At 74.6% G+C, this 55375-nt stretch carries 60 protein-coding genes (2 of these 60 only partly in view); 30 read left to right on the top strand and 30 right to left on the bottom strand.

Annotation, left to right across the window (positions count from 1 at the left end; all coding sequences use genetic code 11):
* A protein-coding gene (gene nhaA, locus FB558_RS04570; RefSeq protein ID WP_142048403.1) for a Na+/H+ antiporter NhaA crosses the window boundary here: on the top strand, nt 1-987 show its 3' portion. Its footprint begins 354 nt before the window's first position; 987 of the gene's 1341 nt are visible here — the last part of the coding sequence; its start codon lies beyond the left edge, outside the window; its stop codon occupies nt 985-987.
* A gap of 23 nt (nt 988-1010) precedes the next feature.
* Here the strand turns inward: nhaA and FB558_RS04565 are convergent, their stop codons facing one another.
* Nucleotides 1011-2333, bottom strand: coding sequence for a DNA polymerase IV (locus FB558_RS04565; RefSeq protein WP_281288550.1), 1323 nt, complete (start codon nt 2331-2333; stop codon nt 1011-1013).
* Between the two features lie 53 nt (nt 2334-2386).
* On the opposite strand from FB558_RS04565, the gene FB558_RS04560 reads away from it, so the two are divergent.
* On the top strand, nt 2387-3040 hold the full coding sequence (locus tag FB558_RS04560; protein ID WP_142048402.1) for a pyridoxamine 5'-phosphate oxidase family protein: 654 nt from the start codon (nt 2387-2389) through the stop codon (nt 3038-3040).
* Here the strand turns inward: FB558_RS04560 and FB558_RS04555 are convergent.
* From FB558_RS04555 to FB558_RS04540, 4 genes are all read right to left on the bottom strand, one after another.
* Nucleotides 3028-3693 carry a 4'-phosphopantetheinyl transferase family protein gene (locus FB558_RS04555; protein WP_142048400.1) on the bottom strand — a complete coding sequence of 222 codons (666 nt, stop codon included), beginning with the start codon at nt 3691-3693 and terminating at the stop codon, nt 3028-3030. The genes FB558_RS04560 and FB558_RS04555 overlap by 13 nt on opposite strands.
* 13 nt (nt 3694-3706) lie before the next feature.
* Nucleotides 3707-4501: an SAM-dependent methyltransferase gene (locus FB558_RS04550; protein WP_142048398.1), complete on the bottom strand. Its 795-nt coding sequence runs from the start codon at nt 4499-4501 to the stop codon at nt 3707-3709.
* Between the two features lie 70 nt (nt 4502-4571).
* Entirely contained in the window at nt 4572-5573 is a 1002-nt protein-coding gene (locus tag FB558_RS04545; RefSeq protein WP_142048397.1) for an LLM class flavin-dependent oxidoreductase, read from the bottom strand.
* A 48-nt stretch (nt 5574-5621) separates the two neighbouring features.
* Complete coding sequence (locus FB558_RS04540; protein WP_142048395.1) at nt 5622-6530, bottom strand: SMP-30/gluconolactonase/LRE family protein; 909 nt, start codon at nt 6528-6530, stop codon at nt 5622-5624.
* 184 nt (nt 6531-6714) lie between these two features.
* Here FB558_RS04540 and FB558_RS04535 point away from each other — a divergent pair, with 184 nt between their 5' ends.
* Entirely contained in the window at nt 6715-7350 is a 636-nt protein-coding gene (locus FB558_RS04535; RefSeq protein ID WP_246106248.1) for a TetR/AcrR family transcriptional regulator, read from the top strand.
* A 20-nt stretch (nt 7351-7370) separates the two neighbouring features.
* Here the strand turns inward: FB558_RS04535 and FB558_RS04530 are convergent, their stop codons facing one another.
* The gene (locus FB558_RS04530; RefSeq protein WP_142048391.1) at nt 7371-8237 is read right to left on the bottom strand and encodes a Rossmann-fold NAD(P)-binding domain-containing protein; all 867 of its coding nucleotides are present in this window, start codon (nt 8235-8237) and stop codon (nt 7371-7373) included.
* Nucleotides 8234-8677 carry a nuclear transport factor 2 family protein gene (locus tag FB558_RS04525; protein WP_142048389.1) on the bottom strand — a complete coding sequence of 148 codons (444 nt, stop codon included), beginning with the start codon at nt 8675-8677 and terminating at the stop codon, nt 8234-8236. Before FB558_RS04525 ends, FB558_RS04530 begins: the two co-directional genes overlap by 4 nt.
* Before the next feature lie 134 nt (nt 8678-8811).
* Here FB558_RS04525 and FB558_RS04520 point away from each other — a divergent pair, with 134 nt between their 5' ends.
* Nucleotides 8812-9645, top strand: coding sequence for a helix-turn-helix transcriptional regulator (locus FB558_RS04520; protein WP_142048387.1), 834 nt, complete (start codon nt 8812-8814; stop codon nt 9643-9645).
* 84 nt (nt 9646-9729) lie between these two features.
* Here the strand turns inward: FB558_RS04520 and FB558_RS04515 are convergent, their stop codons facing one another.
* The gene (locus FB558_RS04515) at nt 9730-9933 is read right to left on the bottom strand and encodes a hypothetical protein (RefSeq protein WP_142048385.1); all 204 of its coding nucleotides are present in this window, start codon (nt 9931-9933) and stop codon (nt 9730-9732) included.
* A gap of 257 nt (nt 9934-10190) precedes the next feature.
* Between FB558_RS04515 and FB558_RS04510 the strand changes: the two genes are divergently transcribed.
* Nucleotides 10191-11378: a cytochrome P450 family protein gene (locus FB558_RS04510; RefSeq protein WP_142048383.1), complete on the top strand. Its 1188-nt coding sequence runs from the start codon at nt 10191-10193 to the stop codon at nt 11376-11378.
* A 36-nt stretch (nt 11379-11414) separates the two neighbouring features.
* Here FB558_RS04510 and FB558_RS04505 read toward each other — a convergent pair whose 3' ends face one another.
* Nucleotides 11415-12041, bottom strand: a complete 627-nt coding sequence (locus tag FB558_RS04505; protein WP_142048381.1) for a CoA transferase subunit B — start codon at nt 12039-12041, stop codon at nt 11415-11417.
* The gene (locus FB558_RS04500) at nt 12038-12784 is read right to left on the bottom strand and encodes a CoA transferase subunit A (RefSeq protein ID WP_142053683.1); all 747 of its coding nucleotides are present in this window, start codon (nt 12782-12784) and stop codon (nt 12038-12040) included. The genes FB558_RS04505 and FB558_RS04500 overlap by 4 nt, the downstream gene beginning before the upstream one ends.
* A 124-nt stretch (nt 12785-12908) precedes the next feature.
* Between FB558_RS04500 and pcaB the strand changes: the two genes are divergently transcribed.
* From pcaB to FB558_RS04485, 3 genes are all read left to right on the top strand, one after another.
* Nucleotides 12909-14039: a 3-carboxy-cis,cis-muconate cycloisomerase gene (pcaB, locus tag FB558_RS44320; protein ID WP_142048379.1), complete on the top strand. Its 1131-nt coding sequence runs from the start codon at nt 12909-12911 to the stop codon at nt 14037-14039.
* A complete protein-coding gene (locus FB558_RS44315) occupies nt 14036-14821 on the top strand; it encodes an IclR family transcriptional regulator domain-containing protein (protein WP_142048377.1) in 786 nt (261 codons plus the stop codon). The genes pcaB and FB558_RS44315 overlap by 4 nt, the downstream gene beginning before the upstream one ends.
* A 350-nt stretch (nt 14822-15171) precedes the next feature.
* Nucleotides 15172-16218 (top strand): winged helix DNA-binding domain-containing protein, encoded by a 1047-nt coding sequence (locus FB558_RS04485; RefSeq protein WP_246106247.1) that lies wholly within the window; start codon nt 15172-15174, stop codon nt 16216-16218.
* A 9-nt stretch (nt 16219-16227) separates the two neighbouring features.
* Here the strand turns inward: FB558_RS04485 and FB558_RS04480 are convergent, their stop codons facing one another.
* Nucleotides 16228-16407, bottom strand: a complete 180-nt coding sequence (locus FB558_RS04480) for a hypothetical protein (protein WP_142048375.1) — start codon at nt 16405-16407, stop codon at nt 16228-16230.
* 82 nt (nt 16408-16489) lie between these two features.
* Between FB558_RS04480 and FB558_RS04475 the strand changes: the two genes are divergently transcribed.
* From FB558_RS04475 to FB558_RS04470, 3 genes are all read left to right on the top strand, one after another.
* Entirely contained in the window at nt 16490-17455 is a 966-nt protein-coding gene (locus tag FB558_RS04475; RefSeq protein WP_142048373.1) for a GlxA family transcriptional regulator, read from the top strand.
* Between the two features lie 88 nt (nt 17456-17543).
* A complete protein-coding gene (locus tag FB558_RS43080) occupies nt 17544-17711 on the top strand; it encodes a hypothetical protein (RefSeq protein WP_170231184.1) in 168 nt (55 codons plus the stop codon).
* A 25-nt stretch (nt 17712-17736) separates the two neighbouring features.
* On the top strand, nt 17737-19107 hold the full coding sequence (locus FB558_RS04470; RefSeq protein WP_142048371.1) for a ferredoxin--NADP reductase domain-containing protein: 1371 nt from the start codon (nt 17737-17739) through the stop codon (nt 19105-19107).
* A 47-nt stretch (nt 19108-19154) separates the two neighbouring features.
* On the opposite strand, the gene FB558_RS04465 is transcribed toward FB558_RS04470, so the two are convergent.
* Nucleotides 19155-19820 (bottom strand): NAD(P)-dependent oxidoreductase, encoded by a 666-nt coding sequence (locus FB558_RS04465; RefSeq protein ID WP_142048369.1) that lies wholly within the window; start codon nt 19818-19820, stop codon nt 19155-19157.
* 137 nt (nt 19821-19957) lie between these two features.
* Nucleotides 19958-20236 (bottom strand): hypothetical protein, encoded by a 279-nt coding sequence (locus FB558_RS04460; protein ID WP_142048367.1) that lies wholly within the window; start codon nt 20234-20236, stop codon nt 19958-19960.
* Nucleotides 20237-20455: 219 nt separating this feature from the next.
* Here FB558_RS04460 and FB558_RS04455 point away from each other — a divergent pair, with 219 nt between their 5' ends.
* Nucleotides 20456-20731 carry an NAD-dependent epimerase/dehydratase family protein gene (locus tag FB558_RS04455; RefSeq protein ID WP_142048365.1) on the top strand — a complete coding sequence of 92 codons (276 nt, stop codon included), beginning with the start codon at nt 20456-20458 and terminating at the stop codon, nt 20729-20731.
* On the opposite strand, the gene FB558_RS04450 is transcribed toward FB558_RS04455, so the two are convergent.
* The 5 genes from FB558_RS04450 to FB558_RS04430 form a co-directional block, all read right to left on the bottom strand.
* Nucleotides 20715-21959, bottom strand: coding sequence for an MFS transporter (locus FB558_RS04450; RefSeq protein ID WP_142048363.1), 1245 nt, complete (start codon nt 21957-21959; stop codon nt 20715-20717). The two genes, FB558_RS04455 and FB558_RS04450, sit on opposite strands and share 17 nt — an antisense overlap.
* A gap of 47 nt (nt 21960-22006) precedes the next feature.
* Nucleotides 22007-22186, bottom strand: coding sequence for a hypothetical protein (locus FB558_RS04445; RefSeq protein WP_094924852.1), 180 nt, complete (start codon nt 22184-22186; stop codon nt 22007-22009).
* Nucleotides 22187-22253: 67 nt separating this feature from the next.
* Entirely contained in the window at nt 22254-23276 is a 1023-nt protein-coding gene (locus FB558_RS04440; protein ID WP_142048361.1) for a TIGR03617 family F420-dependent LLM class oxidoreductase, read from the bottom strand.
* Between the two features lie 130 nt (nt 23277-23406).
* Nucleotides 23407-23820 carry an STAS domain-containing protein gene (locus FB558_RS04435; RefSeq protein ID WP_170231183.1) on the bottom strand — a complete coding sequence of 138 codons (414 nt, stop codon included), beginning with the start codon at nt 23818-23820 and terminating at the stop codon, nt 23407-23409.
* A gap of 343 nt (nt 23821-24163) precedes the next feature.
* Nucleotides 24164-25681, bottom strand: a complete 1518-nt coding sequence (locus FB558_RS04430; protein ID WP_142048356.1) for an HNH endonuclease signature motif containing protein — start codon at nt 25679-25681, stop codon at nt 24164-24166.
* 455 nt (nt 25682-26136) lie between these two features.
* Here FB558_RS04430 and FB558_RS04425 point away from each other — a divergent pair, with 455 nt between their 5' ends.
* The 4 genes from FB558_RS04425 to FB558_RS04415 all read left to right on the top strand — a co-directional run bounded on the left by FB558_RS04425 (nt 26137) and on the right by FB558_RS04415 (nt 29956).
* Nucleotides 26137-26850 carry a FadR/GntR family transcriptional regulator gene (locus FB558_RS04425; RefSeq protein WP_142048355.1) on the top strand — a complete coding sequence of 238 codons (714 nt, stop codon included), beginning with the start codon at nt 26137-26139 and terminating at the stop codon, nt 26848-26850.
* Between the two features lie 155 nt (nt 26851-27005).
* Complete coding sequence (locus FB558_RS04420; protein WP_142048353.1) at nt 27006-28418, top strand: carboxyl transferase domain-containing protein; 1413 nt, start codon at nt 27006-27008, stop codon at nt 28416-28418.
* Between the two features lie 192 nt (nt 28419-28610).
* Entirely contained in the window at nt 28611-28817 is a 207-nt protein-coding gene (locus FB558_RS43075; RefSeq protein ID WP_246106246.1) for a DUF397 domain-containing protein, read from the top strand.
* Entirely contained in the window at nt 28817-29956 is a 1140-nt protein-coding gene (locus FB558_RS04415; protein WP_170231182.1) for a glycosyltransferase 87 family protein, read from the top strand. The genes FB558_RS43075 and FB558_RS04415 overlap by 1 nt, the downstream gene beginning before the upstream one ends.
* Before the next feature lie 66 nt (nt 29957-30022).
* On the opposite strand, the gene qcrB is transcribed toward FB558_RS04415, so the two are convergent.
* From qcrB to ctaE, 4 genes are read right to left on the bottom strand one after another with little or no spacing between them, the layout of a single operon-like run.
* Nucleotides 30023-31741: a cytochrome bc1 complex cytochrome b subunit gene (gene qcrB, locus FB558_RS04410; protein ID WP_142048349.1), complete on the bottom strand. Its 1719-nt coding sequence runs from the start codon at nt 31739-31741 to the stop codon at nt 30023-30025.
* Nucleotides 31738-32898 carry a cytochrome bc1 complex Rieske iron-sulfur subunit gene (gene qcrA / locus FB558_RS04405; protein ID WP_142048347.1) on the bottom strand — a complete coding sequence of 387 codons (1161 nt, stop codon included), beginning with the start codon at nt 32896-32898 and terminating at the stop codon, nt 31738-31740. The genes qcrB and qcrA overlap by 4 nt, the downstream gene beginning before the upstream one ends.
* Nucleotides 32895-33734, bottom strand: coding sequence for a cytochrome bc1 complex diheme cytochrome c subunit (gene qcrC, locus FB558_RS04400; protein WP_142048344.1), 840 nt, complete (start codon nt 33732-33734; stop codon nt 32895-32897). The genes qcrA and qcrC overlap by 4 nt, the downstream gene beginning before the upstream one ends.
* Nucleotides 33735-33767: 33 nt before the next feature.
* Entirely contained in the window at nt 33768-34391 is a 624-nt protein-coding gene (gene ctaE / locus FB558_RS04395; protein ID WP_142048342.1) for an aa3-type cytochrome oxidase subunit III, read from the bottom strand.
* Nucleotides 34392-34468: 77 nt separating this feature from the next.
* On the opposite strand from ctaE, the gene FB558_RS04390 reads away from it, so the two are divergent.
* Together FB558_RS04390 and trpD are read left to right on the top strand one after the other, a co-directional pair.
* Nucleotides 34469-34924 carry a hypothetical protein gene (locus FB558_RS04390; protein WP_142048340.1) on the top strand — a complete coding sequence of 152 codons (456 nt, stop codon included), beginning with the start codon at nt 34469-34471 and terminating at the stop codon, nt 34922-34924.
* Nucleotides 34917-35963, top strand: coding sequence for an anthranilate phosphoribosyltransferase (trpD, locus tag FB558_RS04385; RefSeq protein ID WP_142048338.1), 1047 nt, complete (start codon nt 34917-34919; stop codon nt 35961-35963). Before FB558_RS04390 ends, trpD begins: the two co-directional genes overlap by 8 nt.
* A gap of 21 nt (nt 35964-35984) precedes the next feature.
* Here trpD and FB558_RS04380 read toward each other — a convergent pair whose 3' ends face one another.
* The 3 genes from FB558_RS04380 to FB558_RS04370 are packed head-to-tail and all read right to left on the bottom strand — an operon-like array spanning nt 35985 to nt 38898.
* Complete coding sequence (locus tag FB558_RS04380) at nt 35985-36905, bottom strand: ArsA family ATPase (RefSeq protein WP_246106245.1); 921 nt, start codon at nt 36903-36905, stop codon at nt 35985-35987.
* Nucleotides 36906-36913: 8 nt separating this feature from the next.
* Nucleotides 36914-37189, bottom strand: a complete 276-nt coding sequence (locus FB558_RS04375; protein ID WP_142048336.1) for a cory-CC-star protein — start codon at nt 37187-37189, stop codon at nt 36914-36916.
* The gene (locus FB558_RS04370; RefSeq protein WP_142048334.1) at nt 37186-38898 is read right to left on the bottom strand and encodes a carbon starvation CstA family protein; all 1713 of its coding nucleotides are present in this window, start codon (nt 38896-38898) and stop codon (nt 37186-37188) included. The genes FB558_RS04375 and FB558_RS04370 overlap by 4 nt, the downstream gene beginning before the upstream one ends.
* 153 nt (nt 38899-39051) lie before the next feature.
* Between FB558_RS04370 and FB558_RS04365 the strand changes: the two genes are divergently transcribed.
* Nucleotides 39052-39753, top strand: a complete 702-nt coding sequence (locus FB558_RS04365; protein WP_170231180.1) for a hypothetical protein — start codon at nt 39052-39054, stop codon at nt 39751-39753.
* Between the two features lie 13 nt (nt 39754-39766).
* Here FB558_RS04365 and FB558_RS04360 read toward each other — a convergent pair whose 3' ends face one another.
* From FB558_RS04360 to FB558_RS04350, 3 genes are all read right to left on the bottom strand, one after another.
* On the bottom strand, nt 39767-41269 hold the full coding sequence (locus FB558_RS04360) for an MFS transporter (protein WP_142048330.1): 1503 nt from the start codon (nt 41267-41269) through the stop codon (nt 39767-39769).
* A gap of 97 nt (nt 41270-41366) precedes the next feature.
* The gene (locus FB558_RS04355; protein WP_142048328.1) at nt 41367-41645 is read right to left on the bottom strand and encodes an Lrp/AsnC family transcriptional regulator; all 279 of its coding nucleotides are present in this window, start codon (nt 41643-41645) and stop codon (nt 41367-41369) included.
* 184 nt (nt 41646-41829) lie between these two features.
* Nucleotides 41830-43539 carry a DEDD exonuclease domain-containing protein gene (locus FB558_RS04350; protein ID WP_142048326.1) on the bottom strand — a complete coding sequence of 570 codons (1710 nt, stop codon included), beginning with the start codon at nt 43537-43539 and terminating at the stop codon, nt 41830-41832.
* Between the two features lie 108 nt (nt 43540-43647).
* On the opposite strand from FB558_RS04350, the gene FB558_RS04345 reads away from it, so the two are divergent.
* The 4 genes from FB558_RS04345 (at nt 43648) to FB558_RS04330 (ending at nt 48040) form a co-directional block, all read left to right on the top strand.
* Entirely contained in the window at nt 43648-45003 is a 1356-nt protein-coding gene (locus tag FB558_RS04345; protein WP_142048324.1) for an NYN domain-containing protein, read from the top strand.
* A 159-nt stretch (nt 45004-45162) separates the two neighbouring features.
* Entirely contained in the window at nt 45163-45453 is a 291-nt protein-coding gene (locus tag FB558_RS04340) for a hypothetical protein (protein ID WP_142048322.1), read from the top strand.
* Between the two features lie 347 nt (nt 45454-45800).
* A complete protein-coding gene (locus FB558_RS04335) occupies nt 45801-46796 on the top strand; it encodes a C40 family peptidase (RefSeq protein ID WP_142048320.1) in 996 nt (331 codons plus the stop codon).
* A 95-nt stretch (nt 46797-46891) separates the two neighbouring features.
* Nucleotides 46892-48040, top strand: a complete 1149-nt coding sequence (locus tag FB558_RS04330) for a glycosyltransferase family 4 protein (protein ID WP_142048318.1) — start codon at nt 46892-46894, stop codon at nt 48038-48040.
* A gap of 21 nt (nt 48041-48061) precedes the next feature.
* Here FB558_RS04330 and FB558_RS04325 read toward each other — a convergent pair whose 3' ends face one another.
* Nucleotides 48062-49885: an AMP-dependent synthetase/ligase gene (locus tag FB558_RS04325; RefSeq protein ID WP_142048316.1), complete on the bottom strand. Its 1824-nt coding sequence runs from the start codon at nt 49883-49885 to the stop codon at nt 48062-48064.
* A 203-nt stretch (nt 49886-50088) separates the two neighbouring features.
* On the opposite strand from FB558_RS04325, the gene FB558_RS04320 reads away from it, so the two are divergent.
* The 6 genes from FB558_RS04320 to FB558_RS04295 are packed head-to-tail and all read left to right on the top strand — an operon-like array spanning nt 50089 to nt 54341.
* A complete protein-coding gene (locus tag FB558_RS04320; protein WP_142048314.1) occupies nt 50089-50484 on the top strand; it encodes a polyketide cyclase / dehydrase and lipid transport in 396 nt (131 codons plus the stop codon).
* Between the two features lie 10 nt (nt 50485-50494).
* Nucleotides 50495-51292, top strand: a complete 798-nt coding sequence (locus FB558_RS04315; RefSeq protein WP_142048312.1) for a metallophosphoesterase family protein — start codon at nt 50495-50497, stop codon at nt 51290-51292.
* A 35-nt stretch (nt 51293-51327) separates the two neighbouring features.
* A complete protein-coding gene (locus tag FB558_RS04310) occupies nt 51328-51768 on the top strand; it encodes an SRPBCC family protein (protein ID WP_142048310.1) in 441 nt (146 codons plus the stop codon).
* A 49-nt stretch (nt 51769-51817) separates the two neighbouring features.
* The gene (locus tag FB558_RS04305) at nt 51818-53041 is read left to right on the top strand and encodes an ArsA family ATPase (protein ID WP_142048308.1); all 1224 of its coding nucleotides are present in this window, start codon (nt 51818-51820) and stop codon (nt 53039-53041) included.
* The gene (locus FB558_RS04300) at nt 53038-53394 is read left to right on the top strand and encodes a hypothetical protein (RefSeq protein WP_142048306.1); all 357 of its coding nucleotides are present in this window, start codon (nt 53038-53040) and stop codon (nt 53392-53394) included. The genes FB558_RS04305 and FB558_RS04300 overlap by 4 nt, the downstream gene beginning before the upstream one ends.
* On the top strand, nt 53388-54341 hold the full coding sequence (locus tag FB558_RS04295; RefSeq protein ID WP_142048304.1) for an ROK family glucokinase: 954 nt from the start codon (nt 53388-53390) through the stop codon (nt 54339-54341). Before FB558_RS04300 ends, FB558_RS04295 begins: the two co-directional genes overlap by 7 nt.
* Before the next feature lie 22 nt (nt 54342-54363).
* Here FB558_RS04295 and FB558_RS04290 read toward each other — a convergent pair whose 3' ends face one another.
* Entirely contained in the window at nt 54364-54828 is a 465-nt protein-coding gene (locus FB558_RS04290; RefSeq protein ID WP_142048302.1) for a hypothetical protein, read from the bottom strand.
* A 198-nt stretch (nt 54829-55026) separates the two neighbouring features.
* On the opposite strand from FB558_RS04290, the gene FB558_RS04285 reads away from it, so the two are divergent.
* On the top strand, nt 55027-55375 hold the beginning of the coding sequence (locus FB558_RS04285) for a lysophospholipid acyltransferase family protein (RefSeq protein WP_142048300.1). It continues 419 nt past the right edge of the window; 349 of the gene's 768 nt are visible here — the first part of the coding sequence; its start codon is at nt 55027-55029; the stop codon falls past the right edge of the window.

Genomic DNA, 55375 nt, shown 5'->3' with positions numbered 1-55375 from the left:
GTGCTGTTCCTGCTGTTCAACGCGGGCGGGCCGGGCGCGGGGGCGTGGGGCATCGCGATCTCCACGGACACCGCGGTGGTGATCGGCGTGCTCGCGCTCGTCGGTCCGCGGTGCCCGGACCAGCTGCGCGTGTTCCTGCTGGCCCTCGCGATCGTCGACGACATCGGCGCCGTCGCGGCCATCGCGATCTTCTACACCGAGGACGTGGACCTCACCTCGCTCCTGGTGTCGGTCGTGCTCTTCGCGGCGTTGCTCGGGCTGCGCTTCGCGCGGTTCTGGCGCACCCCGATCTACGTGCTGATCGGCGTCGTGATGTGGCTCGCGGTGCTCGACTCCGGCGTGCACCCGAGCGTCGTCGGCGTCGTGCTGGGCCTGCTGGTCAACGCCTACGCCCCGCGGCCGCGCGACATCGCCCGTGCGCACGTGATGGGCGGCAGCTTCCTGCTCGACCCGAGCCCGGAGCGGGCGCTCGCCGCGCAGGCCGCGGTGACGGAGGCGGTGTCGCCCAACGAGCGGCTGCAGCTGCGCATCCAGCCGTGGAGCAGCTATGTGATCGTGCCGCTGTTCGTGCTGGCCAACGCGGGTGTGGTGCTCACGGGGGAGACGCTGGCCGCGGCCTTCGTCTCACCCATCACGTGGGGCATCATCGTCGGGCTCACGGTCGGCAAGCTCATCGGCGTGTCGGCGGGCACGTGGGTGGCGCTGCGCACCGGCCTCGGACGCGTTCCCGACACCCTGCGGTGGGGCCAGCTGATCGGCGGCGCCGGGCTGGCGGGCATCGGGTTCACCGTGGCGCTGTTCGTCACCGAGCTCGCGCTGGACGACGAGGCCCTCGTGACCGACGCGAAGATCGGCATCCTGACCGGTTCCCTGCTCGCGGGCCTGATCGGCTGGCTGATCTTCCGGGTGGCGGGCGAGCGCGGCGGCCAGTGCGCCCCGACCGGCCTCCCGGTGCTCCCTCCCCGCCCCTGGCGCCCACCGGCCTGACAGGCCCTCAGGCCCCAAGGTGCTCAGTCGAGGCTGGCCAAAGGGTCGGCTCGGGTCAGGGCCGCGTCCTCCGCCGCGAACGTGTGCGCGCGGCCGGGGCCCGTGCTGCGCGTCTCGAAGCGCACCGTGACGCGGCCGTGCCCGGCGCCCTGCACCCATCCGTGCCCGAACTCGGCGTGGGCGACGTCGTCGCCGGGCCGCCAGGGGCGCTCCGGGTCCGCGGCGGGCTCGGCCACCGCGGACGGCGGCTCCTCCACCGCGGCGGGCGCGTCCGGCGCCGGCATGAGGGCCTCGAAGAGCGCCGGCGGCGGGTCGTCGGTGAGCCCGGCCAGCGACACCCCGATCAGCCGCACGCCGCCCTCGGGCACGGCGGCGCGGGCCAGCCGCTGGGCCACGGACGTGAACGCCCCGAGGTCGGAGCTCGCGTAGGCGGCCGTCTCGGAGCGGCTCGACGTCGTGAAGTCGGCGCTGCGCACCTTCACGGTGACGGTGCGCGCCGCGCGCCCGGACGCGACGAGCCTGCGGTGGGCGGCCTCGGTCATCCGGGTGACGGCGTCGTGGACCGCGGTCATCGCGGTGAGGTCGGTGTCGAACGTGGTCTCCGCGCTGACCTGCTTGGCCGTGCCCCGCGGCGCGACCGGCCGCTCGTCGATCCCCCGGGCGAGGCGGTGCAGCTCGGTGCCGATCGCCGTGCCGAGCAGCCCGTGCACCTCGCGCAGGTCCATGGCGGCCAGCTCGCCGATCGTGCGGACGCCGAGCTTGTGCAGCCCGGCCTCGGCCACCGGCCCGACGCCCCACAGCGACCGCACCGGGAGCGGCCCCAGCACCTCGCGCTCCTGCGCGGGCGCGACGACCCGCATCCCGTCCGGCTTCGCCAGCTCCGAGGCGATCTTGGCCAGCTGCTTGCCCGAGCCGGCGCCGACCGACGCCGGCAGGCCGGTGGCGGCCCGCACGTCGGCGCGCAGCCGCGCGGCGAACCGCTCCACCTCGGCTGCCGGTGCTCCGGCGAGGGCGGGCGGCTCGAGGAACGCCTCGTCGATCGACACCGGCTCGAGGACGGGGGAGGCGTCCGCGAGCACGGCCATCACCCGCGCGCTGAGCGCCTGGTAGAGCGCGAACCGCGCGGGCAGCACCACCGCGTGCGGGCACAGCCGCCGCGCCTGGCCCATCGGCATCGCCGAGCGGGCGCCGAACACGCGGGCCTGGTAGCTCGCCCCGGCGACGACGGCCCGCGGCCCCAGCCCGCCGACCAGCACCGGCCGCTCCCGCAGGGTGGGACGGGTGAGCTGCTCGGACGCGGCGAAGAACGCATCCATGTCCAGGTGGAGGACCCAGCGTGCGCCCACACCGACATTCTCCCTGGACACCCCGACATCTTCCGCCGTACCGTCCTGGGAACGTGACGTCCACCCAGAGCAGTACCGGGACCAGTACCGAGATCACCAGCATCGCCGAGCTGGAGGCCGTCGTCGGCACGCCCCAGCCGGCGGTCGCGGAGAAGGTCCGCCCCTCCCTCGACCCGATCGACCGGGTGTGGCTCGCCCACTCCCCGCTGTGCCTCGTCGGCACGAGCGACGCCGAGGGGCGCGGCGACGTCTCCCCCAAGGGCGACCCCGCGGGCCTGCTCGCCCACGTGATCGACGACCACACGCTGGCGATCCCGGAGCGGCCCGGCAACAAGCGGGTGGACGGCTACCGCAACGTCCTGGTCAACCCGCACGTCGGCCTGCTCTTCCTGGTGCCCGGGCGCAGCGACACCCTGCGCGTCAACGGGCGGGCCAGGGTGCTGCGCGACGCCCCGTACTTCGACGAGATGGTCGTCAAGGGCCACCGGCCGATCCTCGCGCTCGAGGTGGCGATCGAGGAGGTCTTCTACCACTGCGCGAAGGCGTTCATGCGCTCGAAGCTGTGGCGACCCGAGACCTGGGACCACGAGGCGATCCCGTCCACGGCCCGCATCTCGAAGGCCCTCGTCCGCAAGGACACCCCGCTCGAGGAGCTCGAGCGCTACTACAGCCCGGCGTCCTACGCCGAGCAGCTCTACCGGGCCTGAGCCAGCAGGTCGTCCCCGGTCTCCTCGGTGACCGCGGGCCTCGCGCCGAACCCGGCGACGGCGGCGCGGTAACCGGGCGCCGGGTGCAGGTCGCGCAGCCAGACGGGGCCGGCGGGGGCGTCCTCGCCCGCCCAGTCGAGGACGCCCGACGGGCCGAGCGTGATCGCCGACATCGGCGCCGCGAGCCCGGTGCCCGCCGCCTTGAGCAGGGCCTCCTTCCGCGTCCAGAGCGTGAAGAAGGCCTCCGCGTCGGGCACGGTCTCGCGGGGGGAGCAGGCGTGCGCGGCCATCGCGGCGAGGTCGGTGAGCTCCCGGACCTGCTCGACGTCCAGCCCGACCGGTCCCGGCGGGTGGACGGCCACGCCGACGAGGTCGCCGGCGTGGGTCAGGGAGAACCCGGGGCCGCCGGGCAGCACCGGCTTGCCGTGCTGCGCGCCGCACCGGCAGGTGCGGTCGAACACCAGCGCGGCCGCGGGCCCAGCCGCGGCCTCGGCGAGCACGAGGCGCACCAGCGCGTGGGCGGCGAGGTAGCGGGCCTGGTCGGCGGGGCGGCGGAAGCGGGCGAGCCGGTCGCGCTCGTGATCGTCCAGCAGCGCGAGCAGCCCGGGGGCGTCCACAGGCGCCACCGGGGCCGCCCACCACACGACGGTCACGGGTGGGCTCGCGTCAGGGCTTGCGCCCGACGGCGCAGTAGGCGTCGATCGGCTCGGGCCTGCCGACCTCGACGCCGTCCGTCCGCCACTGGGTGAGCGGCACCAGCCCGGGCTCGACGAGCTCCGTGCCCGCGAACCAGCCCGCGACCTCGTCGACGGTGCGCAGCTGGTAAGGCGATCCCAGGTCGGCCTGCGCCTGGGCGCCCCGGACGACCGCCTCGCTGGTGCTGGTGCCCTCCCAGAGGGCCAGGTAGCTGCCGGACGGGGTGGCGTCGACCACGTGCGAGATGATCCTTCGAGCCTCGTCGTAGTCGGGGACGTAGCCGAAGACGCCCATGAACATCACGGCGACGGGCTGGGAGAAGTCGAGGATCTCCCGTGCCTGCTCGATGATGCGGGCCGGGTCGTGGTAGTCGGCGTCGACGTACTTGGTGACGCCCTCGGGGGTCGTGTTGACCAGCAGCGCCCGGGCGTGCGCGAGCACCAGGGGGTCGTTGTCGACGTAGACGATCCGGGATTCGGGCGCGACGGACTGCGCGACCTCGTGGGTGTTCTGCATGGTGGGCAGGCCGGTGCCGACGTCGAGGAACTGGCGGATCCCGGCCTCCCCTGCGAGGTAGCGCACCGCGCGGTTGAGGAACTGGCGGGATTTGAACGCCATGTCCACGATCTCGGGGAACGTCGCGCTCACCGCGTCGGCGATCTCCCGGTCGGCGGCGTAGTTGTCCTTGCCCCCCAGCCAGTAGTTCCAGATCCGGGCTCCGTGCGGAACGTCGGTGCGGATGTCCGGAAGGGGCTGGTCGGTCACGGAGACGTCCTCCTGGCGAGGGTGCGGGCGGTAGCGGCGCCGTGACCGTAGCGCAACGGAGCCACGACGATCACCCGTCCGGGTCGGAGGTGGCCGCCTCGAAGAACCTCTCGAGCTCGCCGCGGATGTCGGGGCCGCAGGGCTGGAACACGATCTCGGTGACGCCGCGGGAGGCGAGCTCGTCCAGGCGGTGCCGCACCTGGGCGCGGGTCCCGCTGATCGTCACGTCCCGCAGCATCGCGTGGCCGCCCGCGTCCCACGCCGCCTGGTCGGCCTCGTTGAGGTGGACGCAGTGACCGGTGTGGACGGCGAGGTGCCGCTGCTCCTGCGGCGTCTCGGCCACGACGTCCCACCACTGCGCGCCGCCGGGGAGCCCGCGCACGGCGTCGGGGCCGCCGAACTCGTAGGCGCCGTGGTAGGCCAGCGCCCAGCCCGGGCCGCCGGCCACGCGGACGCGCTCGGAGTCCACGGCCTCCTCCTCGTCGAGCACCGTGCCCCATGCCAGGTAGGGAACCCAGGAGTACTCGGCCGTGAACTCCGGCAGCTGCAGCGTGAGGTAGAGCCCGTCGCCGAGCTCGCGGGCCACCTCGTGGCCCTTGGGGCCGAGCGCGCCGACCAGCACGGGGACGTCGACGGGGCGGGCGGGTGCGTGCCCGTCGGGGTGCATCATCCGCATCTGCGCGCCCTCCCACTCGACGACCTCGCCGCGCAGCAGGCCCCGGTAGGCGCGGATGTAGGACGCCATGTACGACCAGGTGATCGCGCGGTACCCCATGGCCCGGCGCCCGGTGAACCCGGTGCCGAAGGAGATCGCGACCCGGCCGGGGGCGAGTGCGGCGAGGGTGGCGGTCGCGGCGGCGTTGACCATCGGGTGGCGCAGGCTCGGCACCAGCACGCCGGGGCCCAGCCCGATCCGTTCCGTCCGCTCGGCGGCCAGCGCGAGGGTCATCCACACGTCCGGGCTCTGCTGCGGCGTGTCGTAGACCCACGCCCGGGCGTAGCCCAGGCGCTCGGCCAGCGCGATGTTGTCCGGTGAGTCCAGGGCGGTCGGGAAAGCGCAGGACACCTCCACGGGGCCCCTCCTGTTCAGGAACGGGTCGGACGGGTCGGCAGGGGATGATCAGGGCAGGCCGGCGTGCGGGACGTCGACGCGGACCGCCAGCAGCTGGGCCTCGCGGACCGGGCGGCGTTCGTGCTCCGGGAACGAGGGCGCGGCGCACAGGAACAGGGTGCGGCCGTCGTCACCGCCCAGCATGCAGGCGAAGACCCCTGTGCCGGCCGGGACCTCCTCGGCGACCTCGCCGCCCTCGCGGACCCGCAGCACCCGGTCGTGCAGGGCGTCGGCCACCCAGATCGCGCCCTCGGCGTCCGCGCAGATGCCGTCGGGGGCGACCTCGAGCAGCTGCACGGCCTCGCCGACGTCCCCGGTCTGCGGGGTCTCCCCGAACTGTGCCCAGACCCGCCGGTTGTGCAGGCCCCCGTCGTCGTCCACGTCGAAGGCGGTCAGCCGCCCGGCGAACGTCTCGGCGACGACCAGCACGCCGCCGGGGAGGAGCACCATCCCGTTGGGGAAGCCGAGGTCCTCGGCCACCGTGGTGACGGTGCCGTCCGGGTCGACCCGGGTGAGCGTCGTGTAGCGCAGCGCGCCACCGCCCATGAGGTCGAAGCCGAAGTTGCCCACGTAGGCGCGGCCCCGCTCGTCGACGAGCATGTCGTTGAGGAACCCGCTGACGACGCCCGACAGGTCGGCGTGCTCGCGGAGCTCTCCCGCCTCGTCGCGCACGAGGACGCGGTGGTCGCGCATCGACACGACGAGCGCGCGCCCGTCGGGCAGGAAGCCGAGCCCGGACGGCTGGCCGGGCACCTCGGCCACGACCTCGGTGCCGCCCCGTCCGTCGGTCGTCACGACCTTCTCGGTGTAGAAGTCCGAGACCCACAGCCTGCCGTCGCGCCAGCGCGGGCACTCCAGGAAGGAGAACCCGTCCAGCACGACCGTCAGCTCCCTGGTCGCCGGCTGTCCTTGCCCCATCGTGACCTCGCTCCGCACGTCGTCGTCGGCAGTTCGGAGAGTCGCTGGCAGCGCATGTGACTGAGCGCATAGTTACCGTGGGCCGGGGTGGTGTCAAGGGAGCCCGCAGCCCGTCCTGACGAGGGAGAGGGGACCAATGCCGTCGAAGGAACATCGGCGCAGCGGTGGGAGGCGACCCGCGCCCGTGGCGGACCTCGACGCAGGTGAGGTCCCCGACCGCTTCTGGGACGAGGGGACCTCGCCGGTCTCCCGGGCGCTGCTGGCCTCGGCGGTGCGGTGCTTCGCCCGCAGGGGCTTCCACGCCACCACCACGCGGGACATCACGGCGGGGGTCGGGTTGAGCCCGGGCGCGCTCTACGTCCACTTCGCGTCCAAGGAGGAGCTGCTGTTCGAGATCGCGCGGACCGGCCACGAGCGCGCCCTGGACGCGCTGCGGTCCCGGACCGACGACGGTGACAGCGCGCGTTACGTCCGGCGGCTCGTGGCCGGCCTCGTGACCTGGCACGCCCGCCACCACACCATCGCCCGGGTCTGCCAGTACGAGCTGGGCGCCCTGGAGCCCGCGCACCACGCCGCCGTCCTCGCCCTGCGGCAGCAGTTCTCGGCGGTGCTGCGTTCCGCGGTGGCACGCGGTGTGGAGGAAGGCGTCTTCGACGTCCCCGACGTCAACCGCGCCGTACGCGCGATCCTGTCGCTGGGCATCGACCTCGTGCGCTGGTACCGCCTCGACGGCGCGGACCCGCCCGAGGCCCTCGGCGAGTTCTACGCCGACCTGGCGCTGCGGATGATCGGCACCCGCCCGCCACCCGGGCCCGGCTGACGGGGCGGGCCCGGGTGGCGTCACCGCGTGGCAGGCCCGTCGGTCGTCCACTCGGTGACGTGGTCCTGCACGAACTCGGCGAAGGTGCGGGGCGGGTGACCGGTCAGGTCGAGCACCGCCGTGCTGACCGCGTCGTCCCGGCCGGCGGCGAGCCCGGCGTCCACGGCGGCGAGGGAGGCGGCGAACCCGGCGGGCAGGCCTGCGGCCCGGTACTGCTCCGCCACCTCGCCGGTCCCGCTGCGCAGCACGCGGACCGGACGGCCGGTGCGGGCGGTGATGATCGCCGCCGCATCCGCGTAGCCGAGCGCCTTCGGGCCGGTGAGCAGGTGGTCGCTCCCGTCGCCGGGGTGGCCGTCGGGGTCGGACAGCAGCGCGGAGGCGACGGCGGCGATGTCGCGCGCGTCGATCCAGCCCACCCGGCCCGACCCGGCGGCGGTGCGGATCTCGCCGTGCTGCCGGATCCGCTCGCCCATCGGGTGCGGGCTCAGGAAGTTCTGCATGAACGCGGACGGGCGCAGCACCACCCAGCCGGGCCGGGCCCGCACCCGCGCGGCCATCTCCAGCGCGCCGGGGGCGCCGGGCAGCTCGATGGCGGAACCGAGCAGCACCACGCGGCGCACGCCGAGCCGCTCCGCCTCGGCCAGGAACGGCCCGACCAGCGGCATCGGGTCCACCGTGAGCGGCGGAGGCACCAGGTAGACCCGGTCCACGCCGCGCAGCGCCGCGCTGTGGGTGGCCGGGTCGTCCCAGTGGAACCGGACCGCGTCGGGATCACCTGCCGCCGGGTGGCGCCCGGCCACGCGGACCGGCACCCCACCGCTGCGCAGCAGCTCGGCCAGCGCGGACCCGGTCTTCCCGGTGCCCCCGGTGATCAGCACGCCGGTCACCGGGCGCTCCCGGGACCCAGCGAGCCGAGCAGATCGGGGAGCGTGCCGGCCGCCGAGGCGGCGGCCAGCGGGTTCCAGTAGTCCCGGTACCGGGTGATCAACCCGTCCCGGGTGGTGATCACGGTGATGTAGTCCAACCGGTAGGGCTCGCCGGTGCGGACCGTGCGCCCGTGCGCGGTGAACTCGGCGACGACCGTGTCCGGATGCTGCGTGTGGTGCACGGTGACCTCCGGGACCGCCCGCACATCCATCCGTTCCGGGTAGCCGGCCAGGTAGGCGCGCACGGCCTCGCGCCCGGCCACCCGGCCCGGCGAGCTGCCCTCCGCGAACGGGAACTCGGCGACGCCGTCCGGCGCCCACAGCTCGGCGATCGCATCCATGTCCTTGGTCAGCAGCAGTTCCAGCAGCAGCCGCAACGTCTGCTCGGGGGTGCGTGGCACCGTGGTCCTCCAGCGTCTCGCGAGGTGTGACGACACCAGGTTGGGTGCGGGGGCCGCCGCCGCGGAACGGACGGGTGAGACCCGGACCGCCGGTCCGTGGATGGGGCGGGTGCCGCCGTGCCACGCTGGTCGGCGTGAGCAGAGGTGAGCTGGCCGACTTCCTGCGCCGTCGTCGGGAGGCGTTGCGCCCGGAGCAGGTGCCGGCCCACGCCTCCGGCCGGCGGGCCCGGCGCACTCCGGGGCTGCGCCGGGAGGAGGTGGCCGAGCGGGCGGCGGTGTCCCACAGCTACTACGAGCGGCTGGAGCAGGCCCGGGGGCCGCGCCCGTCGCCGCAGGTGTTGGCCGCGCTGGGCACGGCGCTGCGGCTCACCGCGGCGGAGCGCGAGTACCTGGCGCGGTTGGCGGGGCAGACCGCACCCGGCACCGACGGGGACCGCGCGCCCGTGCCCGCCGATGCCCGCCGGATGCTGCACCGGCTCGGGCCGGTTCCGGCCTACCTGGTCGACGAGCGCGGGGACGTCGTGGCCTGGAACGCCGCGGCGGTCGCGTTGATCATCGATTTCGCCCGGCTGCCCGTCGAGGAGCGCAACACCGTGCGGCTGTCCGTCCGGCTGGGCGGCTCGCTCTGCTCGTCACCGGCGGGCGAGGAGGACGGGTTCGCCCGGCAGGCGGCCGCCGACCTCCGCGCCAGCAGCGCCCGGCGCCCGGCCGACCGCGCGCTCGGCGAGCTGGTCGACGAGTACGCCGCGCACAGCCCGCAGTTCGCCGCCGCATGGCGCAGCCACGACGTGCGGCCCGTGCCGACGCTGCGCAAACACCTGCACCACCCGGAGCTCGGCGAGCTCGAGCTGGACCGCCAGACCCTGCTGGTGCCCGGCACCGACCTGCGGCTGGTGCTCTACACCGCGGATCCCGGCAGCCCGAGCGCCACCGCACTCGCGCGGCTGGGTGCCTCCGGTACGTCGTGAGGTGAGGTCACGGACGACCGAGCAGCAGGACGTCGAGCGCTCCTCAGCGGAGTGGCGCTCGTACTGCTCGGTCGTCCGCGAGGATCAACCGGTGCGGCGCACCGGGTTGATCCGGCGGCCCTGCGCGGCGCGGGCCTGCCCCGAGGAGCCGGCGTGGACGGCTCCACTCGGGGTCTTCCGGCCCGCGCGGCCGCGACGGGCCGCCCGGTTGGCCGGCGCCGGAGCGGCGTCGGCGGGAACGGGCTCGCCGTCGACGGCGAGCAGGGACGAGAGCAACGGATCACGCAAGGGGTGCCTCCTGCAGGGGTGACGGGGCCGGCGCAGCGGAGCCGAGGCGGCTCCCGGATCGGGTCCGGGGCCGGCCGGTTGGCTGGGACGGGGGCGGCGGGGGACTGGCTCCCGGGCCGCGGTGCCGCGCGTGGCGGCCGTCTCTTACAGGCGCATGAGAGGAACGATAGGCGCGGGCGATCCGGCGCGCCACGGATTTTCCGGCGACCTCCGGCGACGTCTGTAAGCTGGTGCTTACATCGACTGCGGGAGGATCAGTGACCGCCACCCTCGAGCTCTTCGACGGCGCGTTCTGGCGCGATCCCTACCCGGCCTACGCGGCCCTGCGCGCCGACGAACCGGTGCGCGAGGTGCAGCGGCCCGACGGCACCGTGTGGCTCATCAGCCGCTACGCCGACGTCCGCGCGGCGCTCGCCGACCCGCGCCTGTCCAAGGACTGGCGCTACACGCTCCCGCCGGAGCAGCGCGCGTCGATGCCGGCGACGCCGATCCCGATGATGATCCTCATGGACCCGCCGGAGCACACCCGGCTCCGGAAGCTGGTGTCGCGCTCGTTCACCCTGCGGCGGATGGAGGAGCTGCGCCCGCGCGTGGAGGAGATCGCCGGCGAGCTGCTCGATGCGCTGCCGCCCGCGGGGCGCGTGGACCTCATGGCCGAGTACGCCTTCCTGCTGCCGGTGTTCGTGATCTGCGAGCTGCTCGGGGTGCCCAAGGAGGACCGCGACGAGTTCGCCGCGTGGTCGCGGACGATGGTCGACGAGTCGGCGCAGGGCGACGCCCAGGCCGCGTCCGCCGCGATGCACTCCTACCTCGGGAACCTCGTCGAGGCCAAGCGCGCCCGTCCCGACGGCGGCCTGCTCAGCGCGCTCGTCGAGGTGGCCGAGGACGGCGACCGGCTGTCGCAGGAGGAGCTCGTCGCGATGGGGATGATGCTGCTCATCGCCGGCCACGAGACCACCGTCAACCTCATCGGCAACGGCGTGCTCGCGCTGCTCACCCACCCCGCGCAGCGCGCGCTGCTGCAGGAGCGGCCCGACCTGCTGCCCGCGGCCGTCGAGGAGTTCCTGCGCTGGGACTCCCCGGTGCACAGCGCGCCGGTGCGGTTCGCGGCCGAGGACGTGGAGTACTCGGGCGTCACGATCCCGGCCGGCGCGGTCGTCACCCTGTCGCTGGCCGCCGCCAACCGCGACGCCGGTCGGTTCGACGACGCCGAGGAGCTGCGCGTCGACCGGGACGCGGGCGGGCACGTCGCCTTCGGGCACGGCCTGCACCACTGCCTCGGGGCGCAGCTGGCCCGCATCGAGGGTCAGGAGGCGATCGCGGCCTTGCTGGCGCGCCGGCCCGAGCTGGCGCTCGCCGTCGACGCGCAGGAGCTCGTGCACCGGCGCAGCACGCTGATCCGGGGCCTGACCGAGCTGCCGGTGGAGCTGGGCCCCGCCGCCTGAGGCTCCGACTTCACCGATGCGCGGTCCTCGGAATCCTCAGCGCAGCGGCGCTCCGGTCGCCGCGCGGACCTCGTCGGCGCTCACGCCCGGCGCCGTCTCGACCAGCGCGAGCCCGCCGTCGGTCACGTCGATCACGGCGAGGTCGGTGACGATCCGGTCGACGCAGGCGAGGCCGGTGAGCGGCAGGGTGCACTCCGGCACGATCTTGGGGGCGCCGTCGCGGGCGGTGTGCTCCATCATGACGATCACGCGGGCCGCCCCGTGGACCAGGTCCATCGCGCCGCCCATGCCTTTGATCATCTTGCCGGGCACCGCCCAGTTCGCGAGGTCGCCGCGGGCGCTGACCTGCATGGCGCCCAGCACGGCGACGTCGACGTGCCCGCCGCGGATCATGCCGAAGCTCGCTGCCGAGTCGAAGTAGGACGCCCCCGGCAGGACGGTGACGGTCTCCTTGCCCGCGTTGATCAGGTCCGGGTCGACCTCGTCCTCGCTCGGGTAGGGGCCGACGCCGAGGATGCCGTTCTCGGAGTGCAGCACCAGCGTGCGGCCGGGCGGCACGAACCCGGGGACGAGGGTGGGCATCCCGATCCCGAGGTTGACGTAGGCCCCGTCGGGCAGCTCCTCGGCCACCCGCGCGGCCAGCTGCTCCCGCGTGCGCTTCACGACCGCACCGTCCGGAACTCGACGGGCTTCGCGGCGTCGGGCACGTGCACCACCCGCTGGACGTGGACGCCGGGCGTGTGCACGGCGTCCGGGTCGAGCTCGCCGGGCTCCACGAGGTGTTCGACCTGCGCGATCGTGATCCGTCCCGCGGTGGCGCACACCGGGTTGAAGTTGCGCGCGCTGCGCCGGTAGGCGAGGTTGCCGTGCCGGTCGCCCTTCCAGGCGTGCACGAGCGCGTAGTCGGGCACGATCGCCTCCTCCAGCACGTGGCCGCGCCCGCCGAACTCGCGGACCTCCTTGCGGGGCGAGCGGACCGCCACCCCGCCGTCGGCGTCGTAGCGCCAGGGCAGCCCGCCGTCGGCCACCTGGGTGCCGACGCCCGCGGGCGTGAAGAACGCGGGGATCCCGGCGCCGCCCGCGCGCAGCCGCTCGGCGAGCGTGCCCTGCGGGGTGAGCTCGAGCTCGATCTCCCCGGCCAGGTACTGCCGCGCGAACTCCTTGTTGTTGCCCACGTAGGAGCCGATCGTGCGCCGGATGCGGCCCGCGGCGAGCAGGGTGCCGAGCCCGAACCCGTCGACGCCGAGGTTGTTGCTGATCGTCTCCAGGTTCGTGGCGCCCTGTTCGAGCAGCGCCGCGATCAGCGCCGCCGGCACGCCGGACATCCCGAACCCGCCGACGGCCAGCGACGCGCCGTCGGGCACGTCGGCGACGGCCTGCGCCGCTGTTGCGACCACCTTGTCCATCACGCCCGGCACTGTATCGAGCGGTTCGCTGTTCGCACAAGCGTTCGCAATGCGAACACGCTCGTTCGGACGAGGTCGGCCCGGGCGCGAGCCCGCGTCCCCGCGCGACGTACGGTTCCGCGTCATGGTCAGTGCGCTGTTCGACCCGGTGTTCGGGGCCGACCGGGTGGCTGCTCGCCTCGACGACGCCTCGTGGGTGGCGGCGCTCGTCGCCGTCGAGGTGGCGCTGGTGCGCGCGGCGGCCGAGCACGGTGTCGTGCCCACCGCCGACGCCGAGCGGATCGAGGCCGTCGCCGCCGGGTTGCGGGTCGACCCCGCCGCGCTGGGCCGGGCGGCCGTCGAGGGCGGCAACCCGGTGATCCCGCTGGTGCGGATGCTGCGGGCGGCGGCGGGGGAGGCGGGCGCGTCCGTCCACCCCGGTGCCACCAGCCAGGACGTCATGGACACGGCCGCGGTGCTGCTCGTCGGCTGGGCGGGCGAGGTCGTGCTCGACGACCTGCGCGGCGCCGCCGACGCCGCCGCGGCCCTCGCACAGGAGCACCGCGACACCCCGATGATCGCCCGCACGCTCGGGCAGCAGGCGCTGCCCACGACGTTCGGGCTCGTCGCGGCCGGATGGTGCACCGGCGTGGACCGCGCTCGGGCCCGGCTGGCCGAGGTGGTGGGCGCGCTGCCGGTGCAGCTCGGCGGGGCTGCCGGCACGCTCGCGGCCCTGCACCCGCACGGGCCGGCCGTTGCCGCGTCGCTCGCCCGCGCGTTGCGGCTCGCCGACGCGGCCCCGTGGCACACCGAGCGGACGCGCATCGGGGAGCTGGCCGGCGCGCTCGCGGTCGCCGCGGGAGCCTGCGCCAAGCCGGCCACCGACGTGGTGCTGCTCGCCGGCACCGAGCTGGGGGAGGTGTCGGAGGCGGCGCCCGGCGACTCGTCGTCGATGCCGCACAAGCGCAACCCGATCGCCGCGGTCACCGCCCGCGCGGCCGCGCGCCGGGCGCCCGGGCTCGCGGCCGTGCTGCTCGCCGCGGCCGACCACGAGCACCAGCGCGCCGCCGGGCCGTGGCACGCCGAGTGGCAGACCCTCGACGAGCTGCTGCGCGCCGCAGGCGGCGCCGCGGCGCGGCTGCGCACGTCGCTGGAAGGACTGCAGGTCCACCCCGAGCGGATGGCCGCGAACCTCGCCCTGCCCCCGGTGGGCGCCGCGGCGCCCGGCCACGCGGGCGAACTGGTCGACCGGCTGCTCGCCGAGCGGGTGCGGTGAGCGCCGGGGACGGCGCGGACGGACCGGCACCGCGCAGCGAGCACGTCCGGTCGCTGGACCGGGGTCTCGCCGTGATCAGGGCGTTCGACGCCGAGCACCCGGAGCAGAGCCTCAGCGACGTCGCCCGGCGCACCGGCCTGACCCGGGCCGCCGCCCGCCGCTTCCTGCTGACCCTCGCCGAGCTCGGCTACGTCCGCACCGACGGGAAGCTGTTCGCGCTGACGCCCCGCGTGCTCGAGCTCGGCTACGCCTACCTGTCCAGCCTCTCGCTCCCCGAGGTCGCCGCACCGCACCTGGAGGCGCTGGTGCGGGAGGTGCAGGAGTCCGCCTCGGTGTCGGTGCTCGACGGTGCCGACGTCGTGTACGTCGCGCGCGTCCCGACGTCCCGGATCATGACCGTGGCGATCACGATCGGCACGCGGCTACCCGCCTTCGCGACGTCGATGGGCCGGGTGCTGCTGGCCGCCCTCCCGCCCGACGAGCGAGCACGGCTCCTGTCCACCGCCCCGGCCCGGCCGTTGACCGAACGCACGATCACCGACCCGGACGCCCTCGGGCGCGAGCTGGACGCCGTCCGGGAGGCCGGCTACTGCGTCGTCGACCAGGAGCTGGAGCTCGGGCTCCGCTCGATCTCGGTGCCCGTCCGCGACCGGAACGGTGAGGTCGTCGCCGCCGCGAACGTCAGCACCAGGGCGGGCTCGCGCGACGTCGTCCGCGACGTCCTCCCGGCCCTGCGGGCCTGCGCCGCCGCCATCACCGCAGACCTCGCCGCAGGCGCCTGACCCCGCGAGCCTCCCGCCCACCCACCGCGAGCCCCCCGCCGCCACCGCGAGTCTCCCGTTGGGACAGCGCGAGTCTCCCGTCCGAACAGCGCGAGTCTCCCGTCCGGACAGCGCGAGTCTCCCGTCGGGACAGCGCGAGTCTCCCGTTCGGGCCGGGCGAGTCTCCGTCCGGACAGCGCGAGTCTCCCGTCCGGGCCGGAGGCCTCGGGGCCCCTCGCGCGGGGGTGAGGGAATGTCGATATGCGGGACTCGCCGTGTCGAGATGGGGGACTCGCCGTGTCGAGATGGGGGACTCGCCGTGTCGGGGTGGGGGACTCGCGGTGTCGGGGGTGGGCGGCAGACTTCGCCGCATGGTCGAGCGCGTGCTGTCCACCCGGGAGCTCAACCGCGCCTTGCTGGCGAGGCAGCTGCTCCTGGAGCGCTCCACGGCCGGGCCGGAGCGGGTCGTCGAGCAGGTGGCGGGGCTGCAGACGCAGTACGCCCCCTCGGGGTACGTCGGCCTGTGGTCGCGCCTTGCCGGGTTCCGGCGCGACGTGCTCACCGAGGCGCTGCTCGACGGGCGCATCGTGCAGGCCTGGATGATGCGCTGCACCATCCACATGGTCGCGGCGGGTGACTACTGGCCGTTCACGGAGGCGGTGCGGGAGGCGCGCCGGGAGTGGTGGCGGCGGGTGAGCCCGCTGCCGGCGCAGTGCGACATGACGGCGGTCGCGGCGGCGGTGCGGGGCCACCTCGTCGACGGCCCGCTCAAGCAGGCCGAGATCCAGAAGCGGCTCGTCGCCGACGGCTTCCCCCGCGAGGTCTGGCCCGGCGTGCAGCTGTGGCTCGATCTCGTGCGCGTGCCGCCCGCAGGAACGTGGGGCACTCCGCGCGCCCACGTGTACGGGCTCGCCGAACGGACGGTGCCGCACGAGGCGGTCGACCCCGAGGTGGCCGCGGAGCTGCTCGCAGGCCGCTACCTGCGGGCCTTCGGTCCGGCCGCGGCGGGCGACCTCGCCTCGTTCTGCGGCTGGAGCGTCACGGCGGCGCGCGCCGTCCTCGCCCGCATGGAGCTGCGCCGCTTCCGGGGCGAGTCGGGCGCCGAGCTGGTCGACGTGCCGGACGCGCCGCTCCCGGCCGCCGACACGCCCGCGCCGGTGCGGTTCCTCGGTCAGTGGGACGCCAACCTGCTGGTGCACGTGCGGCGGGCGCAGATCCTCCCCGAGGAGCACCGCCCGCGCGTCTTCGCCCGGAACATCCCGCAGTCGGTGCCCACGTTCCTCGTCGACGGGCAGGTGGCCGGCACCTGGCGCCTCGTCGACGGGGCGGTGCGCTGCGAACCGTTCCACCCGCTGCCCGCCTCCGCAGGCCGGGAACTGGCCGAGGAGGCGGAGCGGTTGGCGGCGTTCCACGCCTGAGCGGCGGGTTCAGATCGGAGGGAGTTCCGCGCGCGAGTCGGGCAGGGCGCGCAGCTCGGCGAGTTGTCGCGCCCGGTCGCGGTCCTTCTCCACGGTGGGGAGGTCGAGGTCGGGCAGGCGGGCCGGGCGCACGATCGACAGGGTCACGAGCGCGGCGACGACGAGCAGGAGGACGATCGCTGAAGTCATGGCACGAAGTCTTCGCCCGCCAACTTACTGCCACCAGTGGCGGAACTGACCACTGCTGTAAAAATCCTGCCATACTCGGGTCATGCTCCGTTCCATCGCCGTGCTCGTCCTCCCGCAGGTCTCGCCGTTCGAGTTCGGCACGATCTGCGAGGTCTTCGGCATCGACCGCACCGCCGAGGGGCTGCCCCCGTTCGAGCTGCGCGTGTGCGGGCCCGAGGCCGGGGTGCCGATACCGAGCACCGTCGGGTGCGAGGTGGTGCCGGAGTACGGGCTCGAGGGGCTGCGCGGCGCCGACCTGGTCGCGGTGTCGGCCACCCGACTCCGCGAGTTCCCCGACGACGTGGTCGACGCCGTGCGGGAGGCCGCCGCGTCGGGGAGCACGATGCTCGGCGTGTGCTCGGGCGCGTTCGTGCTCGGCGCGGCGGGGCTGCTCGACGACCGGCCGTGCACCGCGCACTGGATGAACGTGGACGATCTGCGGCAGCGGTTCCCACGGGCCCGCATCGATCCGGACGTGCTGTTCGTCGACGACGGCGACCTCGTCACCAGCGCCGGCACGGCCGCGGGCATCGACGCGTGCCTGCACGTCGTGCGCCGGGAGCTGGGCAGCGCGGCGGTCAACGTGATCGCACGCCGCATGGTGGTGCCCCCGCAGCGCGACGGCGGGCAGCGGCAGTTCGTGGAGCAGCCGGTACCGCACTGCCGCGCCGACGGGCTCGCCCCGGTGCTGGACTGGGTCGTGGAGAACCTGGAGATCGAGCACTCGGTCTCCGACCTGGCGCGACGCGCGCGGATGTCCGACCGCAGCTTCGCCCGCCGCTTCGTCGCCGAGACCGGCACCACCCCGCACCGTTGGCTCACCCTGCAGCGGGTGCTGCGCGCCCAGCGGTTGCTGGAGGACACCGATCTCGGCATCGACGAGGTGGCCCAGCGCTGCGGCTTCGGCAGCGGCGCGCTGCTGCGCCACCACTTCCGCAAGGTCGTCGGGGTGGCCCCGGCCGACTTCCGGCGCACCTTCGCCACGCGCACGGCGCTGGCCGGGAGCTGACGCGCCCGCGCCGCTTCACCGACGGACTTCCGCCGGGGGCCACTAGGGTCGGTGGGGTGACCGAGGGCACGGGCACCGACGGCGGCGGATGCGCCGCGCCCGCCCGCCGCCCGCTGCCGGGCGCCTCGGCGTCCCCGTCTCCCCGCGCCGCACCACCGGCGCCCACCGCCGACCGCTGCGCACGGTCGGCCCGCAGGCGGGAGGGGGTGACCTGCACCCCCGGGCGGCGCCTGCCGCCCGTCCCTTCCCGGACTGACCTCCCCCACCACAGGAGATGACACATGCAGCAGCGACCTGCCCGGGTCGCGGTGATCGGAGCGGGCCCCTCCGGGCTGTACGCCGCCGCCGCGCTGCTGACCTCCGGGGAGCCGGTGAGCGTCGAGGTGCTCGACCGGCTGCCCGCCCCGTACGGCCTCGTGCGCTACGGCGTGGCCCCCGACCACGTGAAGATGAAGTCGGTCATCCGCGTCCTGCAGCAACCGTTCGAACGGGGGCGCGGCGAGCTCCCCGCCGTCGAGTTCCTCGGCGGCGTCCACGTCGGCGACGGCGGCATCCCGCTCGAGGTGCTGCGCGAGCACGTCCACGCGGTCGTGCACGCCACCGGCAGCTCGGTGGACCGCGCGCTGGGCGTCCCCGGCGAGGACCTGACCGGTTCGCTGGGCTCGGGCGCGTTCGTCAGCTGGTACTGCGGCCACCCCGACCGGACCGGGCTGCGGCCGCTGCTCGACCACCCGGGCGTCGCCGTGGTCGGCGCCGGCAACGTCGCGCTGGACGTCGCGCGCGTGCTCGCCAAGTCCGCCGACGAGATGGCGGCCACGGACGTGCCCGATCCGGTGCTCGACGTCCTGCGCACGAGCGCGGTCCGCGACATCCACGTGCTGGTCCGGCGCGGCCCGCAGCACGTGCGGTTCACGCCGGCCGAGCTGCGCCAGATCGGCGAGCTGGCCGACGCCGACGTCCTCGTGCACGACGACGGCCTGCTCGCGGCGGGCGTCGAGGAGCCGGAGGACCGGCGCCACCGGCAGATGCTCGACCTGCTGGCGGAGTGGTCGGCGACGGCGCCGACCGGCCGGAGCCGGCGGATCCACCTGCGCTTCCTGCGCTCCCCGGTGCGGATCCTCGGCACGGGGGGCCGGGTGAGCGGCGTGGTCGTCGAGCGCAACGAGATCGTCGACGGCCGCGTGACCGGCACCGGTGAGCAGGAGACGATCGACGTCGGGCTGGTCGTGCGGGCGATCGGCTACGACGCCGAGCCGATCCCCGGCCTGCCGTTCGACGCCGCCACCGGCACGGTCCCGAACGAGGGGGGCCGCGTGGTGCGGGACGGCGTGCCGGTGCCCGGGGCCTACGTCACGGGCTGGATCAAGCGCGGGCCGACCGGCGTGATCGGCACCAACAAGGCGGACGCGGTGGAGACCGTCGCCGCGCTCCTGGAGGACCTGCCCGGCCTACCCGCCCCGGCGCACCCCGAGCCGGCCGCGCTGCGGGCCGCGCTGACCGCCCACGGGGTGCGGCCGGTGGACTGGTCGGCGTGGCTGCGCCTGGACGCCGAGGAGGTGCGGCGCGGCGGGCTGCGCGGCGCCGAGCGGGTGAAGGTCGCGGAGCTGAGCGAGATGCTCGACGCCGCGCACCGCGCGTGCACCGGCCCGTGAGTGGTTGCGGTCGTGAGTGGCCGACCATGATGGGCTCCTGTCGGAGCTCAGTAGGCGGCGGCGATCGCACGGCCGAACGTCGACCGTTCCCCGAGTGCTCGGAGCATGAGATGCGCGGCGTCGGCGCGGGAGAGGCGTACGCCGCGTCGGACGTTGCGTTCGACGGCGGTGCGGTACCGACCGGTCAGGGCCGAGTTCGTCAAGTACGGCGTGCGCAGCGCGGTCCAGGCGAAGCCGCTGGCACGGAGGAGGTCCTCCATCTTCGCGACGTCGACGAAGTGTGAGCCGACGGCGAGTCGCGCCAGCGGTGTGGCGAAGTACTGGTTGTAGAGACCGGCTCCGGGTTCGCGCTTGGGCGGGTGGGGCCGGGCCGGTGTGGCGGCGGTCGACACCCCGGCGCCGCTGATCGCGATGATGCGGCGGCAGCCGGTGTCCTGCATCGCCGCGAGGATCGCCTCGGTGCCCGTGGAGACGACTCCGTACTCGTGCCTGCCCCGCGGTCCCAGGCAGGACAGGACCGCGTCGGCCCCCTCCACAGCGGACCGCAGAGCCGCGGGGTCGGGGCGTGCGAGGTCCACCGCGACAGCGGAAACATCGCGGTCGACGTTCTGCGGGTTGCGCACGGCAGCGGTGACCGCGTGCCCGGCAGCGAGCGCCTGGTCGACGACGTGGCAACCGATGCCGCCGGTTGCCCCGACGATCGTGAGGTGCATGGGCGCTCTCCATACGATGGTCAGATAATACAGAACTCAGACAATACGAGAACCGTATGGCTCTGCCGACGTGATGTCAACGGATGGACAGGCCCCGGGCGGGTCCGTCGAGCTCCGCGTGCGCGCGGGTCGGGCCGTCAGCAGGGTTCGACGGAGACGACCGCCGGGACCGCGCCGAGGCGGTCGGCGAAGCCGGCGCACTCCGCGGCGGTGAGGGAGACCGTGCAGGTCACCGAGCTGTACGGGACCCCGTCACGGACCTCGACGGTGAACTCCCGCACGGGGAAGCCGCCGGCGCGCAGGGCCGAGGCGATGTCGAGGACGCCCTGCATGCCACCGGTGGTGACGATCTCGTGGCGGCGCTGCAGGCGCGGGGCCCAGGTGGCGCGGGGGGATTGGTGGTCGAGAACGCTCATCGTTCGGCTCCAGTTCCACGGAGGGTGGGGGCCGAGCCAGGCCTCGGGTGCGTGGGGGAGCGCGGCGCGCCGGCGGCCTGGTTCAGCCGACGCGCGGCACTACGGCCGCGGCGAGGGCGAGGGCGTTGCGCATGACATGAGGATAACGCGCATCACACCCGGCGGGTGCGCCGACCCGCCCCTCCCGGGTGAGAAGCAACGGGGAGGACGACCGTCGCCGTGACCGGCAGCAGCGGGAAGCTCGGGCGCCACGTGGTGCGCCACCTGCAGGAACACGGCTACCGGGTGGTCGCGCTCGCGCCGGGGCTCACCACGGACGTGTTCGTGATCGCCAACGCCGACAGCGTGATGTCGCGGCCCAGCGTGGATCTGGCCGCCGAGGTCTACCCGGGCGTGCCGGTCACCCGGGAGCTCGGCGAGCACGAGACGATGCTGTCGATCGACAAGGCCCGCCGCGTGCTGGGCTACGAGCCCCGGTTCAGCCGGCGGGGGTAGGGCCGATCGGGAGCGGGTCGGCCACGTCGAGCAGTGCCGGCGTGAAGCGCCGCCACGCCAGCGCGGTCAGCACGACCATGCCGGCGAACGCGATCCAGAACGGCGCCGTGATCCCCATGCCGCGCGCCACGAGGCCGCCGCCGAGCGCGCCCAGCGCGGCCCCACCCACGGAGAACAGGAAGTACCCGCTGTTGACGCGCCCGCGCAGCGCGTCGGGCACCACGCGCTGGCGCCAGGACACCGAGAGGATGCCCCAGAGGCTGGCGTGCGCACCGAACACGACCATGGTCGCGACCGCGACCCACGGCACCCGGGCGAGTGCGAGCGACAGGTGGGTGCAGGTCTCGATCACCAGGCCGGCGCGCAGCAGCAGGGCGGTGCCGAACCGCTCCTGCAGACGTGCCGCGGCGAGGGTGCCGGCGATGCCGCCGACGGCGCTCGCGGCGAGCAGCAGCCCGAACCCGATCTCGTCGAGGCCGAGCCGCTCACGGGCGTAGAGCACGAGGATCGCGAACGCCCCGACGAGCGTGACGTTCATCAGGCACAGGCACACCGCGAGCATGCGCAGCACCGGGTGGCCGAGCAGCGCGCGCATGCCGGTGGCGATGTCCTGGCGCACCGGGCGGTGCGGCTGGTCGCTCACCGGCCGGAACCGCCCCCGCAGCGTGGCCAGGAGCAGTGCCGCGACGAGGAAGGTGACCGCGTTGAGCCCGAACGGCCACGCCGCCGCGAGGACGAACAGGGCGGCGCCCAGCGGCGGCGCGACCAGGTGGTTGCCCACGAGCTGCACACCCATCAGGCGCGCGTTCGCCCTCGGCAGCTGCGCCGCGGGGACGACGGCGGGCAACAGCGCCGTGCTCGCGTTGTCCGCGAGCGTCTCCATCGCGCCGACGACGAACAGCGCGCCGTAGACGAGCGCGACCGTCGCGCTGCCGGTCGCGACGGCCACGGCGAGCCCGCCGATCACCGCCGCGCGCACGAGGTTGACGAGCACGATGACGCGCCGCCGGTCCAGCCGGTCGACGTACACGCCGGCCGGCAGGGCGAACAGCAGCCAGGGCAGCTGCTGCACGAACATCGCGCCGGCCACGAGCGCCGGGTCCGACGTCAGCGACGCGAGCAGCAGCGGGCCCGCCGCGAGCGCCACCCCGTCCCCCACGTTGGAGACGGCGGCAGCCGCCCACAACCGGCCGAACGCCGATCCGAGCGGTTCGCCCCGAGCCCTCATCGGGCCAGGATCGCGTCAGCCGGCGCCGGCCGACAACGGGATTCGGCTCAGCGGCGGGTGCGCCGCCGGTAGGTCACCTGCCGCGACCCGACGCCGGCGAAGTACAGCGCGAGGCACAGCAGTCCGGCGGTGACGAGCAGCGAGCTCGTGATCACCTGGACGGAGATCCCGGCGAGCTCGAAGAGGAGGGCGAGACCGAACAGGACGGCAGCGACGACAGCGAGCATGGGAGTCCTTCCGCAGGTCCGATGAGGACCTGTTCCCCCTGTCGGGTGATCCCAACCGGCGGACGCCTCACCCCCGCCGCAGCACCTCCGCCGCCGGCGCGAACAGGGCGTCCTCGTGCGGGTAGGGGGCGTAGAAGGTGAAGCGGTCGGCGATCCCGCCGAACCGGGCGAGCAGGGCGTCGCCGAGCCGGTCCGGTTCCGCCACCACGGCGAAGGTGGCCAGCACCTCGTCGTCGACGAGCTCGCCCATCCGCCGCCACCGGTCGGGGTCGGTGCCGCGGGAGAGCCGGTTGAGCTCGACGCCGAGCTCACCCCACCCGTGCAGCTCCAGGACCGGGCGGTAGGCCGGGGTGCTGCCGTAGAAGGCGATCTGCTCGCGCACACCCCGTGCCGCGGCGGCCATCTCCTCCTCGCTCGTGCCGGAAACGACGAAGCCGGACAGCGCGATCGAGAAGTCCGCGCGGGAACGCCCGCTCGCGGCGATCCCCCCTTCCAGCACCGGCAGCGTGTGCTCGCGCAGGTAGCGCTCGGTGGTGAAGGCGTGCGGCAGCAGCCCGTCGCAGACCTCGCCCGCCACGCGCGTCATCTGGTCGCCGACGGCGGCGAGGTACACGGCGGGCGGCCCGTAGGCGCTGGGTGCGGGCGTGAAGAACGGCGTCATCAGGGTGTGGGAGTAGAACTCGCCGCGGAACGCCAGCCGCTCGCCGTCGTTCCAGGCCGACCAGATCGCGCGCAGGGCCTGGACGTACTCGCGCATGCGTCGCGCCGGGTGGCTCCACGGCATCGCGAAACGGCGCTCGACGTGCGGCTTGACCTGGCTGCCCAGCCCGAGCAGGAAGCGCCCTTCCGAGTGCACCTGCAGGTCGTGCGCGACGTAGGCGGTGCTCATCGGGTTGCGGGCGAAGGCGACCGCGATTGCGGTGCCCATGGCCACCCGCGAGGTGTGCTCGGCCACGGGCATCAGCGGCAGGAACGGGTCGTGCGGGCCCTCGAAGCTCCACAGCCCGTCGACGCCCGCGGCCTCACGTTCGCGTGCCTCGCCGGCGATCTCCGCCAGCCCGGTGCCCCGCAGCATCGCATCGACCTTCATGGGCCCTCCGTCGCCATCGTCGTGTCCGGCTCGCCGCGGTAGCCCGCGGGCGGCGTGGCCGTGTGCGCCGACGCCGCGGACATCGTCGCGGGGCGCTGCGGTGCGGGGAAGGGGCGGAGTCGCGTGGGCGTCAGCCGGTGCGCGGCTGTTGCAGCGCGGCCCGGGGCCGGGGGATGAGCCGGTCGGGGAGGCGTTCCGCCGCGGCGCCGGAGACGGCGCCGGCCACGTCCTGGTGCACCCGCCACTGCTGGTGCAGCCCGAGCAGCGACACCACCCGCCACGCCGCTCCAGGGCGGGGGCACACCAGGTGGGCCGCGCCGCCGCGAGCCTCGATGGTCCCGACGGCGAGCTCCACGCAGTGGACACCCGCCGCGGCGAAGAACCGGACGCCGCTGAGGTCGACCACCACCGTGTGCGCCCCGGCGCCCACCGCGCGGTCGAGGGCGTCGGCCAGCTGGGCGCGGGTGCCCGTGTCGACGTCACCGGCAACCCGGACGGCGACGTACCCGTCGCCCGGGTGGCAGCTGACCTCGGCTCGAAACACCCTGACCGTTCCTCTCCTCGACACCGTGGGGCACCCAGGGTGACCCGGCACACACTCCAGGTCAATCCCCTGGTTGTGATCAACGGCTCTGATGCACCCGGTCGTGACAGGCGCCGTGAGCACCGGGAACGGGTCGCGACGCTCCGATCACCCCGGTGAGCCGCCGCCCGTCGGGGACGACGGTGAGGGCGGCCGGCGCTGCCGGGGCACGGCGGCGCCGGGCGGGACGCACGTCCTCGGCCAGGCACCTGGTGGGACGACCGAGGTCCGGCACCGACCGCCGCCGCGCCGGTGGGGTGGCCCGATGACGTGCTCGAGTCAGTCGGCGCGTGGGAAAGCCGTTTCAGTGATTCCGCCGCGGCCTCTGCTGCGGATCGATCCATTTCGGGGGTATGAACTCCGGTCGCCCGTCCCGCATCCGGACGGTCCATCCGGAATGGTGGATCAGGCGGTGGTGCGCCTTGCACAACATCACCAGGTTGCACAGCACGGTGTGGCCGTCGTGTTCCCATTCGAGGATGTGGTGGATTTCGCACCAAGCAGGCGGACGATCACACCCCGGGTGGGCGCATCCCCGGTCCCGGGCGGTGACCGCCCGGCGTAGCCCGTCGGGGATGACGCGGGTCGAACGGCCGACGTCCAAGGGCTGTCCGGCGCCGTTCATGACGATCGGGACGACGGCGGCGTCGCAGGCCAGCATCCGCAGTGACTCGGGGGTGAGGGTGCCGCCGAAGTCCAGCATCGCCGACCGCGCCCGCTGCTCCAGGTCCTCCAGCCGGATGATCACGTTCAACTGCGGGCGGCGCCCGCCGGTCTCAGGCAGGGTGTCGGCCTCGCCGTGGGCGAGGACATACCCGCAGGCATCGGCGAGTGCTTCGGCCTGGCGTTGTGCGGTGGGGCGCTGGTCATCCTTGCCGAGCGGCTTCGAGTTCGCGTCGATGACGGTGGCGATGGCGTCGAACATGGCGGCGTCGTCGATCTGGGCGGTGATCTTCCCGCCGGATCCGCCGCGGTGACGGCGCAGGTGCAGTGTGTTGACCGGGGCGGGTGGGGTGTCGTCGGGTTCGGGGCCGTCGTCGTCGAGGGCTTCGATCAGCTGGGCGCCGAGGTTGCGCAGTTGCGTGGGCCGGTACTCGCCGGCCAGGGCGGCGAGTTGTTCTTCCAGCCCGCCGCGTTGGCTGTCGGTGAGCCGCCCCGCCGCCGGGGTGTTCAGCAGGCCGGCGATGACCTCGACGTGACGCAGACCGGCCTGCCCGGCGGCGAACGCCTTCGCGGTGGCCGGCAACCGGGCCGCGACGATGGTGCCGTCCAGCCCGATCTGCTCGCACGCCTGCTCCGCGGCGACGACCCGGCGGTGCGCCTCGAACCGGTCACAGCCCAGTAGGTCGGTCAACGCGCCGGTGGTGTCCCGATACCCGCGTTCGGTGAAGGTCCCGCGCCGTTGCAGGGCGGCGGTGGTGGCGACGGTGAGGTGCTCCAGCTGTCGTGACAGTCCTTCGCTGACCGTCAGCACCGACAACAACTCGGGATCGGAGGTCAGGCCGGATTCCGCGGCCTGCCGCAATTCGTCCAGCGCCTGTTGGAGGTGCTGGTGTGCGGCGGCGACTGCGGACATGCCCCTGAGTTTAGTCGAACATGTTTTCGAACGCAGGTGGCGTTCGGGTGGTTTGTGTTTGCGATAGTGAATGCTGCGGCTGTTGATTGGGTGGCTGCGTGCCGGGATATTCGTTGTCTCCGCGACTTCTGTGGGCGGGCCGTTCCCGGCTCGATGCCACTGCCGTCCGCCTCGGCCCGGGTCTTCGGCGCAGTCGGCCGGTTCGGCTCGACCCCGCCCGTCGGCGGGATGGCCGGGTTGGTGCAACTACCGAATATTGTGGCCGGCCGGGCGGCCGTCCCCGACATGGCCCAGGCCTGTTCGGACGAGTCCGTCCCTGCCGGGTGGGTGGGCACCTGGCTGTGGTCCCGTTGCACCCCGTCCTAGTGATCATCGGACGGCTTCGGGGCCCTCCAGGCGCTCTTGGTCGGCGGAAACGGGACATGTACTGCAGGGGTGCGGCTGAAGTCCCTGGTTCGCTGATCAAGGGCGGGCCGAAGGGGTTCGGAACGGCACCACAGCCGGTGGAGTGGCACCCGGCGGCCCGTGATTCCTCGATGATCGCCGGTTCGGCGCGTTCCCGGGCGGATTCCACCCGTGTTCGCGCCGACTTCGCGATCAAGGGCGGGCCCCTGCTCGCGCTGGTGGCCCGGTGTCGGCGGCCAGAGGCCTGTCCAGTGAGACACTCGTACCGTCCTGACCAGCGCGGAGAGGACCGGATCATGAGTGCACCCCATCGTCCCCGGGGAGGTGCGCTGCGCCCGTTCGTCCGGCCCCGGCTGTACGAGCAGCTCGTCGAGCGGTTGCTCGACCACATCCAGGCCGAGGGGTTGAAGGCAGGCGACCGCCTGCCGGCGGAGCGTGAGCTCGCCGCGCAGCTCGCCGTCAGCCGTGCGTCGATCAGCCAGGCGCTCGTCGCGCTCGAGGTGCAGGGTGTGGTCGACGTCCGCCACGGTGACGGCGCCGTGATCCGCGACGTCCCGCCCGAGCGGCAGGTGCTGGCCGCCCTGCGCGCGCGGCGCGACCGCCTGCGGGACGTGATCGAGGCCCGTGAGGCGCTGGAGGTCAAGCTCGCCGGTCTCGCGGCCGAGCGGCGTACCGAGGACGACCTCGCCGCCATCGACGCCGCGCTCGACGAGATGGCCCGCGACATCGCGGGTGGCGGGCGCGGTGCGGCCGGTGACGAGCGCTTCCACGCGGCCGTCACGGCCGCCGGGCACTCGGGTCTGCTCGCCCGGCTGATGGCCGAGATCGCGGAGCTGATCAGGGAGAGCCGGGTCGAGTCGCTGTCCCAGCCCGGCCGCCCGCGCGAGTCGCTCGACGCGCACCGCGAGGTGGCGGCGGCGATCCGGGACGGTGACGCGGTCGCTGCCGCCGCCGCGATGGGGGAGCACATCGCGGCGGTGTCCGACGTGGCTCTCCTGCGCGACGCGTGAGCCGAAGCTGCGACCCGTACCCCGACCCCTTGACGAACGGCGTGGGCCGCTATTGGCTAGTCCACTGAGCCATGCCTGGTCGTCGCCAGCGGCGCACCGCGGGCCGACGGCCCGGACCAGAGGAACCCACCGGCGTGGTCGGAGGAGGAGACCTGATGGCGACCGCCCGCGAGCTCATCCGACTCACCCTGGGCGACACCTTCGTCGGCTGGGACACCCCGATCGACCACACGGGTGCCGACCCCGAGTACGCGGCCCAGCTCGCGGCGGCGCGCGAACGCTCCGGCACCGACGAAGCCGTCGTCACCGGTGCGGGTGTGATCGACGGGATCCCGGTCGCGGTGATCCTCGGGGAGTTCGGCTTCCTCGGCGGGACGATCGGGCGCGCCACGTCCCGGCGCATCGTCGCGTCGGTGCGGCGGGCCACGCGGGAACGCCTCCCGCTGCTCGTCACCACCGCCTCCGGCGGCACCCGGATGCAGGAGGGCACGCCCGCGTTCGTCGAGATGATCCCGATCTCCCGGGCCCTGGTGGCGCACAAGGCGGCGGGCCTTCCCTACCTCGTCTACCTCCGCAACCCGACGACGGGCGGGGTCTTCGCGTCCTGGGGGTCGCTCGGACACGTCACGGTCGCCGAGCCCGGGGCGCTCATCGGCTTCCTCGGCCCCCGGGTCATCGAGGCGATCACCGGCACGCCGTTCCCGAGCGGCGTCCAGGTCGCCGAGAACCTGGTGCGGAAGGGCGTGATCGACGCCGTCGTCGCGCCGCACGAGCTGGCCGCGGTGGCCGGGCGCGTGCTGCGGCTGCTCCGCCCCGGCGAGGGGGTGCCGGCCCCAGCGGCGGCCGAACCCTCCGCGCCACCGCCGCGCACGACGTCGACGTGGGAGTCGGTGCTCCTGACGCGGCGTCCCGACCGGCCCGGTGTGCGGGAGCTGCTGCGGTTCGGCGCCGACGACGTCATCCCGCTCAGCGGCACCGGCGACGGCCAGCGTGACGCCGCGCTGCTGCTCGCCCTCACCTCCTTCGGCGGCACGCCGTGCGTCCTGATCGGGCAGGACCGCCGCCGCCAGACCCCGGAGCGGCCGCTGGGGCCGACCGCGCTGCGCGAGGCGCGCCGGGGCATGCGGCTCGCCGAGGAACTGCGCCTCCCGGTCGTCGCGGTGATCGACACGCCGGGCGCGGACCTGTCGCCGCAGTCGGAGGAGGGCGCGCTCGCCGGGGAGATCGCCCGGTGCCTGGCCGACATGTCCAGCCTGACCGTGCCCACCGTGTCGGTGCTGCTCGGGCAGGGCAGCGGCGGCGCGGCGCTCGCTCTGCTCCCCGCCGACCGCGTGATCGCCGCCGAGCACGCATGGCTCGCCCCGCTGCCCCCGGAGGGCGCGAGCGAGATCGTGCACCACGACACCGCCCACGCGCCGCTCATGGCGCAGCAGCAGCGGGTGAGCGCCTTCGACCTGCTCGAGGACGGCACCGTGCACGTGGTGGTGCCGGAACGCCCCGCGGCGCACGAGGACCCGCGGTCGTTCGTGCGCCGCGTGGTCGACGAGTGCGTCGTCGCCCTCCGCTGACCGCGGTCCCTGACGAACGGCACCCTCGTCGGTACCTAACCGACGAAAGTGCCGTTCGTCAGGGGGATCCCGTTGACTAGGATCTGGTGCGGCTCGGTCGGCGCGCAAGTGGCCCAGCCGGGCCGTCGAACGAGTACCCAGAGCCGGAGGTGGCGCCATGGTTCCCGGTCTCGCCCCGGGGGAGCACGACCGGTGAGCCGCGTGCCCGACGACGTCGTCTGGATGCGCGCCAGCGCCAGCGACGGCGACGACGCCGTGGAGGTGGCCCGGCTGCCCGACGGTGGCGCCGCGCTGCGCCGCGCCGCCGATCCCGACTGCGAGCCGCACGTCTACACGGCCGCGGAGTGGGAGGCGTTCGTCAAGGGCGTCGACGCCGGCGAGTTCGACCTGCCCGGGTAGTGCCCGTCCTCGCCGGGGCGGCCGCGCTGGTGCTCGTGGCGCAGGCCGTCGTGCTCGCGCTGTGGCCCGACGCGCACCTGCTGCTGATCGACCTGCAGGTCTACCGCGCGGGCGGTGAGCACGTGTCGGCCGGGCAGCCGCTCTACGAGGGCGGGGTGCTGCTGGACCTGCCGTTCGTCTACCCGCCGTTCGCCGCGGTGCTGTTCGCCCCGCTGGCGCTGCTCCCGCTGGGCCTGCTCAAGGTCCTCTGGACGGCGGCGGGTGTCGTCCTGCTGGCCCACGTCGTGCGCCGCTGCGTGCCGCGGGCGGGCCTGCCTGCGGCTGTGCTCCTCGCGGTCGTCGCGACCGCGCTCGACCCGGTGCGCACCACGCTCTACCTCGGCCAGATCAACATCGTGCTGCTCGCGCTCGTCGTCGGCGACCTGCTCGGCCGGCCGGGGAGCCGCTGGCGCGGCGTCGGCGTGGGGCTCGCCGCGGCGGTGAAGCTGACGCCGCTGGTGTTCGTCGGCTACCTGCTCGTCACCCGCCGCTGGCGCGCCGCCGCCACGGCCGTGGCGACGTTCGTGGCCGCCGGGGCGCTCGGCTTCCTGGCCGCGCCCGCCGACTCGGTCGCGTTCTGGTTCGAGGGCACGTTCGCCTCCGCCGACCGGATCTCCGACGTCGCCGGTCCGAGCAACCACTCGCTGAACGGCATGCTCGGGCGCATGGGGGTCGAGGGGCCGTTGCCGTGGCTCGCGGGCGCCGCCGTGCTCGGCGCGGTCACCGTCGTGCTGGCGGTGCGTGCGCACCGCGCCGGGCAGGAGGTGCTCGCGGTGACGCTGTGCGGGCTCGCCTCGGCCGCGCTGTCGCCCTTCGCCTGGTCGCACCACTACGTCTGGGTCGTGCCGCTCGCGGTGCTGCTCGGCGCCCGCGCCGTCGCGGGGGAGCGGTGGGCCGCGGCCGGGCTGCTGGGCGTCCTCGTCGGGACCGCCGCCGTCGTCACGAGGCTCCCCGGTCCCGCGGTCGGCCCGGTACCGGCCACCGGCCTGATCTCGCTCCGGCCCGACGCCTACCTGCTGCTCTCGGTCGCCGTGCTCGCGGTGACGGCCGTCCACCTCCGGGCCGGGGATCCGACCCGGGGGCGCGCCGGCGTGTCGTAGCAGGTCCCGGAACGACGACGGCCCCGCCGGCGGACCGGCGGGGCCATCTCGTGCTGGCGTTGCGGGCTAGTGGCGCGCGTCCGGCGTACCGCCGGTGAGCGCCTCCCGCTGCTCGGAACGGGCCTCGCGCTCCGCGTCGCCGACCTGACCGCCGTGGTGGCCGTTGCGGTGCCCGTCGCGGGCGGCCGCCTCCGCGGCGGCCTCCTCGGCACGGGCCTGCTCCAGCGCCGCGGTCTCCTCGGCGGAGTCCGGCGTGAGCAGCGAGCCGGGGACCGGGGCACCGCCCGAGCCCAGCTGGTTCATCCGCTTGGGCACCGGGGCGCCCTGGTACTCCAGCGGGATGGCGTGGCCGTGGGCGTCGACGCCGCCGAGGGGCTGGTGCACCTCGACGAACTCGCCGTGGGGCAGCCGCTTGATGACGCCGGTCTCGATGCCGTGCTCGAGCACCGCGCGGTCCGAGCGCTGCAGGCCCAGGCAGATCCGGTAGGTGACCCAGTAGGCGATGGGCGGCACGACCAGTACGCCGATGCGGCCCGCCCACGTCGTGGCGTTGAGCGAGACGTCGAAGAAGTAGGCGATGAGGTCGTTGCTGCCGCTGAGCACGAGCACCGTGTAGAAGGAGATGCCCATGACGCCCAGCGAGGTGCGGACCGGCACGTCCCGCGGCCGCTGCAGCAGGTTGTGCAGCGCGTTGTCCTTGGTGAACCTCCGCTCGATCCACGGGTAGGCGCCCGCGATCGTGTAGAGCACCGGGAGGAACGCGGGACTCGCCCAGAAGGCCGGTGGGATGTTGTAGTCGCCGATGTGGATGTCCCACGGCGGGAAGATCCGCAGCATGCCCTCGGTGAAGAGCACGTACCAGTCGGGCTGCGACCCCGCGGAGACGTGCGCCGCGTTGTAGGGGCCGAAGTTCCAGACCGGGTTGATCTGCAGGACCCCGCCCATGATCCCGATGACGCCGGTGGTGACGGCGAAGAAGGCGCCGCCCTTGGCCGCGAAGGCCGGGAGGATCCGGACGCCGACGACGTTGCCCTCGGTGCGTCCGGGGCCGGGGAACTGGGTGTGCTTCTGGTACCAGACCAACCCGACGTGCACCGCGATCAGCGCCAGCAGGATGCCCGGGATGAGCAGCACGTGCGCGATGTAGACGCGCGGGATGATCTCGGTGCCGGGGAACTCCCCGCCGAAGATCGCCCAGTGCGACCAGGTACCGATCACCGGGACGGCCAGCATGAACCCGGAGGCGATCCGCAGGCCGGTGCCCGAGAGCAGGTCGTCGGGCAGCGAGTAGCCGGTGAAGCCGGCGAAGAAGCCGATGAACAGCAGCAGGACACCGATCACCCAGTTGGCCTCGCGCGGCTTGCGGAAGGCGCCGGTGAAGTAGGTGCGGAACATGTGCACGACCATCGCGGCCATGAACAGCAGCGCGGCCCAGTGGTGGACCTGGCGCACGAACAGCCCGCCGCGGACCTCCATGGAGATCTCGAGCGTGCTCTCGTACGCCCGGGACATGTGGATGCCGCGCAGGTTGTCGAACGGGCCGTTGTAGGTGACCTCCTCCATGGAGGGGTCGAAGAACAGCGCGAGGTAGGTGCCCGACAGCAGCAGGATGATGAAGCTGTAGAGCGCGACCTCACCGAGCATGAACGACCAGTGCGTCGGGAAGACCTTGTTGAACTGCTTCCGCATGCCGGCGGCGGGGTGGTAGCGCTGGTCGAGCTCGTCCAGCGCCCCGGCCACCCGTGCGTTGCCCCCTGAGCCGGTGGGTGTCGTGATCGCGCTCACGGGTTGTACCTCCGTTCCCAGAATGCCGGGCCGACCGCCTCGCGGAAGTCGCTCGTGGCCACGAGGTATCCCTCGTCGTTGACCGTAATCGGAAGCTGGGGGAGCGGCCGCGTTCCCGGACCGAAGATGGGCCTGCCGTACTCGGTGGCCAGGAACTGCGTCTGGTGGCAGGGGCAGAGGATCCGGTTGGTCTGCGCCTCGTACAGCGACGTGGGGCAGCCGAGGTGGGTGCAGATCTTCGAGTAGGCGTAGTAGTCGCCGTAGTTGAAGTCCTCCTGGCCCTCCCGCTCCACGACCTGCTGGCCGGGCCGCAGCCGGATCAGCATGACCGGGGCGTCCGAGGCGCGCAGCGCGTGGATGAGCGCCTCCTCGTCGTCACGGTCGGACTCGCGGAACGGGAACACCGTCTCCATCGAGCCGGGCGCCTGGTCCTCGGGCCGCACGAGCGAGACCTCGTGCGGGTCGCCGGTGTCGCGGCGCAGGTAGACGGTCTCGCCGTTGACCGGCCGCCACCCCGTGACCCACAGCGCGGCCTCGTCGCCGCCCTTCCAGGGGTTGCGCACCAGCGGCGCGACGGCGGCGACGCCGAGGCCGAGGCCGAGGATGCCCGCCGCACCACCGGCGGAGCGGATGATCAGCTTGCGGCGCGCGATCCCGGTGTCCTGCCCGGCCTTCATCAGCTGGGCGGTGACCGTGAGCCGGGCGACCTGGTCGGAGGCGCCGTCGTGGCGCTGCTGCACCGACACCTCGTCCGGGAAGAACTTCTTGATGTAGGCGATCACGCCGATGCCCAGCGCGAAGACCGAGAGGCCGAACATGCCCCCGACGACCGGCGTGTACAGCGCGTAGAGGAGGTAGCCCTCCTCCGAGGGCGCCTTGTACTCGTAGGGCCAGAGCACGAAGGCGAGGAGGAAGGCCAGCCCGGTGAGCGCGGAGATGACGAACCACAGGGCCACGGCGCGCTCGGCGCGCTTCTCCGCGCGGGTGCCGGCCAGCGGCCACTTGCGCTGGTTGTGGACGACGTCGACGTCGTCGAGGGTGCCGGCGAGCCGCGCGCGCTGCTCGACGGACATGTCCTCGACCTCGGCTGCCGTGGGCACGGGCGGCTGCGGGTTCTCGGTGCCGAGGGCGGGTGGGTGCTGGCTCGAGGTGGTCATGACTTGGCTCCCAGCCACATGGCGACGCCGATCATGGCGGCGATGCCGACGATGAAGGCGACGAGACCCTCCGACACCGGCCCGACTCCGCCGAGCGCGAGACCGCCCGGGTTGTTCTTGCCGTTCGTCACCGACTCGACGTAGGCGATGATGTCCTCCTTCTCCTCCGGCGCGAGCTGCCGGTCGGAGAACTTGGGCATGTTCTGCGGGCCCGTGAGCATCGCGGTGTAGACGTCCATGGGAGTGGCGGCGTCCAGGTCCGGCGCGTACTTGCCGGAGGACAGGGCGCCACCGCGTCCGGTGAAGTTGTGGCAGGACGCGCAGTTGAGGCGGAACAGCTCGCCGCCGCGCGCCGGGTCGGCGCCCACGAGTGCCGCACCGTCGGCGCCCGGGCGGGTGGGACCGCCGCCGTTGGCCTGGATGAAGGCGCCCAGCGCGTCGAGGTTGGCCGCGCCCTCCTCGGTGCTGGGGTCGAACTGCGGCAGCGGCGGCTTGCGCATCGCCTGGGCCTCCTGGCGCGCCAGCGGCATGCGGCCGGTGGAGACCTGGAAGTACGTCGCCGCGTCCCCGACGCCGATCAGGCTCGGGCCGCGGTCCTCCTCGCCCTGGAGGTTGGACCCGTGGCAGGAGATGCAGTGGTTGTTGTAGAGCTCCTGGCCCTGCGCGACGAGCGCGGTGTCGCCTTCCTGCGCCGTGGCCACCTGGGGCTCAGGGGCGAATGCGGTGTAGAGGCCGCCCGCGGTGAGCAACCCGATGCCCAGCGCCACGGCGCCGGCCACACGGCGGCGGAACCGGCTGCGCGGTCCGCGGGGCTTCGAAGGGGGTGTGGTGGTCATCGTCGGCGTCGTCCAGCCCTTAGCGCTCGGGGGTCACTTGATGAAGTAGATGACGGTGAACAGGCCGATCCACACCACGTCGACGAAGTGCCAGTAGTACGACACGACGATCGCGGCGGTGGCCTGCTGCGGCGTGAACTTGCTGAGCTTCGTGCGGATCAGCAGGAAGACGAAGGCGACGAGTCCGCCGATGACGTGCAGGCCGTGGAAGCCGGTGGTCAGGTAGAAGACCGTGCCGTAGGCGCTCGACGAGAGCGTGGTGCCCTCGTGCACCAGCTGGTAGTACTCGTAGCCCTGGCCGATCACGAAGACCGTGCCCATCACCAGGGTGAGCAGGTACCAGCGGCGGAGCCCGAACACGTCGCCCTTCTCGGCGGCGAACACGCCGAACTGGCACGTGAACGACGACAGCACGAGGATGATCGTCACCACGAGCGCGTACGGCACGTTCAGGTGCGTCGGCTCCGGCGGCCACGTCTCCGCCGGCGGGTTCTGCGCGCGGGCCGTGAAGTAGATCGCGAACAGCCCGGCGAAGAACATCAGCTCGCTGGACAACCAGACGATGGTGCCAACGCTGACCAGGTTCGGGCGGTTCAGCGAGTGGATGCGCGCGCTGATGTTGGGGGCCGCAGTCGTCACCGGGGCAGTATGACCCATCTTCTACAGCGTGTCGTCCTTACCCCCGGACCGGGCACCACGGGGCCCGCGAGGGCCTCGCACTACAGTTCGTCGGTGTGAGCAGCCCCGTCGCGCGCGAGAACCTGACCGTGCTGGTGTTCAGCCACCGTCCCGAGATCCGCGAGGCCATCATCTCGGCCATCGGCCGGCGTCCCGCGCCGGATCTCGGCCGGGTGCGCTTCGTCGAGGCCGGCGGGATCGCCGAGGTGCTCCAGGCCGCCGACGCGGGCGGGCTCGACCTCGCGATCCTCGACGGCGAGGCACAGCCCACGGGCGGCATGGGCGTCTCCCGCCAGCTCAAGAACGAGATCGACGACTGCCCGCCGATCATCGTCACGGTGCGCAGGCGCGACGACAGGTGGCTCGCCACCTGGTCGCAGGCCGACGCGGTGCTCGTGCACCCGCTCGACCCCCTCACCGCCGCCGAGACGGTGGCCGACGTGCTGCGCAAGTCCGCGGCGCCCGCGGTGCGGAGCGCAGGCGGAGCGCCTCTCGGCTCCGGCCGTGGCTGACTCCGGGCACACCTGGCCTGCCCTGCTCGGCAGGCTGATCCGCGGCGAGCACCTCGGCGCCGCCGACACCGCCTGGGTGATGGACCGGGTGCTCTCGGCCGAGGCCACCCCCGCGCAGCTGGCCGGGTTCCTCGTCGCGCTGCGCGCCAAGGGCGAGACCGCCGCCGAGATCGCGGGCCTCGCCGAGGCGATGCTGCGCCACGCCCGGCGGGTCACCGTGCCCGGCCCGGCCGTCGACGTCGTCGGCACCGGTGGCGACCAGGCGCACACCGTCAACATCTCCACGATGACCGCCGTGGTGGTCGCGGCCGCCGGCGCGCCGATCGTCAAGCACGGCAACCGGGCCGCGTCGTCGTCCAGCGGGGCGGCCGACGTGCTGGAGGCCCTCGGCGTGGCCATCGACCTGCCGCCCGCCGGCGTGGAGGCCTGCGTCGCGGAGGTCGGCATCGGGTTCTGCTTCGCACCGGTGTTCCACCCGAGCTTCCGGCACACGGCGCCGGTGCGCCGCGAGATCGGCATCCCCACCGCCATGAACGTGCTCGGGCCGCTCACGAACCCGGCCCAGCCGCTCGCGGCGCTCGTCGGGTGCGCCGACGCCCGGCTCGCGCCGGTGCTCGCGGAGGTGTTCGCCGGCCGCGGTGCCTCGGCGCTCGTGGTGCGCGGCGACGACGGGCTCGACGAGCTCACCACCACGACCACCACCAGTGCGTGGGTCGTCGGCGGGGGAGAGGTGCGGCAGGAGAGCATCGACCCGGCCGCCCTCGGCATCGCACCGGCGTCCCGCGAGGACCTGCGCGGCGGCAGCCCCGCCGACAACGCCGACGTCGTCCGCGACCTCCTCGCCGGCCGCGCCGGGCCGGTGCGCGACGCCGTGCTGCTCAACGCCGCCGGCGCGCTCGTCGCGTTCGACGGGGCGACCGCACACCTGGCCGACGCCCTCCCCGCGGCGCTCGCCCGCGCCGCGGCGGCCGTCGACTCGGGAGCCGCGGAGCACCTGCTGGCGCGCTGGGTGGAGTTCTCCACCGCGCAGAAGCGGTAGGGCCTCCCCGGCCCGCACCGGTCAGCCGAGGTCTCCCAGCAGCGCCGCCACGCCGGTCAGCCCGGCGGCGCCGGTGGGACCGCCGGCCAGCAGGGGGATCTCCACCGCGTTCCCGACCCGGGCGCGGACGGCGCCCAGCACCTCGTCCTGAGCGGCGCGGGTGACGGCGAGCAGCCCGGTCTCGTCCCCGGGGACGACCCGGTTCACGACGGCGGTCGCGAGCGGGATCCCGGCCTCGTCGAGGGCCTCGATCGCGCGCTGCGTCTCGGCCCAGACGAGCCGCTCGGGCACCAGGACGAGGTGCACGGCCGCGTCGGCGCGCAACCGCGTGCGCAGCGTCCGCATCCGGTCCCGGCGGGCGTGCAGGCGCTCCAGCAGCGGGTCGGGGTCGTCGGCGCGGTGGCCGAGCATGCCGGCGAACATGCGGTCCGCGTCGCGGGCGCGCTCACGGCTGCGCGCAAGGCCCTCGATCCAGGGCGTCACGAGGTCGGGCAGGGTGAGCAGGCGCAGCATGTGCCCGGTGGGCGCGCTGTCGACCACGAGCCGGTCGAACGTCGACGGCACCTGCTCGACGAGGTCGGCGAGCCGGTCCAGCAGCGCAGCCTCCACGGTGCCGGGGCTGGCGACGGCGCGCTCCAGGTGCGCGCGGACGGCGGGCAGCACCTCGCGCGGCACGGACTCGGCGGCGTCGTCCACGATCTGCGCGACCCGCCGCGCGGCCTGCGCCTCGCCGCTGACCTCCGCGGCCCACAGGCCGGGCGCGACCGCGCGCGGCTCGTCGCCGAGCGGGCGGTCGAGAACGTCACCGAGCGAGTGCGCCGGGTCCGTCGAGACGACGAGCGTGCGGAGCCCGCGCCCGGCATCGCGCAGCGCGAGCGCGGCCGCGAGCGTGGTCTTGCCGACGCCGCCCTTGCCGCCGAGGAACCGCAGCGGCGCCGTCACCGCCGCCGTCAACAGCAGACGCCCGCGTCGCCGAACTCCGCGCGACCCATCCGCCGGTGCCACTCGTGCAGGTCGGTCACCAGGTACGGGACGAGGTCGAGCGTGTCGTAGGCGACCGGGTTGTCCACCCCGAGGCTCTCCAGCAGCACGAGCGCGCGCAGCGTGTCCTCCTGGCGGCGCACCTCGCGGGCGGCCGCCCGCCGCCACGGCACCACGAACAGCTCGTCGTGGAACCGTTCGACGGCCCGCCAGCCTGCGGCGACCCGCCGCCCGAACCCCGTCACGTCCGCGGCGCGCCCTCGTCGCTCGGGACGGGATTGCGGCGCGCGTCGCGCAGGGCGAGCGCCGCCTCCACGATCAGCCAGATCGCGAGCACGAAGATGATCGCGTCCAGCGGCGCGAGCACCCACTGGCCCTCCTGGACGAACTCGACCAGGTTGAGGATCAGCGCCAGGGTGGTCATCACCAGCAGGAACACCAGCGGGACGAGCACCGCCAGGGGGTTGCGCCCGTTGCGGGTGACCCACACCGCGATCACGGCCAGGGCGAGGCCTGCGGTGAGCTGGTTCGTGGTGCCGAACAGCTGCCAGAGCACGCCGAACGTGTAGCCCGCGTCGCCGCCGCCGGGCAGCAGCGCCATCGCCAGCGGCACGACCACCGCGATCGTCGTGGCGATGGTGGCGTTGCGGGCGACCCGGGTGGCACCGGTGATCTCGGCGATCTCCTGGACGATGTAGCGCTGCAGTCGCACCCCGGTGTCCATCGTGGTGGCCGCGAAGCTGATCACGACCACGGCCGCGAAGATCGTGCCGATGCCCATCGGCACGCCGAGGTTCCCGGCGAAGACGGCGATGCCGTCCACGAAGTTGCCGGTCGCTCCACCGGAGGCGGTGGAGAAGTCGGCGTACAGCGCGTTCCAGTCGACCTGCGTGGCCGCCACCCCCGCGGTGCAGGCCAGGATCGAGCCGAGGGCGAGGGAGCCCTCGCCGACCGCGCCCATGTAGCCCACGTAGCGGGCGTCGGTCTCCTTGTCGAGCTGCTTCGAGGTGGTGCCCGACGACACCAGGCTGTGGAAGCCGGAGATGGCCCCGCAGGCGATCGTGATGAACAGGAACGGGAACCAGCTCGGCGAGCCGGGCGGGGTGTCGTTCAGCAGCGGGGCGACGATCGTGTTCATGCCCACACCGATGCCGACCAGGATGACGGCGAGCGCGATGAACAGCTGGTGGGAGTTGATGTAGTCGCGCGGCTGCAGCAGCAGCCACACCGGCAGCCGCGCCGCGACGAACGTGTAGACGAACAGCAGGACGACCCAGAGGTTGCGCTCCGGCGCGATGCCCAGCGCATCGGCGAGCGGGCCCAGCGAGATCGGCAGCAGCTGCCCGAGCGGGATCGTGACGTACAGGACCAGCACGCCGACGATGGACGGGATGAGCGCGGGCGAGCGGGTGCGGTAGACGTACTGCCCGATGCCGATCGCCAGCGGGATCTCCAGGATGATCGGCAGCACCGCGCCGGGGTTGGCCACGAACAGGTTCCCGATCACGACCGCGAACACCGCGTTCACGAGCGTGAGCAGGAAGAAGATGATCAGCAGGAACAGCGTGCGGGCCCGCTTGTTGATCACTTCCTTGGCCAGGGTGCCGATGCTCTTCGCGCGGTGCCGCACCGACACCGCGAGCGCACCGAAGTCGTGCACGCCCGCCGCGAAGATCGTGCCGAGCACCACCCACGCCAGTGCCGGGCCCCAGCCCCAGAACACCGCGATGGCGGGCCCGACGATCGGGGCCGCCCCGGCCACCGACGTGAAGTGGTGGCCGAACAGCACGTGCTTGTTCGTCGGCACGAAGTCCGCGCCGTCGTTGAACGTGTGCGCGGGCGTCACGTAGTCCGGATCGAGGGCGAACACCTTGCGCGCGAGGTAGTCGGAGTAGTAGCGGTAGCCGACCGCGAACAGCGCGAGTACGACGACGGCGACGACGATGGCGGGCATCGAACTCTCCCCAACACGGGTCGTGCATCACTCAGGTGAGCGGACGCTAACAGTCCGCGAGGAAGGTGGCGAGTGAACGAGTTCGTCCCGTTATGGAGACGCGCGACCTGCGCGGAGATCGCGTGGATCGACGGCTCCGGGTCCCCCGCGGCGATGACCGTGATCCCGCTGCTGGACGGGGAGGTGCCGTGTGCGGCGATCACCTACGACCGCGCGGAGACGGTCGCGTCGCTCGCCGGAGCCGGGGAGGTCGCCCTCGCCGTGACGGATGGCCGGGTGCTGCCCGCCGGGGCGGACGCCGCGGCGGTGGTGGGCACGGCCGGGGTCGTCGAGCATCCCGCCCTGGACGAGGCGCTGCTCACCCAGGAGCTGCGCAAGTTCCCGCCCTCGCGCGCGCTGGCCGACTCGCTGCTACTGCGCCGGGAGAACTGGTGGTACGTCGCGCGCATCGTGGTACGCCTGGATCGCGTCCACCGCGTGCACGAGCTCGCGCCGCGCCGCGACGCCGCCCGCGACGCGTTGCTGGTGCGCGACGACGGGACGGGTCTGCGACTGGACGTGGCCACGGCCGACGACTGGTCGGGCAGCCAGGTCGCGCTGCGCGGCACCGGCGCCCTGCGCGGGGACGGGGCACCGGTGCTGGCCCACGGGCACGACTTCTCCCCGGACCGGGAGCGCTGGGCGAGCTGGGGCGTGCGCGGGCACCTGCGCGGCGACCGGCTCGAGGTCACCTCCCGCGAGGGCGTCCCCGGGCTGGACCCGCGTCCGCCACGCCTGCTGGAGCGGCTGCGGCGGTCACGGGCGCTCGAGCGCGGCTGCCGGCGGGGGATCGCGGCCGCCGAGCGCGGCGCCTAGCCGGCGGGGACCACTAGGAACGGTCGTGATCGGCGACCGGTCGCCCGTCGCGGCGGCGCAGGAGCGCCGCCACCGGGGGCGAGAGGTAGGCCGGGCCGTCGCCGTCCACCCAGCGCCGCAGGTCCGGGGCCTGCGGGCGGGAGCCGCCCAGCAGCAGCACTCCGGTGAGCAGCACGGCGCCCACCGCCGTCGTGGCGGCGACGACCACCGCGACCTGCCGGACGCCGGTGGCCGTGTCGGGCACCGCGGTGGCCAGGCGCATCACCAGCGGGGCGAACAGGAACGCCGCCTCCACGCGCAGCAGCTGCACGAGGGCGAACGCCGGACCCAGCCGCGGTGCCGGCACGCTCAGGGCGCCGAGGAACAGGCCCGGTCCGACGCCCGCGCCCGCGCCGAGGCCCAGCAGCAGACCGACGCCCGCGGCGACGGGCACGGCGGGCAATACGCCCGCGCCCGCCAGCAGGACCCCGGCGGCGGAGATCGTCAGCAGCCCGCCGAGCACGAGCACGGGCAGCCAGCGGGTGGGGAGCACGCGGGTGATCAGCCAGAGCGCGACCGCCATGCCGGCCACCTGCGTCCCGAGCACGCCACCCACCACGGGCGCGCTCAGCCCGTCGACGTCGCGCAGGCGGATCACCGACAGCTCCACCAGCGCCGTGAAGCCGGCCCCGGCGAGCATGGCGCTGCCGATGCCCGTGACGGGCAGGGTGTGCGCGATCAGCCGCACCGGCATCAGCGCCTGCTCCTTGCGGTACTCGCGCACGACGAGCGCCACGAGGGCGGCCAGGCCCGCAGCGACCACCACGACGTGCACCGCCACGGGGCCCGTGCCGCCGGCCAGCAGGCCCACCCCGACGAACGGCAACACCGTCGCCGCCGCGGCGAGTGGGATGCCGGAGAAGTCGAAACCCATCCGCGGGGCGGGCGGCGCGGCGCGGTCGAACCCCAGCACCCCGACCGCGCACCCGGCGAGCCCGACGACGGCCAGCGCGCCGAGCAGCAGGCGCCACTGGCCGGGACCGGTCAGGACGCTCCCGACGGTGGTGCCGGCGGCGGCGCCGCCGAACAGGCCCAGGTTGACCAGCGCGACGGTGAGCGGGACCCGGGCGGCGCCGTGCCGCGTGACCAGCGGGGGCAGCGCCACGACCAGCAACATGCCGGTGGCCGCGCCCTGGACGACCCGACCCGCGGTGAACCAGGCGACGCCCGGCGCCAGCGCGGCGACCCCCGATCCCAGGGCGAAGCCCGACGTGCAGGCGAGGTAGAGCCGGTGCGCAGGCAGGCGCTGGACGAGGTCGGCGGCCACGACCACACCGAGGGCGTACGCCGCGTTGGCGAGGGCGGTGGCCGGTTGCAGGCCCCCGGGTGCCGCGCCGAGCTCGGAGCTCAGCACCGGGGTGAGGGGGAACGACGCCGTCGAGAACAGGACGAAGGGCCCCAGGCCGAGCAGCGCCATCGCCACGGCGGCCGACCACCGCCCGGCGAGCGGTGGGTCGCGCCACAGCCGGGTCAGCACGGCGTGCAGGCGGCGTTCAGGCGCCGGGCCTGCGCTCGACCGTGACCGTTCCCACGAGCGACCGGCTACCCGCGGTCGCCGCCCGCGAACCCTGCGGTCAGTCGAGGCCCACCGAGAAGGTGGCCTCCGTGTCGGCGCGGGAGTAGGAGCGGAAGGCGATGTGCGTGTCGGTGCGACGCACGCCGTCGATCTTGCTGAGGCGCCCGGCGATCACGTCGGCGAGCTCCTCGTGCTCGCCGACCTTGACGACGGCGATGAGGTCGACGTCGCCCGCGCAGGAGTAGACCTCGCTGACCCCCTCGAGGTCCGCGATGGCCTGCGCGGTCTCGGGGATGCGGTCGGCGGCGGTGTGCACCAGGACGATCGCGGTGATCACGACGGCTCCCTCGAGATCAGGTCGGCTCGGCTCCGGTCGGCCCGGACACTAGGCCATGCCTCCGGCGACCCCGGAAGCGGGATTCGCATGACGAACGGCACTTTCGTCGGCTAGGAACCGACGAGAGTGCCGTTCGTCCGGGTGGGAGCCTGCAGCGGAACGGGCGCCCGGGGCGGGGCGGCACTCAGTCCACCTCCACCGGCCGCGCGCGCTCCGCCCACGCGCCCCACGCACCGGCGCCGCGGGCGGGCTCGGTCCACGACGGCTCGCTGACCACGAGGCGCGTGCCGCCCGTGGTCAGCCAGCGGTGCAGCAGCCGCACCTCCTCCACCGGCGCGCCCCGCAGCGGCCCGGACCCGGGCAGCACCGTCTGCGCGCCGAGCCGCAGCGCGTCGATCACCGGCATCGGGGCGACCCCGCGGCGGGCCACCCCGGCGGCGGCGAGCCGTCCGTACCGCACGACCGCGACCTCCCACCCCCGGCGACCGTCCGGGCGGGCCCCGACCACCTCGGGCAACGCGGCGAGGGCGGCCAGCCGCTGCGCCCGGCCGAGGCCCACGACCAGCGCCGCCAGCTGGTCGCGCCGGCGCGCCGCGGCCTCGAACCGCTCGCGGGCGGCGAGCGCGTCGATCTCGTCGGCGGCGGCGCGCAGGGCGGCGTCGTCGCGGCCGCCGACGAGGTCGTCCAGTGCCCCCACGGCCGGGGCGTACTCCTCGGGCGTCTGCAGGCCCGCGCACGGCGCGGCGCAGCGGCCGAGCTCGTGCAGCGCGCACGGCGTGGCCGAGGCGCCCGTGGCGGGGATGCGCTGGGTGCACGGCCGCAGCGGCACGACGTCCAGCACGGTGTCGACGGCCGCGGCCGCCGCGCGCCGGGACGGGAACGGGCCGAGCGCGCCGTCGCGGGGCGAGTTCACGACGGACAGGCGGGGGAACGCCTCGGCGGTGGGGGCGACCCACCAGGTGTGGTTCGGACGGCGCGACCGGCGGTTGTAGCGGGGCTGGTGCGCCGCGATGAGCCGCAGCTCGCGCACCGACGCCTCGAGGGCGTGGGCGCAGACGACGGTGTCGACCCGCTCCGCGAGCGCCACCATGTCGCGCACCCGCCTGCGCCGCTCGCCGGCGGTGAAGTAGCTGCGCACCCGCTTCTGCAGGTCGCCGCTGGTGCCGACGTAGAGCACCTCCTCGCGCGGGCCGCGGAAGAGGTAGACGCCGGGCGCCGAGGGCACCCCCTGCGCCAGCACCCGCTTCTGCCGCTGCCGCTGCGTGGGCCGGTGCGGGGCCGACTCCCGGGCCAGCGCGAGCAGCTCCTCCAGGCTCTGCACACCGAGGTTGCCGACCCGCTCGAGCAGGTGGTGCAGCACCTCGACGGTGGCGCGGGCGTCGGCGAGCGCGCGGTGCGTGGGGCGGGTGTCCGTGCCGAACAGCTCGGCCAGCGCCCCGAGCCGGACGCTCGGCGCCTCGTCGCGGGAGAGCACCGCGCGGGCGAGGCGCGCCGTGCAGAGCACCGGGGGACGCGGCCAGGCCTGGCCGTGGCGCTCGCACGCGGCGCGCAGGAACCCGGAGTCGAACGGGGCGTTGTGCGCCACCAGGACCGTGCCGCGCAGGAACTCCAGCACGGAGGGCAGCACCTGCGCCAGCCGCGGCGCGCCGGCCGTCATCGCCGACGTGATGCCGGTGAGCGCCACGATCTGGGGCGGGAGACCCGTGCCCGGATCGACCAGCGTGGCCAGCTCGCCCACCTGCTCGCCGCCGCGCACCTTGACCGCGCCGATCTCGGTGATGGCGTCCTTGCCCGCCGAACCGCCGGTGGTCTCGAGGTCGAGCACGACGAAGGTGACCTCGCGCAGCGGGGTACCGAGCTCGTCGAACGACAGCTGGGACGGTCGGGCGTGCACGGCGGCGGACGCTAGCGCCGGCCCCCGACAGTCCGTTGCCGACCGCGCGTACGGATTGTGACCGTCGCGTCACCGGTGGACCGGGCGGAACGCAGCTAACCTGGTGCGATGTCGAGGTCCGACGGCGCGCACGGCCCGCCCGAGCAGGGTGGGGCCGCGTCGTCCGCTGCGTCGTCCGCCGGCTCGGTGGACTGGACGCGGCTGCCGGACGCGGTGCGCTCCCGGCTCGCGGACCTCGCGGCCACCGCGGTGGGTGGGCTGCCGAGCTCGGACGTCCCGGCCTCGCTGCGCAGGCTCGCCCGCTTCACCCCCGCGAAGCGCGCCAAGCTCGGCGGGCCCGCCCTCACGGCGGAGCTGTCCTCGTCGGCCATGTTCCGCGCGGTGGTCGTCGCGTGGTGGGAGGAGCACCGCCCCGGCGAGCTGACGACCTCCGCCGACGATCCGGTCATGGCGGCCGCCGCCGCGCTGCTGGGCGACGACGCGGACGCCGGTGAGGCCGTCGCCGCCGCGGCGCGCCGCGGTGAGGCGATGGAGGTGCGGGCCGAGCGCGACGCGGCGGTGTCCCGCGTCGACAAGCTCACCGCGGAGCTGGAACGGCTGCGCGGCGAGCTCACCGAGGCGCGCGCCCAGGCCCGCACCGCCGGGCAGCAGCGCGACACGGAGTACCAGCAGCTGCGCAGGCGGGTGTCCGAGCAGGGCGCCAAGCTGCGCGCCGCCACCGACGCGCGGACGGCCGCCGAGGACGCGGTCGAGGAGGTGCGCCGGCGCGCCGAACGCGACCTCGCCGCCGCCCTCGCCGAACGCGACCGCGAGCGCGAGCGCGCAGAGGCCGAACGCCGCCGCGCCGACCGCGCCGCGGCCGAGGTGGCCGCCGCCCGGCAGGCGGCCCGCGAGGCGCGCAAGGCCGACGAGGTGCGGCTCTCCCTGCTCATCGACACCCTCGGCGGCGCGCTCACCGGCCTGCGCCGCGAGCTCGCGCTCGGTGGCGGCGGACCCCGACCCGCCGACCTGGTCGCCGGGGCCCGCACGGCGCGGGGCGGCAGCGCCGTCGCCTCGGCCGCCGAGCTGGACGCGCTGCTCGCCGTCCCGTCGCTGCACCTGGTGGTCGACGGCTACAACGTCAGCAAGACCGGCTACCCCGAGCTCACGCTCGCCGACCAGCGCGCCCGCCTCGTCAGCCAGCTCGGCGCCCTCGCCGCGCGCACCGGCGTGGAGGTCACCGTCGTCTTCGACGGCGCCGGTGTGATCACGGCGCCCCCGCGGGGGTCGCGCGGCGTGCGCGTGCTGTTCAGCGACGCCGGGGTGCTCGCCGACGACGTGATCCGCGACCTCGTGGCCGCCGAGCCGCAGGGCAGGCCGGTCGTCGTCGCGACGTCGGACCGGGCCGTGGTCGAGTCCGTGCGCGCGTGCGGGGCGCACGCCGTGCCGTCCGCGGTGCTGCTGACGCGCCTGATGCGCGGCTGAGCGGCACTGCCGCCACACGCTGCTGCCTCCGCAACGGCCCGGCCCGGTCGCCCGGTCGGGGGTGCGGGCACCGCGAGCGCCCGGAATTGTCGGAGGTCGCTCCTAGCGTCCTGGGCATCGGACGGCCACGGACCCGTCCGAAGCGTCGAGGGAGCAGAAATGATCATCGACTGTGACGGCTGCGCGGTCCGCGGATCGGCCTGCGGGGAATGCGTGATCGGCGTGCTGCTGGGCCCACCCGGGGCGTCCGGGGCGGGGAACGTCGACGACGGGCGGCCGCCGGAGGTGCCGTCCGGCGCGCCGATCGTGCAGCTCGACGCACCGGAGCGGCAAGCGCTCGCCGTGCTCGCCGATCAAGGGCTGGTGCCGAGATTGCGGCTGGTGGCCACCCGGACGCGCCGAACGCCCCTGGAGGCCGGAGAAGAGGGAGGCGCTCGTGACGCAGGGTGAGATCACGGCGTTGTAGAACGCATGATCGCTCCGCTCTGTGCCTGTGGGTGACAGGGGGGAGCGCGCCACGCCGAGGCACCCCCGGTTTGGACGCTCCGGCCGCTGCTCCGTAATCTCCGCGAGACCTTGCGGCTCGTCAGCCATTCGACCGCGAACGGCAACGCGAGGTCACCGCGCGCTAGTCCGATCGGTGCCGTCCTTCGCCCGATCGGGCGGCCGCGCGGAGTGCTGAGAGGAGTTCCGTCCGCGTGGAGTCGCGTCGACGTACCTCTCCGGGCTCCCGGTCCCGGGTGCGCCGGTCCGAGCGTCGAGTGCGCCGCGGTCGGTCCGCCTCCTCGGTGGCGTCGGTGGTGCTGCTGGCGGTCATGGCGATGCTGTTCGCCACGTCCCCGGCGGTGGCCCAGCCCGCGCCGCCCGAGGACCAGGCCGGCGCCGCCGCGCAACTCGAGCAGGTGCAGAACGAGGCGGAGGCCCTCACCGAGGAGTGGCACGCCGCGAAGGACACCTTCGCGGCACGGCAGTCCGAGCTGACCGCGCTGCAGGCCGCGGTCGAACCCGCGCGGGCCGCCGTCGACGCCGCGCGCGCCGAGGAGGAGAAGTTCCGCGCCCAGGTCGACGCCATGGCGATGTCGGCGTTCGAGAGCGGCAACCTCGACCAGCTCAACGCCCTGCTCGCGAGCGGCTCCCCGCAGGAGTTCCTCGACCAGATGTCCGCGCTGGAGACCGTCGCGATCGACTACCGCGAAGCGCTCGACCAGCTGCTGGCCACGGTCGACGACACCGCGCGGAAGCAGGCGGAGGCCGACGCGGCGGTGTCACGGGCGCAGGCCGCGGCCGACGAGGCCGCGCGGGCCGAAGAGGACATCGAGAAGCGCAAGCGCGACGCGGAGAAGCGCATCGACGAGGCGGAGCGCCTCCTGGACCGGCTCACTCCGGAGGAGCAGCGCGCGCGGCGGGGTTCGGATGTCGGTGGGCCGAGCGGCCCGATCACCGGCACCGGCGCGGGCGTGGAGGCGATCCGGTTCGCGCAGAGGATGCTCGGCAAGCCCTACCGCTGGGGTGCCGAGGGGCCGGGCTCGTTCGACTGCTCGGGGCTCACGTCCTGGGCGTTCAAGGAGGCAGGCGTCACGCTGCCGCGCTCCAGCAGCCAGCAGGCACGGGTGGGCACACCGGTCTCGCGCAGCGAGCTGCGCCCCGGTGACCTGGTCTTCTTCAACCAGCCGGTGAGCCACGTGGGCATCTACGTCGGCGATGGCAAGATGATCAACGCGCCCCAGACGGGCGACGTCGTCAAGTACTCGAACATCACCTCCCGCAAGCTCACCAGCGCACGTCGCTTGTAGACACGGACCTCGTCCGCTCCCCGGGAACGGGCGGCGGCCGGCCGGGGCGACCGGCCGCCGCCCGACCACCCAGACCGCGGCGATAGCGTCGAGCGGTGGCGCGCACGCTGCTCGTGACGAACGACTTCCCGCCCCGCACCGGTGGCATCCAGACCTACCTGCGGGCGTTCGCCGACCTGCTCCCCGCGGGGGAGATCGCCGTCTACGCGCCCGCGTGGCCGGGTGCGCCGGAGTTCGACGCCGCAGCCCCCTACCCGGTGCACCGCCACCCGACGCCGTTGATGCTCCCGGTGCCCGGCGTCGCGCGGCGCGCCGTGGCGCTGGCACGGGAGCACGACGCGCGCACCGTCTGGTTCGGCGCCGCGGCCCCGCTGGCGCTCCTCGGGCCCCACCTGCGCGCACACGCGGGTGTCGAGCGGGTCGTGGGCAGCACCCACGGCCACGAGGTGGGGTGGTCGATGCTGCCCGGCGCACGGGCGGCCCTGCGCCGGATCGGGGCGGACGCCGACGTCCTCACCACGATCTCGCACTACACCCGCAACCGGGTCGCGGCCGCGTTCGGCCCGCGCGCGGCCCTCGAGGTCCTGCCGTCCGGGATCGACACCGACCGCTACCGGCCCGACCCCGCCGCGCGCGCGGAACTGCGCCGCCGCCACCGCCTCGGGGACGCCCCGCTCGTGGTCTGCGTGTCCCGCCTCGTCGCGCGCAAGGGGCAGGACACCCTCATCCGCGCGCTGCCCACGGTGCGCGAGCGCGTTCCGGGGGCGCGCCTGCTCATCGTGGGGGGCGGCGCGGACGCCGCGCGCCTGCAGCGGCTCGCCCGCACCGCGGGCGTGGCCGAGCACGTCGTGCTCACCGGGCCCGTCCCCGCGGAGGAGCTGCCGGCGCACCACGCCGTGGGCGACGTCTTCGCCCTGCCCTGCCGCACCCGGGGCGGCGGGCTCGACGTCGAAGGCCTCGGCATCGTGGCACTGGAGGCCGCCGCCACCGGGCTGCCCGTGGTCGCCGGGACGTCCGGCGGCGCGCCGGAGACCGTGCAGGAGGGCCGGACCGGCCACGTCGTCGACGGTCGGGACGTGCCCGCGGTGGCCGCCGCGCTGGCCGGGCTGCTCGCCGACCCGGACCGGGCCAGGGCGATGGGCGCCGCCGGCCGGGCCTGGATGCAGCGGGAGTGGACCTGGCCGGCACGCGTGGCCCGCCTGCAGGCCCTCCTGACCGGCACCCCCCTCCCCACACCCCCCTGACCGCGAATCCCGTGGGCCGGGTCAGGCTGGGGCCTTCGTGGTGCGGTAGATGCTCGCGATCTCGTCGGCGAACGTCTTCGCGACCACCGCGCGCTTGACCTTCATCGTGGGGGTCACCTCGCCGCCGGCCTCGGTGAAGTCGACCGGGAGGATCCGGAACTCGCGGATCTGCTCGGCCCGGGAGACGGCCTTGTTGGCCTCCTCGACGGCGGCGGCGATCTCGGCGCGCAGGTCGGGGTCGTCGACGAGGTCGGCGACGCCGTCGCCCGCGGGCTTGCCGGCGCGCTCCCGCCAGCCGGGCAGGGCGTCGGGGTCGATCGTGACGAGCGCGCCGATGAACGGCTTGCCGTCGCCCACGACCATGCACTGGCTGACCAGGGGGTGGGCCCGCAGCCGGTCCTCGAGCACGGCGGGGGCGACGTTCTTGCCGCCCGCGGTGACGAGGATCTCCTTCTTGCGGCCGGTGATCCGCAGGAAGCCGGCGTCGTCGAGCTCGCCGAGGTCGCCGCTGTGGAACCAGCCGTCCTCGAGGGCCTCGGCGGTGGCGGTCTCGTTGTGCCAGTACCGGCGGAAGATGATCGGGCCCTTGAGCAGCACCTCGCCGTCGTCGGCGATCCGGACCGAATGCCCGGGCACCGGACGGCCCACGGTGCCGATGCGCTGGGCGCCCAGGGCGTTGAGCGTGACGCCCGCCGTGCTCTCGGTGAGCCCGTACCCCTCCAGGATCGGCAGCCCGATCCCGCGGAAGAAGTGCCCGAGCCGCTCGCCGAGGGGGGCGCTGCCGGACACCGCGGCCACGACGTTGCCGCCGACGGCCGCGCGCAGCTTGCCGTAGACGAGCCGGTCGAACAGCGCGTGCCGCAGGCGCAGGCCGAGCCCGGGCCCGCCGGTGTCCTGCGCGCGGCTCCAGGCGATCGCGGTGTCGGCGGCGGCGTCGAAGATCCGCCCCTTCCCGTCGTCGTGGGCGCGCTGGCGGGCGCCGTTGTAGACCTTCTCGAACACGCGCGGGACGGCGAGCAGGAACGTCGGCCGGAACGCGGCGAGGTCGGGCAGCAGCTGGGCGACGTCGGGGGTGTGGGCCACGACGGTGCGGGTGTACAGCGCGCCGCACTGGATGACCTTGCCGAAGATGTGCGCGAGCGGCAGGAACAACAGCACGGAGCCGCTGTCGGTGAGCAGCTGCGGCAGCATGCTGACGCACGCCTTGACCTCGCTGACCAGGTTGCCGTGGGTCAGCTCGCAGCCCTTGGGCCTGCCGGTGGTGCCGGAGGTGTAGATCAGCGTGGCGAGGTCGTCGGCACGCACGGCCGCGGTGCGGGCGCGCACCTCGTCGGCGGGGGTGTCGGCGCCCAGCGCGAGCAGCTCGTCGACGGCGGCCCGCCGGCCCTCGGCGGGCTCGATCTGCCACACGTGCCGCAGCTCCGGGCAGTCGGCGCGCACGCTGTCGACCAGCCCGACGTGCTTGCCCGACTCGACGACCGCCGCGACGGCACCGGAGTCGGACAGGATCCAGCTGATCTGCTCGGCCGACGACGTCTCGTAGATCGGCACCGTGGCCGCGCCCGCGGCGAGGATCGCGTAGTCGAGCAGCGACCACTCGTAGCGGGTGCGCGACAGCAGCGCGACGCGGTCGCCGGGCCGCACGCCGGCGGCGACCAGGCCCCGGGCGACGTCGACGACCTGCTCGGCGAACTGCGCGCACGTGACGTCGGACCAGCCGCCGGAGGCGTCGCGGAGCCGGTAGACGACCGACGGCCCGTGGTGCTCGGCGTTGTCGAACACCGCGTCGAGGAGGTTCTCCTCGTCACCGACGCGAACGGTGGCGGGGACGCTGTACTCGCGCACGCAGGACCTCCTGACCGGCACTGGCTCTGGTAAGTGGGCAACCTACCCCGCGGTAGCCCGCACCGTCAGGGCGAACGCCGCGGCAGCGAGGCCCGCCCCACCGCAACGAACGGCACTTTCGTCGCTCCCTAGCCGACGGAAGTGCCGTTCGTTGCGCGGGCCTGGGGCCGTGAGCACGCGCGGCCGTCCGGCACGCTGTCCCCGTGCCTTCGGTGGACGTGATCGACGAGACGTTCCTCGCGTGCCCGCCTGCGGTGGTGGCCGCGGAGTTCGCGGTGCCGGCGCGGTGGCCGGTGCTCTGGCCGGACCTGCAGCTGCAGGTCATGGCCGACCGCGGCGACGAGGGGATGCGCTGGACGGTGCGCGGCGCGCTCGTCGGGAGCATGGAGGTGTGGCTGGAGCCGGTGCTCGACGGCACGGTGCTGCACTACTACCTGCGTGCCGACCCGCCGGGCCCGGACGGTCATCCGCGCCCGGCGCCGCCCCGGCGCGCGGCGGCCGAGGCGCGCCGGCGCCAGCGCGCCGCCAAGGCGATCGCGTTCGCGTGCAAGCAGCGCCTCGAGGCGGGGCGTGAACCGGGGGAGCCGCCGCGTCGGTAGGTTGGGCGGCATGCGTGTGCACGTGGTCTCCGACGTGCACGGCGCCGCGGACGCGCTGGCCCGGGCCGGGGAGGGCGCCGACGCGCTGATCGTCCTGGGTGACCTCGTCGACTACGTCGACTACCGGGACCCGACGGGCGGCATCCTCGGCCGGGTACTCGGCGCCCAGGTGAGCAGCGAGTTCGCCCGCCTGCGCACGGCGGGCGCCCGCGAGGAGCTCATCGCCTACATCCGCGACGCGTGGGCCCGCGTGCCCGACGCGCCCGCCGTCGTGCGGGAGGCGGTGCGCGAGCAGTACGACCGGGTGTTCGGCGCCGTCACCGCGCCCACCTACGCGATCCCGGGCAACGTCGACGTGCCGCTGCTGTGGCCGGAGTACGCCCGTCCCGGCCTCGAGCTGGTCGACGGCGAGGTCGTGACGATCGGCGGGCTGCGCTTCGGGTTCGTCGGCGGGGCGCCGCTGCCGCCCGGCGTCACGCCGCGCCCGGGCGGCCCGTGGACGCCGCACGTGGTGCCCGCCGAGCAGTTCGCGGCTGCCGTCCACGGCCTCGACGGCACCGAGCCGCTCGACGTGCTGTGCAGCCACGTGCCACCGGCGGTGCCCGAGCTCGCCTTCGACGTGGTCACCCGGCGCGCGGAGGCGGCGTCGCGCGCGCTGCTGGACGTCGTGCGCCGCGACCGTCCGCGTGCCGCCCTGTTCGGCCACGTCCACCAGCCGCTCGCCCCCCGGGTGCGGATCGGGCGCACCGAGTGCGTGAACGTCGGCCACTTCCGCAGCAGCGCCACCCCCTACGTGCTGCGCTGGTGACCGCGCACCGCGAACCCACCGGTAACGTGCCCGGCATGGCCGACGCGACGACCTCCTCGATCACCATCTCCGCGCCACCGGAGCGTGTGATGGCCGTGATCGCCGACTTTCCCGCCTACCCGGACTGGGCGTCGCAGGTGAAGAGCGTCGAGGTGCTCAGCAGCGGCGGGGACGGGCGCGCGGAGCGCGTGCGGTTCACGATGGACGCGGGCCCCATCAAGGACTCCTACACCCTCGACTACACCTGGGCGCCCGACGACCGCTCGGTCAGCTGGACCCTGGTGAAGGGCCAGATCCAGAAGGCGCAGAACGGCTCGTACACGCTGGCGGAGCGGGGCGGCGAGACGACGGTGACGTACTCGCTGGCCGTCGACCTGAACATCCCGATGATCGGCATGCTGCGGCGCAAGGCCGAGAAGGTGATCATCGATACCGCGCTCAAGGGGCTGAAGCGCCGCGTGGAGACCGGTAAGTGACGGCCCCGCTGACGGCCGGCGCCTGATCCCGCGGCTACCCTTCCGCGTCGTGCGCGTCGTCCTGTTCACCGGCAAGGGAGGCGTCGGCAAGACCACCCTCGCCGCGGCCACCGCCGCATCGCTCGCGCGCTCGGGGCGCAAGGTGCTGGTGGTCTCCACCGATCCCGCGCACTCGCTCGGCGACGCGCTCGAGGTCGAGCTGGGCGGTGAGCCCGTCGAGGTGGAGGCGGGCCTGTACGCCGCGCACGTCGACGCGCGCGCCCTGCTGGACGGCGCGTGGTCGCGGCTGCAGGGGCACCTGGGCACGTTGCTGGCCGGGGCCGGTGTCGACGAGCTGGTGGCCGACGAGCTGACCGTGCTGCCCGGCGTCGACGACCTGCTGGCCCTCGGCGAGGTGCGCCGCCTCGTCGAGAGCGGCCTGTGGGAGGTCGTCGTCGTCGACTGCGGCCCCACCGCCGAGACCCTGCGGCTGCTCGGCCTCCCCGAGGCCTTCACCGCCTACCTGGAGCGGTTGTTCCCGGCCCACCGCCGCGCCGTGCGCGGGCTGCTCACCGGCCTGGCAGGCGCGGGCCGCGACGCGCAGCCCGCCTGGGACCGCGCCGTCGACGCCCTGGACGCGCTGGCCGAGCAGCTGCGGGGGCTGCGCGAGCTGCTGGCCGACCCGGACACGTCGATCCGGCTCGTGCTCACTCCGGAACGGGTGGTGGTCGCCGAGACCCGTCGCACCCTCACCGCGCTGGCCCTGCACGGCCTGCGCGTGGACGGGCTGGTGGCCAACCGCGTGCTGCCCGAGGCGCCTGCGTCGCTGCGCGGGCCCGCCGGGCGCTGGCTGCGCGAGCGGCACGCCGAGCAGAAGGCCGTCCTCGCCGAGCTGGACGCGCTGCCGCTGCCGCTGCGGATCGCCGAGCACACCGCGACCGAGCCCACCGGCCTGCCCGCGCTGCGGGAGCTGGCCGGGGTCCTGTACGAGGCCGACGACCCGGCCGCGGCGACGCAGGACGCGGCACCGCCGCTGCTGCAGGTCCGCCGCACGGCGGGCAGCGGCACCTCGCCGGACTCGGCGTTCGAACTGGTCGTGGCGCTGCCCGGCGCGGCGCGGGGACAGCTCGACATCACGCGCATCGACGACGACCTGGCCATCACCACGGGCGGCACGCGGCGGGTCCTCGCGCTGCCGTCGGTGCTGCGCCGCTGCACCGCCACCGGGGCGCACCTCGACGGCGACGACCTGCGCGTCGCGTTCGTCCCCGATCCCGCGGTCTGGCTCCGGTGACGGGCTGCGACGCGCATCCGGGAGCCGGCGCGGACATCGGTGAGGAGCTGCGCACCCTCGTCCTGGGCGCGCTCGACAAGGTCGACCCCGTGCTGGAGCGCCTGCGCGAGGAGCCCGCGACCACCGGCGCCGGGACCTGCGCCGTGTGCCCCGTCTGCGCCGTCGTCGCGGCCCTGCGCGGGGAACGCCCCGAGCTGGCGGCCCGGCTGGCCGAGCACGCGTCGGGGCTCGTCGCCGTCCTGCGGGCCGCGCTCGAGGAGGGCGGGCCCGCTCCCGGCGCCGCCGCGCCGCCGGAGCCCGCGCCGTCGCGGCGGGTGCAGCGCATCCACGTGGATCGGCAGGCCTCGTGCTGACGATCGGGGTCGACGTCGGCGGTACGAGCGTCCGGGCCGGGGTGGTCGACGCGGAGGGCAACGTCCACGACACCGCGCGCACGCCGACGCCGCGCAGCCAGACCGCGTTGGAGGCGGCCCTCGCAGGCGTGATCGGCGAGCTCGCGGCCCGGCACCCGATCGGGGCCGTCGGCCTCGCGCTCGCCGGGTTCGTCACACCGGACCGGCGCAGCGTCCGGTTCGCGCCGCACCTGTCCTGGCGGGACACGCCCGTCGCCGACCGCATCGCCGAGCGGATCGGGCTCCCGGTCGTCGTCGAGCACGACGCCAACGCCGCGGCGCTGGCCGAGCGCCACTTCGGGGCCGCGTCGGGCGCGTCCACGGTGGTCTTCGTCGCGCTGGGCACCGGCATCGGCTCGGCCCTGCTGATCGACGGCGAGCTCTACCGCGGCGCGTTCGGGGTGGCCCCCGAGCTGGGCCACCTGCAGGTCGTGCCGGACGGCCGGCCGTGCCCGTGCGGGAAGAACGGCTGCTGGGAGCGCTACTGCAGCGGTACCGCGCTGGCCACCACGGCCGTGGAGCTGCTGGCCCGCGACCCGGGCCGCTCCCCGCTGCTGCGCCGCCTGGTCGCGGGCGACCCGGGGCGGGTGACGGGGCAGCGGGTGGCGGCGGCGGCCCGCGACGGCGACGCCGTGGCCTGCGCCGCGATGGACGAGCTGGCCCGCTGGCTCGGCCAGGGTCTCGCGCTCGTGGCCGACGTCTTCGACCCGGAGCTGGTGGTGATCGGCGGCGGTGTCTCGGTGTCGGCGCCGCTGTTCCTCGACGAGGCGCGCGAGCACTACGCGGCGACCGTGACCGGCGCAGGACGGCGTCCGCTCGCCCGCATCCGCACGGCGCAGCTGGGTGAGGCCGCCGCGGTGGTCGGTGCCGCTCAGCTGGCCCGCGAACTGGCCCGCCCCGCGCGCTGAGCGCCGTTCGCCCAACGCGGTGTTACAGAACCGCGCCGTCGTCGTCGTCCTCGTCGTCGCGGTCCGGCGGGTCCGGCCACAGGCGCAGCACCAGCCAGCCCAGGCCGGCCGCGAGTCCCACCAGACCCAACGGGAGCCCGTACGGCTCGGACACGCCCAACAGCCCGGGGGAGACGACGAGGACCAGCCCCAGGGCGAGCAGGGTGAGCCCGACCAGCGCCGGCGGGCCCAGCCGCGGCAGGGGCGGCGGCTCGGGCGGCACGAAGTGCTCGTCCTCGGGAAGCGGGACCGGAGCGGTGGGCGGCGCCGGATCGGGGGAGCGCGGCGGTGGTGGCGCCTGCGGCGACTCGAACAGGCCCGCAGGCGGATCGACGTCGGCAGGCCACTCGGGCACCTCGCCCTCGCGGCGCCAACCGGCCACGATCGCCTCGAACTCGTCGGGCGCGGCGCCGTCGGGCTGCGCGCGCTCGTCGGGATCCCGGTTCACGCGGCCTCCTCCCTGTTGCACGGGCCGCTCGGCCCGGACGCGTCGCCGTGGAGCCGGGGAGCGCACGCGGCGGGAGCCCCATCCTGACACGCCGGGGCGAGGATGGGGAGGAGTTCGCGCCCGATCGCGAGTGCCCGTTGTCGGCGCGTCGCGTGCGTCCGTAGGCTGGCGCGGTCGAGGTGGAGGGGGCACGCCCAGGTGCTGTACTGGTGGTCCAAGTTCGTGCTCCTCGGTCCGCTGCTGCGACTGTTCTTCCGGCCTTCGATCGAGGGCCTCGAGCACGTCCCCGAACGGGGCGGTGCCATCCTGGCGAGCAACCACCTCGCCGTCGCCGACTCGTTCTTCCTGCCGCTGCTCGTCCCGCGGCGGATCACGTTCCTCGCCAAGCGCGAGTACTTCACGCAGCCGGGGCTCGTCGGCTGGTTCAAGAAGATCTTCTTCACGGGCGTGGGCCAGGTGCCGATCGACCGGTCCGGCGGGTCGGCGGCGCAGGCCGCGATGGACACCGCCGTCCGGCTCCTGCGCGAGGACAAGCTGCTGGGCATCT

The organism is Pseudonocardia kunmingensis (assembly GCF_006716445.1).
GTDB classification, from domain to species: domain Bacteria; phylum Actinomycetota; class Actinomycetes; order Mycobacteriales; family Pseudonocardiaceae; genus Pseudonocardia; species Pseudonocardia kunmingensis.
This window is presented reverse-complemented; position numbering and strand designations above follow the sequence as displayed.

Excerpts from the sequence above, each read along its gene's own strand:
- FB558_RS04540 (WP_142048395.1), bottom strand. The coding sequence starts at position 6,530 with ATGGGGCAAGGACAGCCGGCGACCAGGGAGCTGACGGTCGTGCTGGAC.
- FB558_RS04500 (WP_142053683.1), bottom strand. The coding sequence starts at position 12,784 with ATGGACAAGGTGGTCGCAACAGCGGCGCAGGCCGTCGCCGACGTGCCC.
- pcaB (WP_142048379.1), top strand. The coding sequence starts at position 12,909 with ATGGTCAGTGCGCTGTTCGACCCGGTGTTCGGGGCCGACCGGGTGGCT.
- FB558_RS04485 (WP_246106247.1), top strand. The coding sequence starts at position 15,172 with ATGGTCGAGCGCGTGCTGTCCACCCGGGAGCTCAACCGCGCCTTGCTG.
- FB558_RS04480 (WP_142048375.1), bottom strand. The coding sequence starts at position 16,407 with ATGACTTCAGCGATCGTCCTCCTGCTCGTCGTCGCCGCGCTCGTGACC.
- FB558_RS04475 (WP_142048373.1), top strand. The coding sequence starts at position 16,490 with ATGCTCCGTTCCATCGCCGTGCTCGTCCTCCCGCAGGTCTCGCCGTTC.
- FB558_RS43080 (WP_170231184.1), top strand. The coding sequence starts at position 17,544 with ATGCGCCGCGCCCGCCCGCCGCCCGCTGCCGGGCGCCTCGGCGTCCCC.
- FB558_RS04470 (WP_142048371.1), top strand. The coding sequence starts at position 17,737 with ATGCAGCAGCGACCTGCCCGGGTCGCGGTGATCGGAGCGGGCCCCTCC.
- FB558_RS04465 (WP_142048369.1), bottom strand. The coding sequence starts at position 19,820 with ATGCACCTCACGATCGTCGGGGCAACCGGCGGCATCGGTTGCCACGTC.
- FB558_RS04460 (WP_142048367.1), bottom strand. The coding sequence starts at position 20,236 with ATGAGCGTTCTCGACCACCAATCCCCCCGCGCCACCTGGGCCCCGCGC.
- FB558_RS04450 (WP_142048363.1), bottom strand. The coding sequence starts at position 21,959 with ATGAGGGCTCGGGGCGAACCGCTCGGATCGGCGTTCGGCCGGTTGTGG.
- FB558_RS04445 (WP_094924852.1), bottom strand. The coding sequence starts at position 22,186 with ATGCTCGCTGTCGTCGCTGCCGTCCTGTTCGGTCTCGCCCTCCTCTTC.
- FB558_RS04440 (WP_142048361.1), bottom strand. The coding sequence starts at position 23,276 with ATGAAGGTCGATGCGATGCTGCGGGGCACCGGGCTGGCGGAGATCGCC.
- FB558_RS04425 (WP_142048355.1), top strand. The coding sequence starts at position 26,137 with ATGAGTGCACCCCATCGTCCCCGGGGAGGTGCGCTGCGCCCGTTCGTC.
- FB558_RS04420 (WP_142048353.1), top strand. The coding sequence starts at position 27,006 with ATGGCGACCGCCCGCGAGCTCATCCGACTCACCCTGGGCGACACCTTC.
- qcrA (WP_142048347.1), bottom strand. The coding sequence starts at position 32,898 with ATGACCACCTCGAGCCAGCACCCACCCGCCCTCGGCACCGAGAACCCG.
- qcrC (WP_142048344.1), bottom strand. The coding sequence starts at position 33,734 with ATGACCACCACACCCCCTTCGAAGCCCCGCGGACCGCGCAGCCGGTTC.
- ctaE (WP_142048342.1), bottom strand. The coding sequence starts at position 34,391 with ATGGGTCATACTGCCCCGGTGACGACTGCGGCCCCCAACATCAGCGCG.
- FB558_RS04370 (WP_142048334.1), bottom strand. The coding sequence starts at position 38,898 with ATGCCCGCCATCGTCGTCGCCGTCGTCGTACTCGCGCTGTTCGCGGTC.
- FB558_RS04365 (WP_170231180.1), top strand. The coding sequence starts at position 39,052 with ATGACCGTGATCCCGCTGCTGGACGGGGAGGTGCCGTGTGCGGCGATC.
- FB558_RS04345 (WP_142048324.1), top strand. The coding sequence starts at position 43,648 with ATGTCGAGGTCCGACGGCGCGCACGGCCCGCCCGAGCAGGGTGGGGCC.
- FB558_RS04340 (WP_142048322.1), top strand. The coding sequence starts at position 45,163 with ATGATCATCGACTGTGACGGCTGCGCGGTCCGCGGATCGGCCTGCGGG.
- FB558_RS04315 (WP_142048312.1), top strand. The coding sequence starts at position 50,495 with ATGCGTGTGCACGTGGTCTCCGACGTGCACGGCGCCGCGGACGCGCTG.
- FB558_RS04310 (WP_142048310.1), top strand. The coding sequence starts at position 51,328 with ATGGCCGACGCGACGACCTCCTCGATCACCATCTCCGCGCCACCGGAG.